This window comes from Pseudomonas sp. EB271-G4-1, assembly GCF_058791355.1.
This window is the reverse complement of record NZ_JBYTEO010000047.1, coordinates 1-55110: the sequence shown is the minus strand read 5'-3', so window position 1 is coordinate 55110 and position 55110 is coordinate 1. Positions and strand designations below refer to the sequence as shown.

The window sequence follows — 55110 nt, the reverse complement described above, 5'->3', positions numbered from 1 at the left end:
ATGAGCGGTCACGCGTTAGCGAAAGGGTCGGTCACGATGTACCGAAACGGGCGGTCACGATGGGCCGAAATACGCAGTTTTGTTCCACGGAGCTCCTGCCAGACCATATAGCAATTAAGCGTTGATCTATGTGTTTGCTTTGCGCCAAGGTATTGAGTAAATGTCGCATTGCGTGAGTTCCTAATGAAAGATCCTCTCTGTTACGACCGCGGAAGAAAAGTCTGCCAAACCATTGCTGAAGTTTCGTAGTCGTAAAAAAACATGGTACGTTTTCACATTGCCAGTATGTTTTTGTGTAGGGAGTGCGAGAAGCATATGGATATACAAATAAACAATCTTCGTACTTAACCTGAGAGACACCGTCTATAAAAGGAAATGTGGGTGAAAGATTATTTGTTGCCCATTTATAAAGATTAGAGGCGCTTATGAAGCTTTCATCATCCAGTCGTATTTTAGTATCTCGGTAGTAAACTCCGCTTTTTGATTGAAATAACCTATTTAGTCCCGGCGGCATCATTGCGGCAGGTGGAGATTTTGGTCTGTTAAAATACAACGGCTGTGAGTAGTTATTGTCACTCCTTTTATAGCCAATTATTGCTAACGCCTCCTGAATGCTATATTCCTCCTTGCCTTTCAAATGTTCGAGGTCTTCAGGTATGTAAATGCTTTCATTTTTTCTGTACCACGCTGAAGCATTTCTTGCAGATTCACCAAATTCGTTAAGTTTTCGACATGCCTCCGTTACCACTTTCTCAAATTCGATACATGGCGCTCTTTTAACCGTCGATTTTCCATTCTTTGCCGGCCTAGGAAAACACAGTCCAAAACCATTAAGTGTAGTTATGCAATCGACATCTAACGTCAGTATTTCTGATCCTCTGGACGGTGCATAGTTCAACAGCGCAAACGCCGATGAAACTAATATTTCGAAGCCGTTCAGTGGAGATTTAAAAGATTCGGCGAGAACTTTACATGCCTCGAGATTCGGTAAAAAAGTTTTGGCTGAACGTTGAGGCCTTATGTGAGGGTTTTGAAGATATCTTATTTTTTCCGGGGATAGATTATATTTTTTTAACGTCTTGCCTATACACGCCAAGCCGGCTCCTAATCGATAGGTAAGCCCTGGTGATAAATCGGTTCTGTTTGAGGCTCTGGCAAAGTCTGAATTAACTAATTCCCAAGGTTTTTTGAATGATGGAAGCGTGTCAATGAGAAAATAAAACCCATTAGCGACGTCACGGCATTTTTTTTTGTTCTCGAGCGACCGTATCAGGTGAAATAGCTTGAGGGCGATGATCCAATCTTCATCAGCACAGACTTGTTCGAAGATAGGAGTCTTTTTTTCGAAAGTAGAAGGGAGGGCATGCGTAAAGTCACATGGGTCAGCTTTTAATAGCATCTTGTGGGGTAGCTTGTATTTTAATGACATACTAATATTGTTGTTTTTAATGAGCTGCTCTCTGAATTGGGGTATAAAAGTTTCTTTGAACCACTCAAAATTTAGTTGGGGATTTTCTTTGTTCATGATAGATGCTCCTGTTTAATGCTAAGTTTTGTAATCCACATATCGCATGCATCGATATATTCCATAACACTTGTTTTTATTTTAATGTCAGGTTGATTTTGGTGCTCTTGGATTAGATATTGTTTATATTCCCCAAATGGCGCATCTCGGAAAGGTTCAAATTTTGAACAAAGCAAGCATGCAACTGGTGCATGATCCGTACAATTTTTCATACTGCCACAAACTCCTATTGGTTTAGCTTGAGCAATTCCGTAATGGCGCTGTATTGAGTCGGGCATTTCCATAATTGCCCGTTCATATCCCCCCTCATAAGGGCTGCCAAGAAATAAATTCGCGATAGATGCGAGTGCGGAGCCTAACTCCTCTTTGATTCTGGCCTGAGATTCTGGAATGGAGTCAATGTATGAACTGGCTGACGAAGGATCGCTGTGTAATCCTAAAAACATCAACTCATGTATACTTGCTCCATGGACAGCGGCACGCGTGAGTAGTGTATGTTTGAATCTAATGAAGTTTAAGTTTATTTTTCCGTCGGATACTCTGTCGCTCCTAATGCCAAGATCGTAAACAACATCTTTCAATCTTGTCAGTATTACAGAAGCATTGCATGGTATATCAGGTAGTTCTTTAATTTTTTCTTCGGGAATCACAAGTCCAGCAACACCCACGGATTTGTGAATTAAGTAAGTTCTATTTCTGCTGCGGCAGATGGGCATCATATAATTGATAAGTGTGTTTACTAAGGGTGGGAGTCTTATATTTCTATAAATAGATTTGCTTTTGAGTTTTTGTTTGATGATCTCGATTCTCAATATCCAGTTCTTTTGGGTTTGACTGTAGGTCAGGTCGTCTAACTTAATCTTGAGAATTTGACTTTGCCTATATCCCAGTACTAAGGCAAGAAAGAAAATCGCTAGATGCTCAAGTTGGAGCATGCCCTTTTCATAACCACTGCAGATCGCAAATGTGACATCTCTAACTTCAAGCTCAGTCAGTGCGCCATTAGTTGGATCTGCTGCTCTAACAGTTCTTGATCTTTTGTAATTTGCGCTGCTGATCATATCAATTGCTAAATTGTACTCTTCGCTCCATAACACTCCATTCTCACCGTTACATGAAGATAAAAAACCTTTTAAGTTTTGGTTCTTATTTAGCCATTCTATGAAGATTGACCATAGTTCGTTATTTTCACTTATTTTTCGTATAAATTTGTTTTGTAGTGAGCTGAAATCTTCAAGCTTTCTACAAAGTTCGTTTAATTTGGTGCAGTAAGATTCAATAGACGAAAGGGAATAACTTTCTGCTATCCTAGAGCATAGTTCGTTGCGAAATGACTCTATAATTTCGAAATCCAGGTAATTTCGCATTGGCTCGAATTCGACATGTCCTTTTCTACGAAGAGACTCGTGTATAACAGTGAATGTAGACCCAACATTAATAGTGAGCTGAGTTTTCTGGTGGTAAACGGTTATTTCTTCGAAAGCTTCGCTTTTGTAATCATGTTTATTAGAGGTTTTCATGAGGATTATCCATAATTAGTTTAGTGTTTAATATCTTGTCTTCTGCAAACAGACGGTCGTTCCCGATTTTTTGGAATGCGTATCTGGCGTAGTGATCTGGCATCTTTGAACGCAAGCTCCACCCCATCTGAACTCGTAGAATACTTAGGGCGTTCGTAATAATTCTCTCTCTATCGCGTCCCGTGTATCCATCGGCCTTTTCATATTCTCGAAGTATAAAATTGCATGCCCAAGAATGCCGAAGACTGTGCGGATTTATTTTTCTTTTAGTTATGTTACTCAATAGATTGAATATTTTACCAACTGCATCATTAGATAACGGTGCACCAGATATTCCAATTATCAAAAAATTATGTTTTACGCATGATTTTATTTTGTCTCTTTCGATAATATATCTTTCGATAAGGGTCCATAAGGCGTCAGAGATTTTTAATTCTCTGTTCAATGTTTTTACGGTGGCAGGCGAAGATCTAGGGTCCGTGCGCAAATCTGAGTTTGACTCTATTTTTACTGTTACATATCCGTGCTTTTTTCGATCGAAGCAATCAGTGGTTATTCCAAGTAGTTCACTATTTCTGACTCCCAGTTCTCGTAGTAGATGAAATAATACTAGGTCCCTATGCAATAAAAACTTAGATTTGCGATTAAGGTTGTGTTTAATGGCACGATCCATCATCGTGTAATCATCTTGTGTCCAAGGCTCTACACAATTATCATCACTAGAGTTACTGCTTCTAAGTTGTTTCTCAAGTCGATTTGAAAAATCAACAATTGCCGTTCCTTTCTCTGTCTTAGTGTCAACCAATAGTTCTTCGGCCAAAAACAGTAAGAAAGGTTTTGCGAGTCGACATCTTCTATCGTACGCTGAGTTACATACTTTTTTTTGATTGATGAAGCCTAATCCTGAAATTCTGCGTTCGTTATTGTTCTTGGATTCCATTAAGCAGTTACGTAATTTTGATAGCTCTCCGTTGGTAAGGAATTTTCCTTCTCTGAATCTTTTCACGTAGTTAATTTTTTTATATCTAAAAAACAGCATTACTATGCAGATGTCATAGCAATATGTGATTAATGATTTTGGCCTGACTTGTCTTTTTAGATTTATAAGCCAATAGTTAGCCCAAAACACTGGTTTGTTGTCGTCAAAGATTAGTGCTGTGGGTATTCCGTCAGTGGTTTTGAACTCACGGACTTTCATGCTGCTTTCCTCAATATGTATAATGAGGGACAGCATGATTTAGACAAATTTTTTTGTGGTTTAAGCTGGTTAAATTTGTCCAAAAAAAATAATGGGCTGACTGCAGTTTTTTTTTGCGGGATAAGTGAGCGAAAACTCACAAGGGGAGCGGGTGCATGAGGCATATCAACGATTTCCTTGATTATGAAACATCAAAGTCAACGCTGATCACCCGTACACGGCCGAATTATTGATGGCTGTAGTGTATCAAGCCGAACTAGCTGATGGACTAAGCAGGCCTTCGCTGGGTCTGCTACTGCGGCTAATTATGCACAAAACCTAGACTGATGCAACAGTATGTTCGTGAGTCGGATAATTAAAGCAGTAATCAACATGTTGTATATTCCTAATAATTGTTATGTTGACTATGCATTTTTTTATGTTTTGTTGACTCACTATCCCATTGGTGCTGTTGGAGGTGGTAAATACATCAATAGTCAACAAAACGCTCCTTCGTCGGATAATACCTGGCCACCGTTGCGCCCGGTGGCGCCCCAGCCGATCTTGTGGCTTTCGACGATGGCGACCTTCAGGCCTTTCTCCGCCAGTTCGACGGCCGTGGCGACGCCAGTGAATCCGCCGCCGATGATGACTACGTCGACGCGGTGCTGGCCTTGCAGGGTTGGGTAATCGGTTTCGTGATTGAGGGTGGCGGTGTAGTAGGAGTTGGTGCGTTGGGTCATGTTTTTGTCCAGGCGAAATGAGGTCGAGAGACAGCGCGATCCTTGTGGGAGCGAGCCTGCTCGCGAAGCGGCCGGCACATTCAGCACTTGTAGTGACTGACACACCGCTTTCGCGAGTAGGCTCGCTCCCACAGGGCGGGGCGGATGGCGGTTTACGCCTCAGTCAAGTACCAACGCCAATCCTGCTCACCCACTTCAGCCATGAACTGCCGATACTCCGCACGTTTGACCGCCAGGTACACTCCCAGAAATTCCTGCCCCAACGCATCCCGCGCCCACACCGAATTTTCCAGCGCCGTCAGTGATGTCAGCCAGTCGGTCGGCAGCAATTGCGTGGCCTGCGCGTAGCCGTTGCCTTGCACCGGTTCGCCGGGGTCGAGGTTCTCGCTGATGCCGCGATGGATGCCAGCCAGGATCGCCGCCGCTGCCAGGTACGGGTTGGCATCGGCACCGCAGATGCGATGTTCGATGTGACGGCTGTTGGCCGGGCCACCGGGCACCCGCAGGCTGACGGTGCGGTTGTCGACGCCCCAGGTCGGGGCCAGCGGCGCATAGCTGTTGGCCTGGAAGCGCCGGTAGGAGTTGGCATTGGGGCAGAACAGCAACAGCGAATCGAGCAGCGACGCCAGCATGCCGCCGATGGCGGTGCGAAGCAGCGGGGTGCCGGCCGGGTCCTCGGACGCGAACAGGTTGCGGCCTTCGGCATCGGCGATGCTGACGTGCATGTGCATGCCGGTGCCCGCCAGGTGATCGAAGGGTTTGGCCATGAACGTCGCCTGCATGCCGTGCTTGTGGGCCACGGCTTTGACCAGGCGTTTGTAACGCACCGCCTGATCCATCGCCTGCAAGGCATCGCCGTGTTCCAGGGTGATTTCCACCTGCCCCGGCGCGTATTCGGAAATCGCTGTGCGCGCCGGAATGCCATGGAGTTTGCACGCGGCATAGAGGTCGGCGAGAAATGGCTCGATCTGCTCCAGCTCACGCAGGCCGTAGACCTGGGTATGTCGCGGTCGACCGCCGTCAGCGTCCAGCGCCGGTTGCGGGCGACCATTGTGATCGCGCTTGGCGTCCAGCAAATAGAACTCCAGCTCGCACGCCATCACCGGGTGGTATCCCTCGGCTTGCAACCGATCGATGACCTTGATCAGCAGGTGACGTGGATCCGCGATGCTCGCCGGCATGCCTTCTTGCGGGTGCATGCTGACTTGCACCGCCGCGGTCGGAATCTGCCGCCACGGCAAACGCACCAGGCTGCCTTCGAGCGGGTAGGCACGGCAGTCGATGTCACCCACCTCCCAGACCAGTCCGGAGTTCTCGACGTCATCGCCTTGCAAGGTCAGGCCGAGGATGGTGCTGGGCAGCGGGCGACCGCTTTCATACACCGCCAGCAGTTCCTCGCGGTGCAACAGCTTGCCGCGCGGCACGCCGTTGGCATCGAGAATGAACAGCTCGATCATGTCGATATCGGGGTTGTTCGCCAAAAAGCGTTGGGCGTCTTCAAGGGCTGCGAATTTCATTGTTCATCACTCACGGTGGCGTCCCGCGGACGCACGGATTCAGGCCAGGGCGCGACGGCGGATAAAGATCCACGGCGCTCTGGCAGCGATAGCGAAAAAGTAAGGGGGCTCGACGCGTCGTGGACGCAATCAGGCGAGCAGGGTGCTATCCGGCGGGCGTGCGGAGTGACGCAGTTTGGAGCGGCGCAGGGCCATGGGCAGGTTGACGATGCGCTTCATGAGGCAATGCCGTCCACGACCCCTGCAGAGGGGGTCAGGAATGAGACATCCAGCAAGTGGTGCTCTGACGGTGCGGTGCTCATGACTCAGGTTTCCAGCAGGGGAAATCGTCGGTGGCGGATAACACGCTATCCGCAGTGACTGGATACTAGGGGTGAAAGCGCAACCTGTAAACGTCTGTTTTCAGCGCAGAAGGTGCACGGCCACCCCGATCAGCCCACAACCGGACAATACTTCGATGACCCCGCGCTTGAACTTCAGCAGGGCAATCGCGGCCGCAATGGCGATCAGCAGCGACGGCCAGTCCAGCCGATTGGCGAAGCCCTCAGGCCACAGCACATGATAAGCAAAGAAGCACGCCAGATTGACAATCACGCCAACCACCGCAGCGGTAATCGCGGTCAGCGGCGCGGTGAACTTGAGTTCGTTGTGCGTCGATTCCACCAGCGGGCCACCGGCGAGAATGAACAGGAACGAAGGCAGGAAGGTGAACCAGGTCACCAGCATGGCGGCGACGGCACCGGCGACGAAGGCCTGATCGGGACCGAACACCTGATGCACGTAGCCGCCGATGAAACCGACGAAGGCGACCACCATGATCAGTGGCCCGGGTGTGGTTTCGCCGAGCGCCAGGCCATCGATCATCTGCGTCGGCGTCAGCCATCCATAGTGGCCGACCGCGCCCTGGTAGACATACGGCAGCACCGCGTAGGCACCGCCGAAGGTCAGCAGCGCCGCCTTGGTGAAAAACCAGCCCATCTGGGTCAGCGTGCCTTCCCAGCCGAACAGGGTGGTGAGGGAGGCCATCGGCAGCGCCCACAACAGCGCGCCGATCAGGGCCAGGCGCAGCAGTTTCCAGCTGCTGAAACGGGCATGCTCGGGCGTGGGTGTGTCGTCGTCGATGACGGCGGCGCCGAAGGATTTTTGCGCGGCGCCGTGCCCGCCGGTACGGAATTTTTCGGGGGCCAGGCGCCCACCGAAATAACCGATGATTGCTGCCCCCAAAACGATCAAGGGAAACGGTACGTTGAGCGCGAAGATGGCCACGAATGACGCGGCGGCGATGCCCCACATCCAGGCGTTTTTCAAGGCCCGGGAGCCGATCCGATGCGCCGCCTGCAGCACAATGGCGGTCACCGCCGGCTTGATCCCGTAGAAAAGCCCGACCACCACCGGCACCTCACCGAAGGCGACATACACCCAGGACAAGGCTATCAGGAGGAACAGCGACGGCAGCACGAACAGCACGCCGGCAATCACGCCGCCCCAGGTCCGGTGCATCAGCCAGCCGATGTAGGTCGCCAATTGCTGGGCCTCGGGGCCGGGCAGCAACATGCAATAGTTGAGCGCATGCAGGAAGCGGCGCTCGGAGATCCAGCGCCGGCGTTCGACCAGTTCCTGGTGCATGATCGAGATCTGCCCGGCCGGCCCGCCGAAGCTTATGAAACCGAGCTTGAGCCAGAAACGGAACGCTTCTCGCAGACTGATTGCAGCGGGCTTCGCGGGTTGCTGTGCTTCGACGGGGGCAGGGCTCAAACGGCGATTCCTTTTGCAGGGACTCTCTGACACGCGACTTTAACCATGAGCACGCGGTTTGAATAGCCAGGCACTGCGTCAACTCAAAACGTAGTCCACCGGCATGAGCGGCGGCGGCAATGTCGTCTCACCCATGGCCGCCAGCACATCGCGCTCGATGGTGCGTACCAATGCGTCGATGGGCAGCTGGTTTTCATCGCGACCAAACGGGTCTTCCAATTCATCGGCAATCGCATCCAGGCCGAAGAACGTGTAGCTGACAATCGCGGTGAAGACCGGCGTCAGCCAGCCCAACGGTTCGGCCATGGCGAATGGCAGCAAGATGCAGAACAGGTAGATGGTGCGGTGCAGCAACAAGGTGTAGGGGAAGGGCAGCGGCGTGTTCTTGATCCGTTCACAGACCGCTTGGACCTGGGTCAGGCGGGTCAAGTGGTTGGCCATCAGCATGTGGCGCCACTCGTTGATCACGCCAGACTCGGCCAGCGTCGAGCATTGTTGGCCTGCCTGCATCAGGATTCGCCCACAGAGATCGCCTGCGTTGTCCACCGGCATCGGATCGAGCCAGGCCCCACTGGCCGCCTGTTCGTTCTCCTGGCGCAACCTGGCGTTGAGCGCGTGGGCGAAGCCACAGAGTTTGCGTAGCAGGCTGTTACGCTCGACTTCATCCTTGATGACCTGGGTTTCTCGCGCCATGGAGCGAATCTCCACCAGCATGTCGCCCCAGGCCTTGCGCGCTTCGTACCAGCGGTCATAACAGGCGTTGTTGCGAAAGCTCATGAAGATCGACAGCGACAGGCCCAGCAGGGTGAAGGGCGTCGCACTGACCTTGGAAAAATAGCTGGGGTGCGACATCTCGACGAGCACGATGACCGATGCGAGCAGCGTCACCATCAGGGCGCGCCAGGCGATGCGCTTGGCGATCGAGCCTTTGAGCGAAGTCAGGATGCCGATCAGGTTGGGTTTGGGTCTCACGATCATGGTTGTGCGCCTGGGCAAGGACAGTGATGGAGCTGGCATTTAATCGCCGGTCATGGGCATGACGCGGCGCAGGCTAGGAGCAACGAGTCCGTACGTCCAATCACTATGAGTGACTGGGTGATCGACGGAGTCTATGAAGGATTTTCAAGCGCGCAGCGATGGTGCGCCGCTGCGGCTGTCGTCATTCATTGCGCCCCGAACATCACCGTCCAGTAAATCCCCGCATCGCTCTTCGGATCAACCGCATACGCCGCGCCGAGGTCGCGGAACTGCGGGTTCATCAGGTTGGCGCAATGGCCGGGGCTGGCCAGCCAACCGTCGACCACCTTGCGTACGCTGTCCTGCCCGGCGGCGATATTCTCGCCGATCTGCTGGAAGTCGTAGCCCGCCAGCTCGGCGCGATCGCCTGGGGTACGGCCGTCGCGGTCCTTGTGATCGAAGTAATTGTTGTTGGCCATGCTGCGCGCCTGGGTTTCGGCGGCGCTCGCCAGGGTGGTGTTCCAGGCCAGCGGCGTGGTGGCGTTGAAGGTTTGTGCGCCACATTGGCGGGGGCGGCTGCGCGCGACGTTGAGTTCGGCGAGCAGTTTCTGCCCTTCGGCCTGCCAATCACCCAGGCGTGCGCTCAACAATGGCCGGGCCAGTACGATGCGCCACTCGCGGTCCTGGCGGCTGACGCCGACGTCGACGAACTGCGGGTCGAGCACGATCTGGCAAAAACTTTCCTGGATCGCCTTCATCGCCGAGGGCGCATCGCGCGGCCCGGTCAGGCTGATCGCCTGCACGTTTTTCATCGGATACCCTGCAGCGGCCATGGCCTGTTGCAGGTTGCCAACGCTGGCGGCGGACAGCACCAGCCGCGGGTCGGCCGACAGCGGCGGCAGTTCCGATGACACCTGGCCTGCGCAACGCTGCAACTGGGCGCGGTAGACGTTGATCGATTCGATCAGTTGCGACTCATCGCTCGCCTGCGCAGTGGCGGCAAACAGAAGTCCCAGTGAAAACCCGGCAAGGCGCAGGGTGGACGATAGGAAAGGCATGGAAATCCTCCTTGAGCTGACTGCGCCCATGATGCGCGAAGTGCCCCCCTTGAGCGCAATGCCTTTTTCCGGGTTGTTGCATCCTCCGCGCCATCATTTCACTACTACACTCAAGCGATACTGCCTACGGAGTAGTGTCCGATCATGCGCCACGCCTGGATTTCCACCTGCCTCGCCCTGACCCTGCTCGCTGTCCCGGCATTCGCCACTGACCAGGAACAAAAACAGAAAGTCGCCGAAGACAAGGCCCAGGTGCTCGAGCACAAGGCCGCAGAAAATAGCAGCCCCGCGGCAGTGCCCAAGGCTCAAGCCATTACCCAGCCTGAGGTCCAGGCCGTGGACCCGGCGGGCAAGGCGCCGCTGGATGACGCCATCACCTGTCTCGCCCGTTCGATCTACTGGGAGGCCAAGGGCAAGGACTCGGTCGACATGGAAGCGGTGGCCAACGTGGTCATGAATCGCCTCGGCCATGAAGGTTTTCCCGATACCGTGTGTGCTGTAGTCAAGCAGGGCTCGGAGACCAGGAGCTGCCAGTTTTCCTGGTGGTGCGATGGGCGCCCGGACTCCGTTCAGGAGGAGGTGCCTTACGCGATGGCCAAGGAAATCGCACGCAAGGCGCTGAACAAGCAATTGCCGGATCGCACCAAAGGCGCACTGTATTTCCATGATCGCACGGTGAAGCCGGACTGGGCCAAGGAGTACACCCATACGGCGGACATCGGATTGTTCAGGTTTTACAAACCCCAGGGCGGTGATGCGAAGTAATCATATTTACGTGAAAAACCCTTGAAATTTATCCAGGCCCGCGAAACTGCAATATTTCTGTTTTACAAGCTTCATGACGGAGCAACGCGTTAGAAATGTCATGAGTGGAAACAGAACATGAAGCAGGCGTGGTTTTTCAGCAGTCATTCGGCACCGCCAGGTGCGTCCTTTGCGGTTTGCGCCTCGTGACGGTACTTGTCACCGGCGCCGCCGGTTTCATCGGCTTTCATACAGCCAGGCGCTTGTGCCTGGACGGTCATGAAGCCGTCGGGATCGACAACCTCAACGACTATTATGACGTAGCGCTCAAGCAGGCACGGCTAAAGGCGCTTGAGTCGTTGCCGGGCTTTCGCTTCCGGAAAATGGACATCGTCGACAAGCCGGCATTGCTGGACTTGTTCGGCGAGTACCGATTCAGCGAAGTGGTGCACCTGGCCGCCCAGGCCGGCGTGCGTTATTCGCTGGACCAACCGGATGTGTACGCCCAATCGAACCTGGTGGGCTTCCTCAATGTGCTGGAAGCCTGTCGGCACCATCGCCCCGGGCACCTGATCTATGCCTCGAGCAGTTCGGTCTACGGCAGCAACTGCAAAATGCCTTTCAGCATCGAAGACGCGGTCGATCAACCGGTTTCGTTGTACGCGGCCACCAAGCGTGCCAATGAACTGCTCGCCCACAGTTACTGCCATCTGTACGGCCTCAAGGCCAGCGGTCTGCGCTTCTTCACGGTCTACGGACCCTGGGGCCGGCCCGACATGGCACCGTTCAAATTCGCCCAGGCGATCCTCAGCGGCCAGCCCATCGACGTCTACAACCAGGGCGAGATGGCGCGGGACTTCACCTACATCGATGACATCGTGGAAAGCATCGCTCGCCTGCGCACTCGACCGCCGGGCGAGGGGATCAATCGACTCTTCAACATCGGTCGCGGTGAACCGATGGCGCTGCTGGATTTTATCGAGTGCCTGGAGTCGGCATTGGGCACCGAAGCCCGGCGTCACTTCATGCCGATGCAGGACGGTGATGTGGTCAAGACCTGGGCCGATGTCTCGGCACTGCAAGCGTGGATCGACTTTCGCCCGCAGGTGTCGGTGGCAACCGGGGTCGGGGCCTTTGTGCAGTGGTATCGGCAGTTTTATCAGATCTGAATCGTTCGCCGCTGATAACGGTAAAACCATAGGGCGAGGGGACTCCATGAGCCAAGACATATTTGTGTCGGTACTGATTCCGGCAAAGAACGAAGCGAACAACCTCAAGCCACTGCTCGAGGAGGTGCGCGAGGCAATGGCAAACGAAGCGTATGAAATCATCGTGGTCGACGATGGCAGTACCGATGCCACCTTGCACGAGCTGCGGCAGATCAGGAACAGCGGTTTGAGCGCCTTGCGCATCCTCCATCATGAACGCTCGCTGGGGCAAAGCACCTCGCTCTACCACGCGGCACGGGAAGCGCGTGGGCAATGGCTGGCCACCCTCGACGGCGACGGCCAGAACGATCCAGCGGACATCCCCGGCATGTTGGCGCTGGTGCGCGGTGAGCAGGGCAGGGGCAATGTGCAGCTGGTGGCGGGTCACCGTACCAACCGCCGCGATACTGCGAGCAAGCGCTGGGCTTCGCGTTTCGCCAACGGTCTGCGCCGGCGCCTGCTCAAGGATGCCACGCCGGACACCGGCTGCGGCCTGAAGCTGATCGAGCGCGCGGCGTTCCTGCGCCTGCCGTATTTCGACCACATGCACCGATTCATTCCGGCATTGATCCAGCGCCACAACGGCCGAACGATCAATTACCCGGTCAACCATCGAGCGCGCACCGCAGGGGTGTCCAAGTACGGCAACCTCGACCGTGCCCTGGTGGGCATTCTTGACCTGGCCGGTGTCTGGTGGCTGATCAAGCGCACGCGGCTGAACACCCACGCCCAGGAGCTCGAAGGATGATCATGACCCGCGAAACCCTGTGGCTGGTGATTGGTTTTGCCGGACAGATCGCGTTTACCGGACGGTTCGTCCTGCAGTGGCTGTACAGCGAATACAAAAAGCGCAGCGTCATCCCGGTGAGCTTCTGGTACCTGAGTATTGTCGGCAGCACCTTGTTGTTTGCCTACGCCATCTACCGCCAGGACCCGGTGTTCATTGTCGGGCAGGCATTCGGCTCCATCGTGTACCTGCGCAACCTGCAATTGATTGCCAAAAACCGACAATCCAGGGAATAGACCATGCGCCGAAAACTCTCGCCCCGGGTCGAATGCCTGGTCCTGATGCTGCTCGCCTTGCTGTTGATCGGTGCCGGGCTGGGCTTGCGCCAGGCACAGAACGTCGATGAGGAGCGCTTCCTCGGTGTGGCCCTGGAGATGCTGCACAACGGCTCGTGGCTGATTCCGCATCGGGCCGGGGAGATCTACGGCGACAAGCCGCCGATCTTCATGTGGACGGTGGCATTCTTCATCTGGCTGACCGGCCTGCCCAACCTCGCCCTGTACATTCCCGGGCTGTTGTCGGCGACAACCGTCACGGCACTGGTCCATGACCTGGGTCGTCGGCTCTGGAGCCAGCGTATCGGTCGCATCGCTGCATTGTTGTACCTGGCGACCTACCAGACCCATAGCATCCTGCGCACCGGGCAAATCGACAGCTTCCTGATTCTGTTCACCACCCTGGGCCTTTACGGGCTGGCACGCCATCTACTGCTTGGACCCGCGTGGCGTTGGTTCTACGTCGGATGCGCGGCGATGGGCATCGGCGTGATCACCAAAGGCGTCGGTTTTCTGCCGGTGTTGCTGTTGATCCCCTATGCCTATGCGGTGCGTAAGGGCTGGCCGGGGGTGGTGGCGATGCCGGGCGAGTCGCGCAGATGGCTGCTTGGGTTTGTGTTCATGCTGGCTGCTATTGCGATCTGGCTGCTGCCCCTGGCCTTGTCCATCGCGCTCAATGGCAGCGCTGAGGAAATCGCCTATGCGCGGGAAATCCTCCTGCGCCAGACCGCCGGACGCTATGCCGCCGCCTGGCATCATCGGGAACCCTTCTGGTACTTCTTCACCAACGTCATTCCACAGTACTGGCTGCCACTGGTATTGGTGTTGCCGTGGCTGGTGCCGGCCTGGCGCCGCCAGCTGCAAAAGCGCGATGGCCGGGTGCTGGTGTTGCTCGGCTGGGTGGCGCTGGTGGTGCTGTTTTTCTGTATCAGCAGCGGCAAGCGCAAGTTGTATATCTACCCGGCATTGCCAGCGCTGGTCCTGGTGGCAGCGCCGCTGGTGCCCTGGTTGCTGCAGCGTTGGTTCAGGCAGCGCCCGCGCTTGCGACGAGTGTTCCCGGCATTGGTCGCGACCTGGTTCGTGCTGTGGTTCGCCCGGGGTTTCGTCGAACCGGTCAGGGATGGGGTCAATCCCAATCAAACGCTCATGGCCCAGGCCAACAGCATGACCCATGGCGCGAACCTGGTCCTTGTCAACTGGAGCGAAGGGCACTGGCTGTTCGCCCGGCAGCCGATCGTGCACTTCGGTATGCTCGACTCCACCGTCGAAAGAGCCGCGCAATGGCTGCGCGAACACTCGCATGACTACGCCCTGGTGCCGGACGACGTGCTGGAGCGCTGCTTCAAGCCTGCGGCTGCGCGGGAAGTGGGGGAGAACTCCCGGGCGCAATGGTCGATTGTCGGGGCGGATGCGGATAATGGGTTGTGTCATGCGCAAGCGTCATCGACGGTGTATCGGTTTTCGTGGGCTGATCCGCAGGTGCAAGTGTCCGTGCCCTAGCGAAGCTCATGCATATTTGGATTGATCGTTCCCACGCTCTGCGTGGGAATGCATCCTGTGACGCTCCGCGTCATTCTTGCGCACGGCTCACGTCATGTGTCGTCAACGGAACGCGGAGCGTCCCTGGCGGCATTCCCACGCAGAGCGTGGGAACGATCACAAGCAAAGCGAGGCGGCCTGACAGCCGACCTGATTTTGCGGGTGTACCCGACCCCCCGTAGGAGCCAGCGGTGTTGGGGGTAAATGCAAAAGTCAGGTCGGCTGTCAGGCCGCCTCGCTTTGGCTTTTGATCTGGGCGCCCCGTTAACCACGCTGGCAGAACGCAGGCATTGCGCAGTGGGTAAACCGGCAGGACGCCGGTTTAGCCGCGCTGGGCCATGGATGGCCCATCGCGGCGACCCACGGAGCAATGCCTTCGTTCTGGCATGCCGAGCCTAAGCGAGGCACCGAGTGGTGGGGCAAGAGCGCTTTGGTTACTTTCGCGCTTTTCGAAAGTGACTCGCCGTAAGGGCGAAACCCTAAGTGGCCGTTACCGCAGCAATGGATATACACCCCGTCCCCTACTTGTGAACAGCAACTGATCAAAACTTCGCATAGTTCAACGCATCGACAATCGCCGAACCGCCGATACCTGTCAGGGACAGCAGCAACGAACGGATCAATGGGTCTTCGGAGTAGCGCGAGAACGAACCGGTGTTGAGCGTTGCAACCCGTTCGCGAATCATCTTGAACTTGGCATAGCCCGGCGTCGATTCCGGTGTTTCCAGTAAATAGGCATCGATTCGTTGCAAGGCCACCGTGCGGGCCTTTTCCGCGGCTCGACGCAGGGTGAGCGCAGAGCCGAGCAGCAGCAACGCGGTCAGCAGGTAGGAAATCATCAGCCCTGGCGGTGTTGGCCAGTTGTCGAACAGGCTGCTGCGTGAGGCCAGCAGGATCAACAGCACCACGGTCGGTGCGTAGATCAGCCGATTGACCGCCGACGTACGCTTGGCGATCAGTTGCAGATCCACCCACTCGTCGATGCAGGGATGCTTGAGCATGCCGAAGATTTTCTTGTGTTCGGCCTGCAACGTCCCTGGCCAGATCGCATGGTGCTCGCTCAGATGACGGATGAAGCGCGTCAGCAACAGGTTGGCATCCATGACCCAGAACACCAGCACCTGGAACGTCAGCGTCGGAATCAGCCAGTTCAACATCCACCAGTCCGATGCACCGCGCACGGGCGTGCCTTCCATCGGCCAGATCACGAACAACACGCTGGTGACCACGACGTAGGCCCAGGTAGCGAGTAACGCCCGCAACAGACGGGCACCGAATGAACCACAGATGCAGTGCTCACCCCAGAAGCGCGCAATGACGATCATCTTGCGTCCGTCCGTGCAGCGGGCCTGGGCGGCCGCGCAGGACTTCGACCAGTCTTCGTTGGCACTCATCAGCGGGAAGAAAATCAGCAACAGCCAATGGCCAAGCTCATTGCACCAGCGGCGCAGGCTCCAGCCTTTGCCGCGGCGGATCAATCGCTGTACCTGGCCCCACAGGGTTGTCTGGTATTTGCGCATGTGCAGGCGCAGATGGAAGGCACTTTCGATCTCCGCGCGATTGATGCGCAGCTTGCGCCACCCCCAGGTCAACGCCGAGAGCGAGATCAGCACGGCCAGCAGGCGCAATGCTACGGTCGGCCAGGCGCTGATGCCTTCGAGCAAGAACATCGGCTCGCCCAGGCCGTTGTCGGTCAAGGTGCTGCGCATCTGGTACGCCAGCATCAACGCGAGAATGAACACCACCAGCGGGACCACGAAGTACCACGCCCAGGCATCGTATGAACCTGGGGTCACACTCGACGTCGCGTCCTGGGCCAGTGCCAATCGCCGCGTGGAGCGACGGAGCAGGTTCGACGACAGGATGCCCAGCAGCACCAGCACGAAGGTGAACCACAGGAATTCCGCATGCCAGTAGCGCGTGGCAATGAAGGCGCAGGCCGCCGCGACCATGAACAGCGTAATAGGTACGCCGCGCACCCACGCCAGGCGTGTGTCGTGTTCGTCCTGGGGGCCCTCGATGCGCCACCAGAGAATGAACGCAGCGATGCTCAGCAGGGTGAGTGTCAAAGGTCCGGCCCAAAAGAACGATTGGCTGTGTTTGAAACGCTCGCGCAGTGACTGGGAGGGCTCAGGGTAGGGCGGCGGCGAGGGATCTTGCAGGCAGCGCAACGCCATCAGATCGTGGGGCAGCACACCGCGCTCCGACTGGGCTTGGGTGGGCGCCTGGCAACTGGTCGGGCGTGAGGCGCCCAGTCGCGTGGCCAGGGGAATAAAGCCACTGATGCCCACTTCGTAGATGCCCGGCGAGAGCAGCTCCGATTTGGAATAGTCGAATTTCGCGCGCTTGGCATCAAAGGATTGCGGCGCCAAGGCCGCCAGTACTGAAATGAACACGGCACTTTGCAGGCTGTCGCGAAATGGCGGCACGTCCTGTTGCAGGGCGCGAGTCAGCGTCAGGCCATAGGGTGCGGCGAGGATCAGGTTGCGCGTGGTTTGCGCCTGGCCCCGCTGCAGCATGCGCGCGTCAAGGTCGGTGGAGAAGTACAGTTTGTAAGGCATTCGGCTCTTGAGGGCCTGCAGCACCAGCAGCTTGTCGTAGGCATCGACACCCAGGATACCGATGGCGCCGATGCCACTTTCGCCATCGCGTCGATAGGCCGCGTCTTCGCTGGCGATGTGGTCGGCGAGGCGTCGCAGATAATCGAGCTGGGAGTTGCCGTCGGATTTCTCCAGCGGGCTGAGGTCGATGGCGGATGCGCCACGGGCGTTTTTGCTGGCATCGTAGCTGGCGGTTTTATCGGTGCTCGCTGATTCTTCCGGCAGACGCCCGTCGAGCCCGCGCAAGTAACTGAAGCGCAAGATCCACTGGTCGACGGCACCCTTATGGTTTTCACCGTCGCCGAGTCGGGCGTCCCTGGCCACCTGCAGCTTGAAGCTTTCGATCAGGGCACGGCTGTAGAAACTGTCCCACTCGGAAATCAACGCGATGCGGTTGGCGCTGCGGCGAAGATTGCCGGTGCAGGGTGAGCCGATCCGGCTCAGTTTGCCTTCGCTGCAACGCACGCCGGCGGCCGGGTCGACGCGGCGCAGCTTCAGTTCTTCAAGTATCAGTTGGGTCATGGTGCCATCGTCACTGACGGTGCGCAGCAGCTTCATCGGCTCGCGGTTGGCCAGCGGCGGCGACAGCTTCTGGTAGCCACGATCCAGTGTCTCGTTGTCGGCCGTGGCCAGCGGCGAATAGATTTCGATGTTCGGCGAGGCCTTGCCGATGTCCTGGTCCTGGAACATGTCGCGCAGCACGGTCGAGGTCGAGGGGCCTATGACCTTCAAGACGGCATTGGCCGAGGGTTCGATGCAAGGTGCTGGCGTGCAGGCCATGGCGACTTTTTTTTTCAGGCTGTCACGAAGCGTTTCGAGCTGTTGCAGCGGCATCGAGCCGAGCGCGTCCTGTTTCAACCAGAACACGATCGTTCGGTCGGAGGGTGCGGGCTTGCCTTCAAGCGCCTGCGGTGGATCGAACGGATTGGACACGAACACTTCGTAGGGCGTATCGACGAAAGCGTTTTTCTGCGGTGCCTCGAGTGACAGGTTGGCGGCCAGCTTCAGGCAGTGGATGTACTGCTCCTGATCCGGCACCCGGTGGGAATTCTTGAACCCGGCCAGCAAGGCATAGCGAATGCGCCGGCGCCGTTCGACTTCATCGGCGTAGGGGCCACCCTCGACCAGCGCGACCATGATGTCGGGCGCCGATTGTCCTGCGCTCAGGGGCGAGAGGTCGGGGCTGCAAACGTTCTCGGCGTCCGGGTTCTTGCTGTCGGCAAGCTTCTTGCGATAACGCTCCACCGCGTCGAAAGGGTCCTGCCACAACCGGGCCTCGATGGGCAGTTGTGCCTGGAACTGGGCACCGATGGGGCGCGGCTCCAGGAAGGGTTCGCGGGTGAGGGCGAACATCGATACCACCAGACTCAGGATGACTGCACTGCCTGGCAACCAGAGGGCCAGATTTGTGCCCGAATCCTTGCTGTCCATGGCCTGTGCCTCTTGTTTGCGGCCAACTGTGTACTGTTATTTATAGACCCAATAAATGAAGGGGAATGGCCTGAATGAACGATTGCCTGACCGAATTGCCATCGATCGGCTATTCACCCGCACTACGGCGGCAGGTGTACAGTGCGGTGCTCTGGCTGAATAATCGGTCATGCCTCCTTTAAGGTCATTCTGGACGAACGCCATGCATCGCATCGGACTCATCGTTTACCCCGGTTTCCAGGTTCTGGGCCTGGCCATGTGTGCCACATTCGAACTGGCCAACAGTGCGGCCGATGAACCGGTGTACAGCATTGTCTTGGTATCCGAACACGGCGGCATGGTGCAAACCTCCGCAGGGTTCGCTGTGGAGACCAAGCCATTTGACCCGTGTTCGTTCGATACGCTGTTGGTCATGGGCGATAACTTGATTCGCCCGCCATCGAAAGGGCTGGTGGACTTTTTGCGCCATGCCAGCCAGGGCACCCGCCGCCTGGGTTCGATCTGCACCGGTGCCATTGCCCTGGCCGAAGCCGGTTTGCTCGATGGCCGGCGAGCAACCACCCACTGGTGTCATGCGGCGTCGTTGCAGCGGGCGTTTCCGAAGGTGAAGGTTGAGGAAGACCGGATTTTTATCAACGACGGAAATATCTGGACCGCCGCCGGCATGAGCGCGTGTGTCGATCTGGCGCTGGCCCTGGTGGAAATCGATCTGGGCGCGGAAGTCGCGCGCCGGGTCGCCCGGCAGTTGGTGGTGTATCACCGCCGGGCGGGCGGGCAGTCGCAGTTTTCGGTCATGCTGGAGTTGCAGCCCAGGACCGATCGCATCCAGGTAGCATTGACGTACGCCAAGCAGAACCTGAAGTCCGATTTGTCGGTTGAGGAACTGGCCAACGCCGCCAATCTCAGCCCGCGACAATTCAGCCGAGTGTTCAATGCCGAAACCGGGCAATCGCCGGCCAAGGCTATCGAAAGCCTGAGGGTGGAGGCCGCGCGGTTGATGATGGAAACCGGCCGGCACTCGATCGATGTGGTGGCAACCGAAACCGGCTTTGGTGACAGGGAGCGAATGCGCCGGGCTTTCCTGCGAGCTTTCGGGCAACCGCCCCAGGTGATTCAGCGGGCCAATCGAGGTTGATGACCTAAAAGGTGGTGTATACGACATTCAAGTCACAATATTATTTTCGTAATATTTGTCTCGTTGAAACCCATTCCCTCAATGAGATCGCCGCCATGACCTTTGTCAAAGCCGCCGCCGTACAAATCAGCCCCGTGCTCCACAGCCGTGAAGGCACCGTCAACAAAGTCGTCGAGAAAATTCTCGAGCTGGGTGAGCAGGGCGTGCAGTTCGCCGTGTTTCCCGAAACCGTCGTGCCGTACTACCCGTATTTCTCGTTCGTCCAGGCGCCCTTTGCCATGGGCGCCGAACATCTCAAGCTGCTGGACCAGGCCGTGACGGTGCCGTCGGCGGCGACCGATGCCATTGGCGCTGCCGCCCGAGAGGCCGGCATGGTCGTGTCCATCGGTGTCAACGAACGAGATGGCGGTACGTTGTACAACACCCAATTGTTGTTCGACGCCGACGGCTCACTGATCCAGAGCCGCCGCAAGATCTCCCCGACTTACCATGAACGCATGATCTGGGGCATGGGCGACGGGTCCGGCCTGCGCGCCACCGACAGCGCGGTGGGGCGCATCGGCCAACTGGCGTGCTGGGAACATTACAACCCGCTGGCCCGCTACGCCTTGATGGCCGATGGCGAACAGATCCACGCCTCGATGTACCCCGGCTCGTTTGCCGGCCCGCTGTTCACCTCACAGATGGAAGTCAGTATCCGCCAGCACGCATTGGAAGCGGCGTGCTTCGTGGTCAACTCCACCGCCTGGCTCAGCCCTGAGCAACAGGCGCAGATAATGGCCGACACCGGCTGCCCGATCGGGCCGATTTCCGGCGGTTGCTACACCGCGATCATCAGCCCGGATGGCGTGGTACTGGGTGCGTTGACCGAGGGTGAAGGCGAGGTGATCGTCGACCTCGACATGAGCCTGATCGACAAGCGCAAGCGCATGATGGATTCGCGCGGCCACTACAGCCGTCCGGAACTGCTCAGCCTGCTGATCGACCGCACCCCGCATGCCCATGTGCATGAACGCAGTGCGCATCCGGAGACAGTGGAAAAGGTAGATCCACTGTAGGAGCGAGCATGCTCGCTCCTACAGTAAGGCGGTAAGGCAGTACTCCGTTGTTTCAGTGCTGGTTGCGGCGCCAGAAAATCCGGGCCAGCAACGCATCGACGCTGAACTTGCCAGGACCCGAAAGCAGCAACGGCACAAGGGCGGCGAGATAAATCAGCGGCAGCTTGAAGTTACCAAAACCTTTGTTGCTGATGGAGTAACCCTGGGCCAGTTCGCTCAAGGTCGACCAGTCTGCCGGCCAGTGCACCGCGGCGGTCGCGACGATGGTCACCACGATCAGGCTGATCGCCGAGAAGCGTGTGGCCAGGCCCACCAGCAGGGCGAGCGCGCAGATCAGCTCGACCCACATCGACAGTTCCCAATTCAGCGTGGCCGGCAGGTGGTTGAACGGGAACAGGAAGCGGTCCTGGATGTCGGCGAACCAGTTTTCGCCATTGAATTTTTCCAGGCCCGACTCGAAGAACTCCCAGGCGAGGAACACCCGCAAGGACAGTGGCGCGATCCAGCTGCCGACACGGTCAAGGTTCAGGTGCAGGCCTTTCACGGCCGATGAAATAGTGGCGTTCATGGTTGATCTCCTTCAAGACAGGGATGTCGGACCGGGGGGGCCGTTGAGAGGTATTTCATCAACCGGGTGTATCTGCGGTATGTCGTTGGCACGGGAATTTGAAGGCCTGGTGTGTCAGGGGCGGGGCTGTACACACTTTGATACGTTCAGTTCGAATGCATTTAAATGTGGGAGCGGGCCCGCTCCCACAGGGACCTTTGTGGGCATCAAGTCAGAGCGGCAACGCCAGAACCCGGCTGCGCAGATGCGCCAGCGTCTCGTCATCGAGCACCGTGGTCAGTTCCAGGCCTTCTTTGGCCTGATACAGGTTCATCGCATCCCGGGTCTGTTTGCCGACAATGCCGTCAATCGTGCCGGGGTGCCAGCCCAGGTACGTCAGGTAGGTTTGCGCGGTGCGAATCCTCAGGTCGGGCGTTCCGCCGTAAGATAACTTCTGATACGCGGCACTGAGCCGCACGTCGTAGTTGTTGATGGCGTAGTTGGGGCCGTTGTAACGACGGGCGAAGTTCGCCCAATCCTTGGCCCGTAGCGCGGCGATGGAGCCGCCACCGATCAACGTGCCGACCATACACAACAGTTGTTCGTTCTCTGACAGGACCATGCGCCTGACCATCGATTCAACGTCTGCAGAACCGGTGGAAGCGAAGTTGAACCCCATGATCTGGCCCAGCCCCCACGACGTGCTTTGCAGCGCCGCATTGCGGTCAAGCTCGATCGCCTGGTTGAGCCGGTCGTACTGGTGGTCCCCCGACGCACCATAGTTGCCAGGGCTTTTGCTGCTGATATCGGGGTGTTGTGCGTCAAACGCCTGGTGGGTCAAGCGGCTGAAGACGTGACGCTCGAAAAGGATTTTCGGACGGCGATCGGAAAAGAATCCGTTGCCGGAGGTTTCTACTGCCAGAACAGCCCACAGTTGTGCAGCGCTGACTTTGGCCAGGTCCAGGGCGTTTTCCAGACCTTCGTCGTCAAGGGCTGCGCCATGGCTTCTGAATTCGTTGCTCATGACGGCCTCCTTCGAAACAGCAAACGCGGGGGTACGCTTTAAGCGTAGGTGGGCCAGGCTGGCACCGGCGGGTTTGCGATTATCGGCGCAGGGCTGTGGCGGATGACGCTCGGCGGCTTTTGCTATACATTTTCTGCCCGCCCATTGCATGGTGATACCGCTTCATGTCTCTTGCGCTCGAACGTCTAGTCGCTGGCACGCCGATCCCTTTCGCCGGTAATCGTGTCACTGTGGTCAGCCCCGAACTGGCGGCACGCTTTGCGCCCGGTGACCACCTGTTGGTGGAGCAGGCCAGCGGCGAACTGTTGCTGATTCCGGTGGCTGACCAGCAAGCGGCAGCGGTGGCGATCGAACGTGCCGAAGCGGCGTTCAAGGCGATGTCGACGGTGTCGGACCAGGCCATCAGCGCCTTCTTCGATGAGTTTGCCCAACGCCTGGAGACGCCTGAGTGCTGGGCCTTGATCGAGGCCGCAAACCTGGCCGACATCAAGCGGGCCAAGGCTCGTGGCCGCTCGACCACGCGTTTGCTGGCAGATGAGCGCATGCGTCGCGACATGATTGCCGGCCTGCGCGCCTGGCGCGATGCATCGGCCACCCGCGGCAAAGTGATCAGTTGCGTTGAGCACGACGGCTGGAAAGTCGAACAGGTGGTCTCGCCGCTGGGTATCGTCGCGTTCGTCTTCGAGGGCAGGCCGAATGTCTTCGCCGATGCCGCCGGTGTGTTGCGCACCGGTAACACCGCGGTGCTGCGTATTGGCAGCGACGCGTTGGGCACGGCCCAGGCCATCGTCACTCACGCATTGAACCCGGCATTGAACGCCACCGGATTACCAGCCGGTGCGGTGTCGTTGGTGGAAAGCGTCAATCACGCCGCCGGGTGGGCGATGTTCGCCGACCGCCGTCTGTCCCTGGCCGTCGCCCGTGGTTCGGGGCGCGCCGTCAGTCAATTGGGCAGCATCGCGCAACAGGCCGGCACCGCCGTCAGCCTCCATGGCACCGGTGGTGCCTGGTTGATCGCCGACATCGACGCAGATGCCACGCGCTTCGCCGCTGTGGTGCGCAACTCCCTGGACCGCAAGGTCTGCAACACCCTGAACGTCTGCCTTATCCAGCGCGACCGCGCCGCTGACCTGGTGCCGCTGTTTCTCGATGCGCTGCAACAGGCAGGCAAGGCACGGGGGCAGGGCTGCAAGTTGCACATCGTGGAAGGCAGCGAAGCGTTCCTGCCGGCGGATTGGCAAACCGCCAGCGTCGAGGTCTACCGCGCCGAAGGCTACCGCACCGAAGCACTGGCCGAAGCGTTGCCGGAAGATCAACTGGGTCGCGAGTGGGAGTGGGAAGAAACCCCCGAAGTCAGCCTGAAGATCGTCGACGACCTGGACAGCGCCATCGCCTTGTTCAATCGCTACAGCCCGCAGTTCACCGTGTCGCTGCTCAGCGAAGCTGCAGCGACTCAGGAACGCTTCTACAACGCGGTCAACGCGCCTTTTGTCGGCAACGGGATCACCCGTTGGGTCGATGGTCAGTACGCACTCAACAAGCCGGAGCTGGGCCTGTCGAATTGGGAGAGCGGGCGGCTATTTGCGCGCAGTGCAATTCTTTCAGGTGATGGTGTGTTCACCATTCGCAGTCGCATGACCCAAATAGATCTGGGCATCAAACGCTAAAAAAGGCCTGTCGCAGCATCTTTATATTGTTCGAACGTGAGAGGCACCTTTACGGTTTTCTCTGCAAAAGGTGGGGTTGTCTACTGTCAAGTTTGACAGTAGACGCGCCATGCTTTTCGCCGACTTAATAAAGCTCCGGGGCTGAACCCGTGTAGTCACCATGGAAATCAGTCATCCCACTGCCTGACGAATCCCCAGGTTCCGACGATTTTAAGGGTGAGCTATTAATCGACGGCGACCCGTCGACCCCCTTCTGATATCTGCCGATGAAAAGAACTTGATGGTGTATGGGGGGCTTCTCATACGTCTGCTGAAAAATGGTCAACCTGATCCGAGTTTCAACGGGGTAAATATTACGTAGATACCCGACATTCGGAATATCCATCAGTCATCCTTCGCATGGTGCAAGTTTGTGAGGATAAACTTGTGTTGTCGGGCAACGCCAACGTGAACGGTGAGCGTGTCGTCATGTTTACGTGTTTCTTCTCAATGGAAAACTGGACACGGGTTACGGGCAAAACGGACTGCTGCTTCGCTACCTTGCTTGATTTTACGTAGTAAACAAAAAAGTCCCCGCTCAAAAAACTTGAGAGGGGACTTCTTATGGCTATGGATTATCAGTAGAACCGGTCAATCACCCGAACTTCGTTCTGGCCCTGCAGCGAGTCCCAGGCCTGTTTCAGCGTTTGCAGGACATTACCGATGAAGTCCTTGTCGGCAGCGGCCTTCTTGCCAACATAGCCATGGCCGCGACGGTACATTTTCAGTCGGGCCAGCAGGTTCTGGTTGTTCTGGTCGAACTCCGCTTCATGGGCATGTGGCGACAGGCAGTCGATATGCACCTGGCCCGATTTGCTGATCCACAGGATATGGCTGTCGTGACTGTCTTTTTGCGCCGCGAACATGCGAGCCAGCTCTTCGATAGTCGGTTGATTGTTCAGATTCATGATAAAGCCCCCTTGACCATTTGGTGATCTTTCAAAGTTGATTCGCTAATACATGTAGCCCATCGGTTAGTTGATCCCTGGCACCGAAACCAGGACGTCAGCAGTCGTCCGCCGAAATCGACGGGGTCCCGCGTCTGTTGCATGTAGTCGTGTTGAATAACTGCTACGCAATAGCGTCACAACGAAGAGAAGCGGCGATAACCTTTGGCCCCTGCCGACGTTTTCAGGGTCGGCCACAAGCATCATGAGGATGGATCGCCAGCGCTTCTCGCCCTTGTACTGGACGTTCAGGCCAGGTCAGCTTCTTCAATCTGCCTTGTGGGCAGCGTGTATCCGGAAAAAACAGCTCGGCGGTCAGACGAGCTTGCTCAAGCGTGTTACCAGTACTCCCGATCGGGGAGATGTCTGCATCATGCAAGGGCAAATCGAAGGCGTCAACGGTTTTGTAGTGAATATTTTTAGTCACTACATATTGTCTGACAAAGCCGATTTGGAATTAGGCGGGAGGTCTTTCTCTCCCCCCGTGTAGGAGCGAGCATGCTCGCGATGGAGGACAACGATGACGCGGGGAGCCTGACACCCCGCGCTGCCCTGAGGTTTTTCGCGAGCATGCTCGCTCCTACAGGGACAGGGGGCTTACGCTTTCTCAAAACAGTAAACAGTGCACGGCAACCCCTGGATGTACAGTTGATGAGCGCTGAACCGGTTTTGCGTCGCCTCAGGAATCACCGCCGCCCAGAACAGCCGTGCCGGCTGGTTCGCCTCGACATGGAAAATTTGCCATCGACCGGGGAGTCGGTTCAACAGGGTGGACACGACAAACCTGGCGACGCCCTGGCCACGAAAGCCCCGACTGACGAACAGATAACCGATGTTGTAGCGGGCATCGGGCACGTGGATTTCGTCATCCACGGTGACGAACCCGGCCAACTCCCCATCGACCCGGATCAGAAATGCCTGGGTCGCGGGTTTTCGCCAGTAGTCCGAGAGGGGCAGGATATTGAAGAAGCCATGCTCACCCAGCTTCAGCGGCACCCACTCGCTGAAATCATAGGTGTAGAACTGCATCAGGTTTTCAATGGTCTGCAGTTCGTCGCGTTGGGCCGCGTGCAGTTCAATCGAGATCATCTGAAAGGTTCCCGCCGATGGCTGTGCATGACAGGTCATTATGGCCGAAGAAGCTGATTGACCACGTTGAACGTCTGCGAGCCGCCACACACCTGCATCACTGCAAGCGTCTTGCCCTGGGTGGGGCGAACGGCACCGAGTTCCAGGGGAACCCAGTCGATCTGCGCCTTGAACAAGGCCGACATCGCGCCATGGCGTTCCGGCGAACACCCGACCTGGCCTTTGGACCACTGCAACAGTTCGCGCAGCTCCTGGACTTTGGGGTGGGCGGCAGGAGCATCGTCGGGCAGCGGCAAACTGGACGGATTGAAGATGCGCGTCTCTGCGCCGAAATGCTCCAGCAGGCGCGCGGCTTCTTCGACCAGCAGGCGGCTGAACGAGCGTTCGCGGGTCGAGCCGTACAACAGCAGGATGTGTGGATACCAACCTTGAAGTAGTAGCCCCAGGTGATGCGCATGTCCTTGCGTTCGAGCACGTGCAGCCAGAGGAGGGTGGCGAGACTGCCGATGGGGGTGATCTTCGGGCCGAGGTCACAGCCGATGATGTTGGCGTAGATCATCGCCTTGCGAATCAGTCCGTCCGCGCCCAGGGGTTCAGCAACAGGCAGCATCGCGCACGGGACGCCCGTCCATGGCGGAACCATTGCACCCGGTTCATCCACCGCTGACTTTCCAATGCTTGACATCGTCAGCGAACATCATCTGCTTCATCTCATGGGCAATGCCATAGGCCAGGGATTCGTGTGCAGCGATGACTTTTTCTTCCGCCGAAAGGCAATGGAAAATGTCGAGCTTGGTCTCTGCCTCAGCCGTTTCGAGGGTGAAAATCTGCACGTAACGCGCAAGGTCGTTATCAAGGCTCGACAGGTATTCGCGCAGGCGCTGGTGGTCGACCGATTTCTGGCTGAAGTACCAGTTCATCGGGTGGATCAGGAAGCGTGAGTGAGGGGAGGTGATGCGCCGGCCTGCCGCCAGGAACATGATGATGCCCATGGATTCGATGTTACCCGCGTTGATTGCGCACAGCGGTACCGGCAGTGACTTCAGGAACGTATAGAGGGTGAATCCAAAGTTGGTGCTACCGCCGCTCGTAGACAGATTGAGGAGTAGGGAGGTGGCGCCTTCATCGATGGCTTCGAGGCAACAGTCCCGGAAGCGTTCAGTCGTTCCCTGATCGATCTGGCAATGAAAATGCACGATATGTTCAGTCATCGATAGACTACCTGGATGATGCCTGGAGGACTTCCACGCGTTATCAAGTCTAGTAAACATCGAGCGGTTGATCTTGAAACCCTCGCAGATTGCCGCTCTATCCGATGCTCGCCATCCATCGAATGAGCGCAATTCCAATTGAACCAAATGCCCGGATCCACTCGTCGCAAGTACGATAATTCGGTTCAAACTTTCTGTTTTGTGCGTCCTCCGACGTATACGGGCCCAAGCTCGTACCAACGATGCAGAGGTGAATGAAAATGGCCAATACAGGAAATAAAAATCCCGGCAGCGACTGGGACAAGACCAATGAAGCCGGTAAAAAAGGTGGTCAGGCTTCCGGCGGGCAACAATCGCGCGATAACGATCGCATGTCCGGAGGCGGGCAAGGCAATCGCGGAGGCGAATTTGCCGATGATAAGGAAAATATGACCAAGCCAGGCCAGAAAGGCGGCCAGGCTTCAGGCGGACAACAAGGCAACAGGGCTGACCAATCGTCCAGCACTGGGCAAGGAAGCGGACGCGGCGGTAATTTTGCCGATGATCGCGATAAGTCTGATATGGGACGCAAAGATGACGGGATGAGCGGAGGTGGAGGACGCAAACCCTGATGCTGTCTGAATCATCAAGCCCCGATTTTTTCGGGGCTTGATTTCGATAGGATTGAGATCAGTCGCAAGGACGCGCTAATTGATCTGCACAATCACCGGACCTTCCGTCACGATCGGCGGGTTCGCGTGGATATTCGATGCATTTTTCTGAATCCATTCGCGTGCAACTTTCAAGCTCGCATCGCTGCCGGCCTTGTCCGTGCAAACCGTCACTGAGGTCCCACCATCCCCGGTATTGAGCAGTGTGTAGCTGACGAGGCCAGGCACTGTCCGCAGGAGCGCTTCGACGTCGGTCTGGCGCTGTTCCAAAAGGTCGAAAAGCTGTTTGGCTCCTGCACCGAGGTAGGTTCTTATTACCGCATACATGATCGTCTCCTTTGGGAGTACCCAGGTTTCAATTCTCCCCGATTCATTAAGCTTAGCCACAGGCCGGTGGCAGGCGAGATGCTACGACCATCGGCGGCGTTCGCTCTCGCCATTCACTCTCACGCCTGATCCATCGCCTCAGCCACCCCCTGATCCTCTCCCAGGAAACCACCACTTTGATGCTGCCACAGCCGCGCGTAGGTGCCGTTTTTTGCCAGCAATTGCGCATGGGTACCCTGTTCGATGATACGTCCCTCGTCCATGACAATGAGTCGATCCATGGCCGCAATCGTCGACAGCCGATGGGCGATGGCGATGACGGTCTTGCCCTGCATCATTTCATCGAGGCTTTCCTGGATGGCGACTTCAACTTCAGAATCCAGGGCACTCGTGGCCTCGTCCAACAACAGAATTGGCGCGTTCTTGAGCATCACCCGGGCGATGGCAATGCGTTGGCGCTGGCCGCCCGAGAGCTTGATGCCGCGCTCACCCACCAGGGTGTCATAGCCGCTATGGCCTTGCCGATCACTCAGTTGGCTGATGAAACCGTCGGCTTGGGCATTAATCGCGGCGCTGCGCACCTGGGCGTCGGTCGCGTCCGGGCGGCCGTAGGCGATGTTGTCGCGAATCGAGCGGTGCAGCAGGGACGTATCCTGGGTGACCATGCCGATAGCGGCCCGCAGACTGTCTTGTGTCACCTGAGCGATGTTTTGCCCGTCGATGCGAATCTCACCGCTGTCGACGTCATAGAAGCGCAGCAGCAGATTGATCAGCGTCGATTTGCCTGCGCCGGAACGGCCCACCAGGCCGATTTTTTCGCCTGGGTGGATAGTCAGGCTCAATCCGTCGAGCACCTGGCGTTCACCGTTGTAGTTGAAGCTCACGTTGTCAAAGGTCACCGCGCCGCCAGAGGGCACCAGTACGCCAGCGTTCGGCGCGTCCTGCACCTTGGGACCTCGGGTCAGGGTTGCCATGCCATCCTGCACGGTGCCGATGCTTTCGAACAGCGAAGCCATCTGCCACATGATCCAGTGCGACATGCCATTGATACGCAACGCCATGGCCGTAATTGCCGCCACCGCTCCCGCGCCGACCTCGCCCTGGTGCCAGAGCCACAGGGCATAGCCGCCAGCGGCCATGATCAACATCACCACCAGCGCCTGGTTGACGATCTCGAACTGGCTGACCAGGCGCATCTGGCGGAAGCCGGTTTGCTTGAAGTCCTCCATTGCCGCGCGCGCAAAATGCGCTTCACGATTGGAGTGCGAGAACAGTTTCACGGTGGTGATGTTGCTATAGGCATCTGAAATACGCCCCGTCATCGACGATCGCGCATGGGCCTGTTCCTGCCCGACTCGCCCCAGCCGCGGCACAAAGTACAGCATGGCCAGCCCGAACAACGCGACCCAGGCAATAAAAGGCAGCATGAGTTTCAGGGCGAAGCCGCCGGCCAGTGCGATGATCGCAATGAAATAAACGCCAATTCCGGGTGCGATTTCGATAAGGGTGAACAGGACTTCGCGCACGCCCAGTGCAGTCTGCATCACCTTGGTGGTGACCCGACCGGAGAACTCATCGGAAAAGAACGAAAGGCTTTGCCGCAGCATCAGTCGATGGAAGTCCCAGCGCAGCCGCAACGGCAGGTTGATGGCCAATATCTGGTGCTGCACCATGGTACGTAGCGCCACCAGCCCAATGCTGGTGACCAACACTGTCGCGATACCCCACAGCACAGAACTTTCCTGCCCGTTCGCATCGCCACCGGCCTGCCAGGTCGAGAGCAGGTCCACGACCTGCCCAAGAAAGGAAAATAACCAGGCTTCGTAGATCGACACACTGGCACTGAGCAGCGCCAACGCAAGGATATAACCGCGGGCGCCGCGCGTGCAGGCCCACAGGAACCGCATCAGGCCGACAGGCGGCGGCGGTGCTTCGTCGGGAGGGAATGGATCGAGCCTTCGTTCAAACACGCGAAGCATTGTGATCTCCGAAATGATCTGGGTAAGCGGATTTTGCCATTGAGTGGCTGCTTTGAGGGTTTGCGGGCAGCCGTCGTATCCGCCACCGCCAGACTAACGGTGCCGGGGGATGCAGGGGGCCCGCGTCTAAAGCGCTCGGTTGAACTTTTACAGATGTAAGGCTGTGAAGGGTGTAAAGGAGTGTAAAAGGAGGGGGGCCACAAACGGAACAATTCGTCCCGTTTTCCATCAAGCGGAGAGTGGCCTGTTCATTCCTGTCGTTTACAAACACTCAGAGGTTGAAATTTTGCTGGCGTAGGCGCCTGTGGCGCTGTTGTCGACCTGAGCCGATGGACTCACAGACATACGTGCGCCGGCAGACAGGTTGCCGTTGATCCGGGGGATATGGCACAGGGACGATGCCGCCCCCATGCTCATGCGCACCTTGGCCACATCCGCAATGAAGGGCAACGGTTTTTTGTTGAAGGTGCTGCCCATCGCCAGGTCAAGGACCAGTTCACCCGTCTTGCCCTCGATCTGGATGTCAGTGCCCATGCTGCCTGCCACCGTCAGCCTGGACGGATCGACGGCACAGGCAGGTGCCACGATTTTTACCCCTGCTTTTCCCGTCAACCCCGTCAGTGGCGCGCTGGTATATAGCGTGATATCCAGGGTAGGGGAGACGACGCGAACATGTTTCGCTGCGTCATTCACCAGAAATAACGCCTTGTTGTCTGTCGTCACCTGGAGCTTGTTCAGCGTATCGGCAGAGCCTGAGACCACCATTGATGACGTTGCAGCGCATTTGATCGACAGGTTCACTCCCTGCCGGACCTCAACACTGCTGAATGCGGTCAGCGCAAAGGTTTTTTCGGCGGCCAGTGCAGCGCAGCTGGTCGTGCTGGCCAGCAGCATAAGCATCAGCTTCATCGTGTCCATGTTGTTCATGCAACCTCCTTGTTTTACAGAAGTACCGAAAGGGAAATCCAAATCCCAGAAACGACAAAGCCCTGAATAATCAGGGCTTTGTCATACATAAGATGGCGGAGGCGATGGGATTCGAACTCATGGACCTGTTACAGTCGACGGTTTTCAAGACCGTTGCCTTAAACCACTCGGCCACACCTCCGTTTGTGTTGCGGGCGCCATAATACCTGAATGAAACACACTGTCAAACTCTCTGCATAGCTTGTTACAGGGCGTCTGTTATGATCTTTGCGACTGAACGTTTCAAACCAACAGGAGTGTCGCCATGCGCGAACAGGATTACGCAGTGAACAACAGCGTGCAGGCTGAGCAGCTAGAGGTTAGCCGCGTCCTGCGCAACACATACGGCTTGCTGGCTCTGACGCTCGCCTTCAGTGGTGTGATGGCGTACGTTGCCCAGCAGATGCGTGTCGGCTACCCGAACATTTTCGTGGTGCTGATCGGCTTCTACGGCCTTTTCTTCCTCACCAACAAGCTTCGTGATTCCGCCTGGGGCCTGGTGTCGGCCTTTGCCCTGACCGGTTTCATGGGTTTCCTGCTCGGCCCGATCCTCAACCGTTACCTGGGCATGCAGGGCGGCGCCGAAGTGGTTAGCTCGGCCTTTGCCATGACCGCACTGGTATTCGGTGGCCTGTCGGCTTATGTGCTGATCTCGCGCAAGGACATGAGTTTCCTCAGTGGCTTCATCACGGCGGGTTTCTTCGTGTTGCTGGGTGCGGTGGTTGCGAGCTTCTTCTTCCAGATCAGCGGCCTGCAACTGGCGATCAGCGCGGGCTTCGTGCTGTTTTCCTCGGTCTGCATCCTGTTCCAGACCAGCGCCATCATCCACGGCGGCGAGCGTAACTACATCATGGCCACCATCAGCCTGTATGTATCGATCTACAACCTGTTCATCAGCTTGTTGCAGCTGTTTGGCATCATGAGCCGCGATGATTGATCGCCAGCCATGATTGAAAAAACCCGCTTCGGCGGGTTTTTTTTTGTTCTTGGCAAATGTACCGGCGGCTAGGCCATTGGCGGCAGGCGCCGCTTGACCGGGGTTTTCTTGACGATGGCGGTGTTGGTTTCGGCGTGAGTGTTGAGGCGGTCGAGTAGGGTGTCCAGTTGTTCCATCGAGCGTACATGAAGGCGGGCGATGAAGCAGTCGTCACCGGTGACCTTGTCGCATTCGGTGAACTCGGGAATCGCCATGATCTGCCGTTCCACTTCCTGCAACTGGCCGGGCAGCGGGCGAATGCGCACGATGGCCTGCAGCTGATAACCGAAGCATTTCGGGTCGATTTCCACGGTATAGCCCTTGAGCACACCGCGCTCTTCAAGACGCCGCAGGCGCTCGGCAACGCTGGGTGAGGACAGGCCGCTGATTTGCGCCAGGGCCTTGAGCGAACGTCGTGAGTCTTCCATCAAGGCGGTGATCAGCACCTGGTCGATGTCATCGGTCATGGCGAAAACCTCTATTAGGCAGTTTTGCGAAATCGCCTTCGCATAAAAGGCAGATTCGAAGTTTAGCCTGCTTTTTGCGCTGGAGCAGCCCCCGGTCGATTGGCATACTTTGCCCATCAACCACAGGAGTCTGATGATGGACAACTCAATACGTCGCGGCTCGTTCGAAATGACCGCCGCCATGCTGATCTCCGGGACCATCGGCTGGTTCGTGCTGGTGTCCGGGCAACCGGTGCTGGACGTGGTGTTCTGGCGCTGCCTGTTCGGGGCCGGTGCGCTGCTGCTGATTTGCGCGGCGTTCGGCTTTCTTCGCCCTGGCATCCTCACCCGTACCACCTTCCTGTTGGCGGTGCTCAGCGGTGTGGCGATCGTCGGCAACTGGGTGTTGTTGTTCGCCTCTTATTCCCGGGCTTCGATAGCCATCGGTACGGCGGTCTACAACGTCCAGCCGTTCATGCTGGTGGGGCTGGCGGCGGTGTTCCTCAACGAGAAAATCACCCTGCAGAAACTGGCATGGCTGGGCGTTTCGTTTCTCGGCATGCTGGCGATTGTCAGCGCACATGGCGGGGAGGGCGAGAGCGGTAACGAGTACCTGATAGGGATCGTCCTGGCCTTGGGCGCCGCGTTCCTCTATGCGATTGCCGCGTTGATCATCAAGCGCCTGACCGGTACGCCACCGCATCTGATTGCGTTGGTCCAGGTCAGCACCGGCGTATTGCTGCTTGCGCCATTCGCGCACTTTTCGGCCCTGCCGCAGGAACCGAGTGCCTGGGGCAGCCTCGTCACCTTGGGCATCGTGCACACTGGCGTGATGTACGTGCTGTTGTACGGCGCGATCCAGAAATTGCCGACGGCATTGACCGGCGCGCTGTCGTTCATCTACCCGATCGCGGCGATTTTCGTCGACTGGTTTGCCTTCGGCCATCGCCTGGAACCGCTGCAATGGATCGGGGTGGCCGCAATCCTGCTGGCCGCGGCCGGCATGCAGCAGGGCTGGAGCTTGAAATTGCGGCGCACCGTTACCTCGTAAGGCGTTTCAGATGTTCCAGCGCGGCGCCGTCCTGGCCAGTCGCTGGCGCATCTCGCCAATGTTGGCAAGCAGTTGCTCAGTCAACAAGCGGTAACCGTCCAGGGCGTTGTAGACCGGCACATCGAGCCTGACCATCGGTAGCGCCACGGGGCGCTCCAGCCGGTGGGGGACGCCGGACTTGAGCGCCCGGGCCATGGCAATCAGTTGCACGCGAATCAGTCGATGCTCTGCCTTCAAGGCCGACTGCAGGTCGCCGGCATCCGGTCGGGTATTGCCCAGTATCTCAAGGGTGCTGACACACAGGCGCAGTTGACGTTGAATGGCATCGAGTTCGGTCATGGAAATCTTCACTTCCTTGGACACCGATGGCATCAGGGAGCGCAGTTGCACCATCACGGTGTTCAGTCGCCCCATCAGCCTGAGGTGTTCGTCGCCAGTCACCGATTGGCCGGTGATGATACGACTGTAGACCGCCGCGCAATCACGCAGCGCATCTGCCAGGTTGTACCGCCAGGAATAGACCGCATAGAGCGGCAGGGCGAAGGAAAATGCCAGGGCCAGGGCAATGCCGATCAGGATATCCACCCCACGCCACAACCCGTCAGTGACCGGATTGTCACCATGCCCGGCGACGATGAATACGGTGATACCGGCCAGCAGCGCGGTGTATCCGCCTTTGCCGATGGCATGGTACGAGAAGAATCCGCACACCACCGCCATGGCGAAATAGGTCAGCCACGGCATGCCGAGCCAGGACTGTTGCACCACCAGGACCAGGCCGATAGCCGCCCCGACCAGGGTGCCGATGGCCCGTTCGGCGGCTTTCTTGCCGATGTTGCCATGGTGCTGCAAGCCGCCGATCACCACCAGCATCGTCACTGAGGCCCACTCGCCGTGGGGCAGGTGGATGCCGGTGGTCAGCAGGATCGTCGCCAGCAACCCGAGCGACACGCGCACGGCATGGATCATCCGCGCGTGGCGATAGCGCTGGTACGGGTCCAATAGCGGACGCAGTAACCGGCGCAGTAGCGGTGGCAGGCGAAGAGCCGTGGATGCGCTCAGGTCGGCTCTCCTCAGAAGATGTAGTCAGTGGTCAGGAAGCTTGAACTGCGGCCACTGATGATCTCGCTGATGAGATCCTTGTTGGTCTCCTGGAATTTGGTCGCCACCAGCGTGCGAATCGAAAACACCCGCAGGGCGTCGTGCACCGACAGCGTGCCCTCGGCGGAGTTTTTCCGGCCATTGAACGGGTAGGTGTCCGGGCCGCGCTGGCATTGGGCGTTGAGGTTGATGCGCCCGACCTGGTTGGCGAAGGTGTCGACCAGTCGACCGACCGCCACCGGGTTCGTGCCGAAGATACTCAGTTGCTGGCCGAAGTCCGATTCGAGGACGTAGTCGATCACCGTGTCCAGGTGACGATAGGGCACGATCGGCACCACCGGGCCGAACTGTTCTTCCTGGTAGACCCGCATCTGCGGCGTCACCGGATACAACACGGCGGGGTAGAAGAACGATGCGCGCGCCTCGCCGCCATTGGGGTTGACCACTTTCGCGCCCTTGCCCACGGCATCGGCCACCAGCGAGTGCAGGTAATCGACCTTGCCCGATTCCGGCAAAGGTGTCAGCGCCACGCCACCGTCCCACGGCATGCCGGGTTTGAGCGTGGCCAGTCTGGCGTTGAATTTCTCGATGAAGGCCTCGACCACGTCTTCGTGGACAAACAGGATCTTCAGGGCGGTGCAGCGCTGGCCGTTGAATGACAGGGAGCCGGTGAGCGCTTCAGTCACCGCATTGTCCAGGTCCACTTCCGGCAGGACGATCCCGGGGTTTTTCGCGTCGAGTCCCAATGCCGCGCGCAAGCGGTGAGGGCGCGGGTGCAATTTCTTCAGGTCGCTGGCGGCCTTGTTGGTGCCGATGAAGGCAAAGATATCGATGTTACCGCTGGCCATCAGCGCACTGACCGTCTCACGCCCGCTGCCGTAGATCACGTTGATCACCCCGGCCGGGAAGCTGTCCCGGAAGGCCTCCAGCAACGGGCGAATCAGCAGCACGCCAAGCTTGGCCGGCTTGAACACTACGGTATTGCCCATGATCAGCGCCGGGATCAGCGTGGTGAAGGTTTCGTTCAGCGGGTAGTTGTAGGGCCCCATGCACAGCGCCACGCCCAGCGGTACGCGACGGATCTGACCGAGAGTGTCCTGCTCGAGTTCGAAGCGGCTGGAGCGGCGGTCGAGTTCCTTGAGGGCGTTGATGGTGTCGACGATGTAGTCGCAGGTACGGTCGAACTCTTTTTCCGAATCCTTGAGGTTCTTGCCGATTTCCCACATCAGTAGCTTCACCACCGCGTCGCGCTGTTCACGCATGCGCCCCAGGAAGGTCTCGACATGCTGGATGCGCTCGGCCACGCGCATGGTCGGCCACAAACCCTGGCCGCGGTCATAGGCACGCACGGCGGCGTCGAGGGCGGTCAAGGCGGTGGCGGCATCCAGCAACGGCGTGCTGCCGAGGATGACCTGTTCATCGCCGCCAGGGCCGCTCAGGTAAACCGGGCTGCGCACCTGGGCGAGTGGACCTGGCCAGGTTTTCAACACGCCATCGACCAGGTACTCGCGTTGTTCGGTCTGGCCGTCGAGACGGTATTTTTCCGGGATGCTGCCGGCGTCGGGAAACAGGTTGCCAAGAATCTGTGCGGTCGTCATGTCGCTACCCCGTGTGTAATGTCAGCCGTGCGCTTATGGCTAGCCGTTGAAGAATCCAGTTCAAGGGTTATACGCCTTGTTGATGAGTTTTTTTAACTGCAATCGAGCGCTGATGGGCAGAATAGAGGGGTGAAGGTGTGATTATTGTGCTTCAAGCGTAGACCGCAATCGGCGTTGGGGTGAAACGCGATCTTTTGACTTGGGAGCACACAATGGCTGGTGCCGAGGTTAAACTCCGCGCTCTTTCATAAGGAGTTCACATGAGTCACTACCAGCCGGGCATTCTTGCCACCCCTGTTCCGCCTCTCGCCCGTCACATGTTCTTCGCCCTGGAATCGGCCGCGGCGCTGCCGGCTGCGTTGGACAAGCTGACGCAACTGGTGGATGGCAAATCGGCGGTGGTCGGCTTCGGTGAGTCCCTGGTCAAGGCCCTCGGCGGGCATGTCGAAGGCTTGCGGGCGTTTCCAGCGCTGAGCGGTGTCGGCGTCGACAATCCGTCGACGCAACAGGCACTCTGGTGCTGGTTGCACGGTACCGACCGTGGCGAACTGCTTAACCGCAGCCACGCCTTCGAAGCAGCGTTGGCCCCGGCCCTGCGCCTGGTGCAAGTGACCGAGGGTTTCCGTCACCGTGACGGCCATGACCTGACCGGTTACGAAGACGGCACTGAAAACCCCCGTGACGAAGCCGCCGCGGCCGCCGCGCTGGTGGGTGAGGGCGCCGAAGGCATGGTGGGCGGCAGCTTCGCCGCGCTCCAGCAGTGGCAGCATGACCTCAAGGGCTTTCGCGCGATGGCGTCCCATGAGACGGATGACATCATGGGACGTCGCCTGAGCGATAACGAAGAACTCGACGACGCACCGATCTCGGCCCACGTCAAACGCACCGCCCAGGAGAGCTTTGCCCCTGAGGCGTTCGTGGTTCGCCGCTCGATGCCATGGATCGAAGGCGAGCGAGCCGGGTTGATGTTCCTGGCCTTCGGTTTTTCCCTCGACGCCTTCGAAGTCCAGCTGCGCCGCATGAGCGGCCTGGAAGACGGAATCACTGACGGCTTGTACCGCATCAGCCGGCCGATCACCGGCGGCTACTACTGGTGCCCGCCGCTGAAGGATGGTCGTTTGGATCTGCGGGCCATGCGCATCGGCTGAGTAAAAGCAAAAGATCGCAGCCTTCGGCAGCTCCTACAGGTGGAACGCATAAACCTGTAGGAGCTGCCGAAGGCTGCGATCTTTTGATCTCCATCTAACCTTATGCCCAAACAGTATTTCTCAGCCATTCCTTAGAACTCTAAGATCACGTCATAACTCGTTATGACAAGTGATCTTCATGACCGATAACGTTCTATCGCTTAGTAGCGTTCCGCTGCACACCCAACTGCGCGATGTGTTGCGTGCGCGCATCCTCGACGGTGAATACCCGCAAGACAGCCAGATGCCCTCCGAAAGCGAGTTCGGTGCGCTGTTCAAGGTCAGTCGCATCACGGTGCGCCAGGCTCTCGGCGATCTGCAGAAGGAAGGGTTGATCTTCAAAATCCACGGCAAGGGTACCTTCGTCGCCAAGCCGAAAACCTTCCAGAACGTCAGCACCTTGCAAGGCCTGGCCGAGTCCATGACCGGTCGCGGATATGAGGTGATCAACCGCCTGCGCAGCTTCAAGTTCATCGCTGCCGACAAGCTGGTCGCCGATCGCTTGCAGGTCGCCGAAGGGGAGACCGTGGCGCAGATCAAGCGGGTTCGCCTGATCAACCGCGAACCGATTTCGCTGGAAATCACTTACCTGCCCAAAGCCCTTGGCGAGCGCCTGGAGAAGGCCGATCTGGTAACCCGCGACATTTTCCTGATCCTGGAAAACGACTGCGGACTGGCCCTCGGCCACGCCGACCTGGCCATCGACGCAGTACTGGCCGACAGCGACTTGACCCAGGCGCTGAACGTCGAGGCCGGCTCGCCGATCATGCGCATCGAGCGCCTGACCCACGACGCCGAAGGCCGCCCAGTGGACTTCGAACACCTTTACTACCGTGGCGATGCCTTCCAGTACCGCCTGCGGATCGACCGGCAAAAAGGGGCGCAGGCATGACCCGAACGACTCTCGAGCAGGAATACGACATCGTGGTGATCGGCGGCGGCACGGCCGGGCCGATGGCGGCGATCAAGGCCAAGGAACGCAACCGCGATTTGCGGGTATTGTTGATCGACAAGGCCAACGTCAAGCGCAGCGGCGCGATCAGCATGGGCATGGACGGCCTCAACAACGCGATCATTCCCGGCCACTCCACGCCGGAGCAGTACACCAAGGAAATCACCATCGCCAACGACGGCATCGTCAATCAGGCCGCGGTGTATGCCTACGCGACCCACAGCTTCGAGACTATCGAACAGCTAGACCGCTGGGGCGTGAAGTTCGAGAAAGACGAGACCGGCGACTACGCGGTGAAAAAGGTCCACCACATGGGCGCCTACGTGCTGCCGATGCCGGAAGGCCACGACATCAAGAAAGTCCTGTATCGCCAGTTGAAGCGGGCGCGGGTCAGCATTACCAATCGCTTGGTCTGCACCCGTTTGCTCAAGGACGAAGAGGGCGCGGTCAACGGCGTGATGGGCTTCGATTGCCGCACGGCCGACTTCCATGTGATCAAGGCCAAGGCCGTGATCCTCGCCTGCGGTGCCGCCGGACGCCTGGGCCTGCCGGCTTCGGGTTACCTGATGGGCATCTACGAAAACCCGACCAATGCCGGCGACGGTTACGCCATGGCCTACCACGCCGGAGCCGAACTGGCGAACCTGGAATGCTTCCAGATCAACCCGCTGATCAAGGACTACAACGGCCCGGCCTGCGCCTACGTCACCGGTCCCTTGGGTGGCTACACCGCCAACAACAAGGGCGAGCGCTTCATCGAGTGCGACTACTGGAGCGGCCAGATGATGTGGGAGTTCCATCAGGAGCTCGAAAGTGGCAACGGCCCGGTGTTCCTCAAGCTCGATCACCTGGCCGAAGAAACCATCCAGAACATCGAAGAGATCCTGCACAGCAACGAGCGCCCGAGTCGCGGTCAGTTCCACGCCAATCGCGGTACCGATTACCGCACGCAAATGGTCGAGATGCACATCTCCGAGATCGGTTTTTGCAGCGGACATTCGGCGTCGGGCGTGTGGGTCAACGAGAAGGCCGAGACCTCGGTCAAGGGCCTGTATTCGGCCGGTGACATGGCCGCGGTGCCGCACAACTACATGCTCGGTGCGTTCACCTATGGCTGGTTTGCCGGCACCAACGCGGCGGACTTTGTCGCCGGACGCGAGTTTTCCGCGCTCGATGCCGAGCAGGTCGCAATTGAAAAGCAGCGAGTCTACGCACCCCTTGATCGCGAACACGGCCTGCCACCGGCCCAGGTCGAGTACAAGCTGCGCCGCTTCGTCAACGACTACCTGCAGCCGCCGAAAGTGACAAGGAAGATGCAGATCGGCCTGCAACGCTTCAGCGACATCCAGCGTGACCTGGATCAGATCAAGGCCCACAACGCCCACGAACTGATGCGCGCCATGGAAGTCAGCATGATCCGCGACTGCGCCGAAATGGCTGCCCGTGCTTCATTGTTCCGCGCCGAAAGTCGCTGGGGGCTTTACCACTATCGGGTCGACCACCCGCAACGCAACGACAGCGACTGGTTCTGCCATTGCCACTTGAAGAAGGGCGAAAACGGCGTGATGACCAGTTTCAAGAAAGCCATCGAACCTTACATCATCCCACTGGACGCCGATGAAATGCAGGCCTACGACCGGTTGCGGGTCGGTGCCGACGCGGCTTGAGCATGACACTAGAGAGAAACCGTGAAATGGCCTACCAACCCCAGGAAATATTCTTTCGCTCCAATGCTCCGGTCACCGTCGACGAGGACCTTTGCATCGCCCACAAGGGCTGCACGGTGTGCGTCGACGTCTGCCCGATGGACTTGCTGGCGATCAACCCGGCCACGCAAAAGGCCTACATGGCCTTCGATGAATGCTGGTACTGCATGCCGTGCGAAAAGGACTGCCCGACTGGCGCCGTGAAAGTGGATATCCCTTATTTGTTGCGTTGAAGCACAGCCCAAATGTGGGAGCGAGCCTGCTCGCGAAGAGGTCGGCACAGCTGGCATCTTTGTGGACTGACAGGACGCTTTCGCGAGCAGGCTCGCTCCCACAATGGAGCGAGTGCAGACAATAAAATGCTACCCGGAAACCACCGGACGCTTGCTTCAAGACACCCCTCGTTTCCCACCACGCCCTGATCGTGGCGGAGACGAACATCCTATAAATGATTCGAGGGGAAACACCCATGATATTGCGTGCAGCTTTGGCCGGTCTGGTACTGGCATCATTCACCCTGTCGGCGCAGGCGGAGACCATCCGCATCGCCATCGGCACCCAGGACACCACCATCAATTGCGCCGCTGGCGGCCTGTTGATCCGCGAGCTGGGCCTGCTGGACAAATACCTGCCCCACGATGGCCAGTACAAGGACGCCAAGTACGAGGTGCAGTGGAAGAACTTCACCAGCGGCGCGCCGCTGACCAATGAGATGGTCGCCGGCAAGCTCGACTTCGGCGCCATGGCCGATTTCCCCGGGTCGTTCAACGGCGTGGCGTTTGAAACTGCCGGCAAGCGCAGCCTGTTCATCAGCGTGCTGTCGGGCAGCACCCAGGGCAGTGGCAACGGCATCGTGGTGCCGAGCGCGTCGGGCGTGCAGTCACTGGCCGAGCTCAAGGGCAAGACCATTTCCGTTCCGTTCGCGTCCACTGCCCATGGCATGTTGCTGCGCGCTGTAGCGGCCCAGGATTGGGACCCGCTCAAGGACGTGAACATCATTGCCCAGCCACCGGAAGTCGCCGGTTCCGCGTTGCAGGCCGGCAAGATCGACGCCCATGCCGACTTTGTGCCGTTCGCCGAACTGTTCCCGAGCCGGGGGTTCGCACGCAAGATCTACGACGGTTCCCAGGCTGGCGCGCCGACCTTCCACGGTGCGCTGGTGGACCAGGCCTATGCGAAAAAATACCCGGAAATCGTCGTCGCCTACCTGCGCGCGAGCATCGAAGCCAACCAACTGCTGGCCGCCGAGCCTGAGAAGTACAGCGAGTTGATCGCCAAGGTCACCGGGGTCGATGCCGAGGTCAACTACCTGTTCCACGGCCCGCTCGGCGTGCAGACCCGCGACCTGACCTGGAAACCGGAATACCGCCAGGCCGTCGGCACCGCCATCGACACCCTCAAGCTGTTGAAGAAGGCTGATCGCGGCCTCGACCTGAATTCCTTCATCGACGACCAATACATTCGCGCCGCGTTCAAGGCGTCCAATCTGGACTACAGCGCGCAGTTGGCGAATTACCAGCAGACGCCGCTCAAGGCCGTCGATGCAGGCAGTGGCCAGGCCATCACCGACTTCAGCCACGTGGCCGAGATCTGGGTGCGCGGCGAGCCGAAAGTCCGTCAGTACGCCTCGGCGCAAGCGGCATTCACCGCGCTGGCCGCGCTGAAGCAGGAAGGCAAGAACATCCGCGCGGTGTATGCCCAGGCCAGTGACAGCGGGATCAAGTTGCTGGCCGACCAGGCGTGGTTTGCCAGTGATGCGCAAGGTCGCCTCAGCGCGTTTCTGCTCAAGGGCCAGGCCCAGCAATTCGCCACGGCCCAGGGCGGCAAGGTGTTCGATTTCACCGATGCCACGACCCAGGCCGTGGCCAGTCGCTGAGTCAGTGATCGTTCCCACGCTCTGCGTGGGAATGCCGCCAGGGACGCTCCGCGTTCCGCTTTTGAATGTGACGCAGAGCGTCACTGGATGCATTCCCACGCGGAGCGTGGGAACGATCGGAGGTGTTATATGTTTGCACGATGGCTCCCCCGAGCCGCCTCGCTGCTGCTCTGCCTTTTATTCTGGCACCTCGCCGCCAGCCACCACTGGAACCTCGGCCTGGTGACTTTCGCCAACGTTCCGACACCCCTTGCCGTGATTGAAGCGGCACTGGGCCTCGGTGACTCCGGAAAACTCGCCCGACACCTTGGCAGCAGCCTCAGCCGGGTCTTCGCCGGTTACCTCGCGGCATTGGTGATCGGCGTCGCGCTGGGCCTGGCCATCGGCCGCTCGAAATGGGCCGAAGACTTGCTGCTGCCACCGCTGGAAGTGCTGCGCCCAATTCCCGCCGTGGCCTGGATTCCCCTGGCGATCCTGATGTTCCCCTCGTCCGAGCTGTCGATGGTCTTCATCACCTTTACCGGCGCCTTGTTCCCGATCCTGCTCAACACCGTGCACGGCGTCGAAGGCGTCGATCCACGGCTGATCGCTTCGGCGAAAAGCCTCGGTGCAGGGCGACGGGCGATGCTGCTGGAAGTGATTCTGCCGGGGGCCGCACCGAGCGTCATCACCGGCCTTTCCATCGGCATGGGCACGTCGTGGTTTTGCCTGGTGACCGCCGAGATGATCTCCGGCCAATACGGCATCGGCTATTACACCTGGGAGTCCTACACCATCCAGAACTACCCCGACATTGTGGTCGGCATGTTGCTGATCGGCGTACTCGGGATGGGCAGCAGCCTGCTGATCAAACGCCTGGGCGGTGTATTCACACCCTGGCATCGACCACGAGGAAAAGCCTGATGAGTGTTTTTCAACAGCCCGAAGGGCGGATCGATATTCGCGGTTTGTCGATCAGCCTGGGCGAGGGCAGCGCGGCCTTCGAAGCTGTGCAGGGCCTCGATTGCCTGATCGAACCAGGGCAGTTCGTGTGCATCCTCGGGCCGTCCGGTTGCGGCAAGTCGACCTTGCTCGGCGCCCTGGCCGGGCACCTGCAACCACGCGCTGGCAGCCTCAAGGTTGATGGCGCGGCGGTGTCCGGCCCGTCGCCGCAACGCGGCATGGTGTTTCAGCAGCACACACTGTTCCCTTGGCGCACGGTGCGCGACAACGTTGCGTTCGGCCTGAAAATGCGCGGCATCGGTAAAGCCGAACGCGACAAGGCCGCCGATGAAATCCTCGCCCTGGTCGGCCTTGAAGGCTTCGCCGAGCGCTGGCCGGATCAGTTGTCCGGTGGCATGCAGCAACGGGTGGAAATCGCCCGGGTGTTGGTCAATCGGCCACGGCTATTACTCATGGACGAGCCCTTTGGCGCTCTCGATGCCCTGACCCGCTTGAACATGCAGGAACTGCTGCTGGACATCTGGACGCGCATTCGCACCACCGTGGTGTTCGTCACCCATGACATCGACGAGGCGCTGTTCCTCGCCGATCGCCTGCTGGTGATGAGTACGCGTCCCGGTCGGATCATCGAAGACCTGCGCCTGGATTTCCCCCGGCCACGCACCACCGCACTGGTGACCAGCCACGAATTTTCCCGCTTGAAACGTCACTGCCTCGAACTCCTGCGTCACGAAGACGGTCGGCAGCTGCCCCGCCTGAACCCTCTCGGACTTCCCCCAGAAAACAAACTGCCGCGATTTGCCCTATGACCTCACTATTCGATGTAACCGATAACGATGACATTCTCGCCCTTCAACCACGCCTGACTGACGACGATGCCGGCGTGCGCCGTATCGCCCTGATCGAACTGGCCGACCTGGAAGAAGCGGACGGGCTGCTGTGGCTGGTCAACCGACTGGTCGCAGACCCGGCCGAAGACGTCCGTGCCGAAGCCGCGCGGTTGCTCGAAGCCTGGGAGGACGAGCCTGTGGTCGAAGCGCTGTGCCAGGCCCTGACCGATCCATCCGCAGCGGTGCAAGCCGCCGCGGCGCAAAGCCTCAGCCTGCTCAAGAGCGAAGCGGCGGGTGAGGTGATCCTGCCGTGGACCGGGCATGCCGACATCGGCGTGCGCATCGCTGCGTTCAGGGCCTTGCGTGAATTGCGCTACCCGCAAGCGGCCCCGGCGGCACTGGTTGCGTTGAGCGATCAGGAGGCCAATGTCCGCCGTGAAGCTGTCGGCGTGCTGGGTTGGCTCAAACAGCTCGACGCCTTGCCGGCCCTGGCTCGACTGGCCAGTGCAGACCCGGACACCGAAGTGCGCCGCGCCGCCACCGGTGCACTCGGCCTGGCGTCTGACGAGCAGGTGCTGCCGGCCCTGCGCCAAGCCTTGCAGGACCAGGCCTGGCAAGTGCGCGAGGAAGCCGCCACCACCCTGGGCAAGGTCGGCCACATCGACGCCGGCCCGGCATTGGTCCAAGCCCTGAGCGACGATTACTGGCAAGTCCGCCTGCGCGCCACCCGCAGTCTCGGCCGCTTGCGTTACGCCCAGGCACTGGACGCGCTGATCGAAACCCTCGGCCACCGCATCAGCAACCTGCGCAAGGAAGCCGCCCTGGCCCTCGGCGAGTTGAATGAAAAAGGCGCGATCGCAGCGCTGCTGGCCGCGCAGGACGATGGTGATCCAGAAGTGCGCAAGGCGGTGCGCATCGCCCTGAGTCAGCTGCAATGAACCCGCTGGCCATCGGCAATTCCCGGAGCAGGCAGCAGCTGCGACTGAACTGGCCGGATGGCCGCGAGCAGTGGCTGGACCATGCCGAGCTGCGCCGCCAGTGCCCGTGTTCGCAATGCCGGGCGTTTCGCTTGCGCGGTACGCCGCCAATGATCGACGCCCGTGTTCGGCTTATCGAGGTGAATTCCCAAAGGTATGGGTTGCAACTGGTGTTCAGTGATGGGCATGAACGCGGAATATATCCATGGGCCTATCTCGAAGGATTAACTCCAAACCTGTAGGAGCGAGCATGCTCGCGATGGTCGTTAACGTTAACGCGTGGTTTCTGGTTAAACGCGGCGTTCTTGAGTCCATCGCGAGCATGCTCGCTCCTACAGGGGGGCCAGGGCAATCAGAAGGACTTGCTGACGCTCGCCACTACCGTCGCGCTGCACACATCGTCGAAGCCCCAATTGCTCAGGCATTGGCTCTTCGACAGGTCGGTGTCGATGTAGCTCAGGCCCAGCATCACGCCCGCCAGTTCATGGGTCAGCTTGAGCTCCCACTCGCGGTAGGAGTCCTCAGCTTCACCCGAGCGTGAGTACAGGTGCGGGTCCTTGAAGTCCATGTCGCCGTAGCGCAGTTTGAGGCCAACGCCGTAGGGCAGCTCGGTTTCGTAACCGATATAGCTGTAGAGCGAGTTCTGCTCGCTATCGATACCCGGCGCATCGGCGGAGTAGTAGGCGCCGAGTTTTACCCCGTAGACGCTGAGAATGCCGTAGGCCTCGCTCTGGTTGAACTGGCTCTCTTTCGGGTAAGAATATTTGAGGTAGCCCAGGTCGAGGCTGACGTCATCGGTGGCCTGCCACAACCAACCGGCATAGTAGTCGACCTCCTGCCGGGTTTTCAGGCCGCCGCCAAAGTCGACGTTGGAGGTCCATGCGCCCAGGTACAGGCCGCTGCTGTGGGCCAGGGTTGCGCCGGCTTGCAGTGTCGGGTCGTTCTGAGTCTGCGAGATGCCGCGGGTTCGATAATCGCTGGCCAGTGTCACGTCCAGCAACAAGGCGAAATCATCGTTCAAGGGGATGGCTTGGCTGCTCAAAGGCAGCAGGCTCAAGGAGCCGAGGGCGAACAGTGTGAAAGCTTTCATGGTACGTCCCGCTATTGTGATTGTTATGGGCAGAAATCGGACAAGGCTGCGCCGTGCCCCGTGTTGAAAAACACGAGGTCGGGCAGGGGTGTGGTTGTGGTTTTTATTAGAGGGGTTGCGCGTAGACCTGCCGACCGGCGAACCAGGTCTGCAGCACTTGGGTTTCATGCAGGGCTTTTTCGTCGACGCTGAACACATCACGATCGACCACGATGAAGTCGGCTTGTTTACCGGCGCTCAGCGAGCCGATCTGTTTATCCAGGCCAAGGGTGCGTGCGGCATTGAGCGTGTAGGCATAGAACATGGTTTCGCGGTCGATGCGTTCATCGGCGTTGAGCACCCCCAGCGGACCCGCCCGCGTCATGGCCTGGGCCATGGCGTTCCACGGGTTGGGCGAAGACACTGGCCAGTCGCTGGCCCCGGCGATGGTCGCGCCCTGTTTGAGCAATGAATGCGCCGGGTATTGGTAACGGAACGCCAGGGCGCTGACGTAAGGCTTGATCATGTCCGTGGTGTAATCGTCGGCGCTGGCCCAGAGCAGTTGCATCGAGGCGATGACGTCGAGCGGTTTGAAGCGGGCGAATTCTTTCGGATTGACGATCTGCAGGTGCGTGATGGAGTGGGTCACACCGCTCTGTCGGTCTTTGCGCGCCTGGGCGATGCCGTTCAGCGATTCGCGGACCGCGCGGTCGCCGATGGCATGGATGTGTACCCGCCAGCCGCGCTGATCGATGGCGCTGACCAGCTCGCCGAAATGCTTCGGGTCGATCAACAGTTCGCCCGGTTTGTGCGAGTTGGTGTACGGATCGATCATCGCGGCGCTCTGGGCCGGGTACTCGATCACGCCGTCGGCGAAGATCTTGATACCGGGCAGCGTCAGGTTGGGGATGCCCTGGAATTGTTGGCGGACCTTGTCCAGGGTGTCGAGATCGGACGGCACGCTTTTGCCGTTGGCCACCAGCAGCGCCGCGACGTGGGCGGTCATGCCGCCGCTTTCGGACAGGGCCTTGTACACCGGCAGGACACCGACGGTTTTCTCCGTGGGTTTGAGTGCAAACACCGGCTCGCCGGGCGCGGCGTTGGCGGCCGGGTCCATCCACGCGGTGATGCCCAGGCTGTTGTTGTAGCTCACGGCGGTTTGCGCCGCCTTGAGCATGTCAGTGGCGCTCGGCGAGGGCATTTTCGCGGCCACGCGGTCCCAGCCGGCGTCCACCAGGAAGCCGTTGGGGCGGCCGTCGGCGAGTTTGCCGATGGTGTCTTTCTCGGCGCCTGGCAGTGTTTTCAGCAGCGCCGCATCAATGCCTGCGCGCTTGAGCATCACGTTGTTGGCCCAGGCCGTGTGATGGTCACTGCCGGTGAACACCACGGGCACGTCGGCCCATTCGCCGCTGTTGAATTTCTTGCCCAAGGCTTCAGATTGCGCCCAGTAGGCCGAACTCATACCGGCCACGCTCAGGATGTCGCCGTGTTTAGCCTTGCCGTCTTCACGCCAGGCCCGCAGGCGTTTTTCCAGTTCGTCCAGATCGACCACTTCATCTTCCATGTTGGCCGAAACCATCTCCAATCCGCCGAAGATCGCGTGGGAGTGGGTGTCGATCAGGCCTGGCATCAGGGTCTTGCCACCCAGGTCGACGACCTTGGTTCCCGAATCGATCAGGGCCTTGATCTGCGCATCGCTGCCTGCTTGCAACACTTTACCGTCCTGTACCGCCAGCGCCTGGACCTTGGGCTGGTTGCGGTCGGCAGTGAAGATCTTGCCGTTGAACAGCACCAGGTCAGTCGCGGCCATGGCTTCCCACGAGGCAAAACTGACTGCCACCAGCAACAGATTCGGGATGAATTTTTTCATTGAATGTTTCCTTGTTATTGCGTCTGATGGCCAGACTAGTGGCTTACCGCGCTCGGCAGAACGCCTCGCTCACGAAAAACGTTTTTGCCTGAATGGAAAAAGAATGGACAAGCTGGGTGCACTGAAAATGTTCGTGGTCACCGCACAACTGGGCAGCTTCAGTCGCGCCGCCGAGCAGTTGGGCAAGACCCCGTCGGCCCTGACCAAAGCGGTCAATCACCTGGAAGCGGAACTCGGCGCGCGATTGTTCGAGCGCAGTACCCGGCGGATCTTGCTCACGGAATCCGGGCGGCTGTACCTGGAAACCGCGCGCCAGGTATTGCAGCGACTGGACGAGGCCAGCGAGGAAATCGAGCAGTTGCAGCACGGTTTGCGCGGCAGTCTGAAAATCACCGCGCCGCTGGCCTATGGGCAGGCCTTTCTCGATCAGGTGTGTGGCGGTTTTCTCGAGCAATACCCGCAGATCAACCTGCAAGTGGACCTGTGTGACGAGTTCGTCAATCTGCTGGAAAGCGGCTACGACCTGGCCTTGCGTGAAGGGCATGACGACTTGCCGGGGTTGATTGCCCGCGTCGTTGGCAGCAATCGCCTGGCGCTGTGCGCCAGCCCGGAGTATCTGGCGCGCAAGGGGCTGGCGGTCACCCCGCAGACCCTCGATGAGCACGAATGGTTGCTGTACCGCCATCCTTTGCTCAGCCGCGAATTCTGGTGGGCCGAGCGCGACGGCCAACGTTTGAGCTTGCCGCAACCCCAGGCACCCCGCTTGCGCAGCGACAACTACGACTTACTGCTGGCCAATGCCCTGGCCGGGCGCGGGTTGCTGCATACGCCGTTGTGGAGCGCGGCGCCGTACATTGCCGAAGGGCGCCTGGTGCGGGTGATGGCCGACTACGACATCGACCCGGACAGCTTCGGTCCGCACATCCTGGCGGTGTACCCCAGCCATCGGCGGGCCACGGCCAAGGTGCTGGCGTTCATCGATTACATCACCGCGTTTCTGGCGGAGCCTCTGTAGGAGCGAGCATGCTCCGGGCGGCGTTCCGACGATGGTCGTCAACGATAACGCGGGGGGCCTGATACCCCGCAACGGCCTCGGGTTTTTCGCGAGCATGCTCGCTCCTACAGGGGGTAGGGGCTTGCCAGGAAATTGCGGAAAGAGTACAAATGTACTCCATGACGACATTAACTCCCCGCCGTACCGCCATCCTGACTTTTATCCGTGATCGAATCGCGGAGCATGGTCAGTCCCCGAGCCTCGCTGAAATCAGCGAGGCGTTCGGCTTCGCCTCCCGCAGCGTCGCGCGCAAGCATGTGCTGGCGCTGACCGAAGCCGGTTTTATCGAGGTCAATCCACATCAGGCCCGGGGCATTCGCTTGCTCGGCCAGCCGCCGCGTCCCGAGCTGCTGGACATCCCGGTGCTCGGCCGGGTGGCGGCCGGTGCGCCGATCGGTGCCGATGCCGAGGTCCATAGCCGCTTGTTGCTCGACCCATCGATTTTCTCGCGGGTGCCGGACTACATGCTGCGGGTGCGCGGCGACTCGATGATCGAGGACGGCATTCTCGACGGCGACCTGGTGGGCGTGCACCGCAGCCCCGAGGCCATCAATGGCCAGATCGTCGTGGCGCGGCTCGACGGTGAAGTCACCATCAAGCGCTTCGAGCGGGTTGGCGACCAGGTTCGCCTGTTGCCGCGCAACCCGGCCTATCAACCGATCATCGTCGAGGCCGACCGGGACCTGGCCATCGAAGGGGTGTTCTGCGGCCTGGTGAGGCAAGGCTGATGGGTGCCGTCGTTGCGCTGGATACGCTGTTCAATGGCGGCCAGGTCTGGAGGGGCCGGCCTGCGCCGCCGGCCGCCAGCCCGCAACCCACCGGCCATGCCGCACTGGATGCGGCACTGCCCACGGGCGGTTGGCCGGAGGCGGCGCTGACGGAAATCCTCCTGGCCGGGCAGGGCGTGGGCGAGTTGCAACTAGTGTGGCCGGCGCTGGCGCGGCTATCGGCGGCGGGCGAGCGCATTGTGCTGGTGGCGCCGCCCTGCGTGCCATACCCCCAGGCCTGGCAGAACGCCGGGGTCGATCTGCGCCAGTTGTCGATCATCCAGGCCAGCGAGCGCGATGCGTTGTGGGCGGCGGAACAATGCCTGCGTTCGGGCAGTTGTGGTGCGGTGCTGTGCTGGCCGCACAAGGCCGATGACCGCGCCTTGCGCCGCTTGCAGGTGGCGGCGGAAACCGGCTCGACCCTGGCGTTCGCCTATCGCTCGCTCAGCGAAGCGATCAACCCTTCGCCAGCGGCCCTGCGCATCGCCATCGATGCCAAGCCCGCGCAATTACGGGTGCTCAAGTGCCGCGGCGGATTGGCCCGCTCGGCGCCGATTGCCTTCGCCGTGGGGCATTGAGGTTGCCATGCGCTGGGTCTGTATTCTGTTTCCGCAATTGGCGCTGGACGCGGTACTGCGTCAGCGCGCCGACCCCCAGGAGCCGCTGGCACTGCTGACCGGCCCGGCCCAGCGGCGGGTGCTGCAGGCGGTCAATGGCCCGGCGCGGGCGCTGGGTCTGCGCCCCGGCCAGTCCATGAGCGCCGCCCAGGCCTTGAGCAAGGGCTTTGCCACCGCCGAGTACGACGTCGCGGATATCGAACACTGGCAGCAATTCCTGGCCGCCTGGGCTTATCGCTTCAGCTCCCAGGTCAGCGTGCATTATCCGCGGGCGCTGGTGTTCGAAATCGAGTCCAGCCTGGGACTGTTCGGCCCCTGGCCGCAATTCGAGGCGCGCCTGCGCAGCGAACTCGGCGAACTGGGGTTTCGTCACCGCATCGTCGCGGCGCCCAATCCGGTGGCGGCGCGGATGCTGGCCAACGCCTACGACGGCCTGGTGGTGGCCGACGAGCAAGCCTTGCAGCATCACCTGGGGCACATGCCCATCGACCGCATCGGTCTGGCGGCCAGCGTGGCCACGGCGTTGTCGCGCATGGGCCTGCGCACCTTGAGCCAGGTGCAGGCGTTGCCCCGGCACAGCCTGGCCCGGCGTTTCGAGGCCCAGGTGCTCAAGCACCTGGATGAATTGCTGGGCATACGACGCCTGGCGCTGGCGTTTTACCTGCCGCCGGACCGTTTCGATGTGCGCATCGAGCTCAATTTCGATGTGCAGTCCCATCAGGCCTTGCTGTTTCCGTTGCGCCGCCTGACGGGGGATCTGTCGACGTTCCTGTGCGGTCGGGACAGCGGTGTGCAGCGTTTCGACCTGCACCTGGAGCACGCCGGATTGCCGGACACGCTGATCAAGGTCGGCCTGCTCAGTGCCGAACGTGATCCGGCGATGCTGTTCGAACTGGCTCGGGGACGCCTGGAGCAAGTCCAGGTCGAAGCCCCTGTGCGCGGTTTTCGCCTGCGCGCCGAAGATTTGCCGAGCTTCGTTCCGCAGTTTCAGGAGCTGTTCGACGATCGCCCGCAGCAGACCTTGCCCTGGGAGCAACTGCGCGAACGCCTGCGCGCACGGCTGGGGGATGATGCCGTGCAGGGCCTGCGCTTCCAGGCCGATCACCGGCCCGAGTGCGCGTGGCAGGCCAGTGCCGACAGCCAGCCCGGTGCGCGATTGCCGACCGTGCAGCGACCGGGCTGGCTGCTGACCGAACCGCTGGCGGTGCACGAAGGCTCGACGCGCATCCTCATGGGGCCGGAACGCATCGAGTCCGGTTGGTGGGACGGCGATGACGTGCGCCGTGATTACTACTTGATCGAAACCCGTGCCGGCCAGCAGGGTTGGGCCTACCGTGCGGTGGGCGAGGGTGGTCAGTTGTGGCTGCAGGGCTGGTTCGCGTGAACGCCGGATATGCCGAGCTGCACTGCCTGTCGAACTTCAGTTTCCAGCGCGGTGCTTCCAGTGCCCTGGAATTGTTCCAGCGGGCGAAAAAACAGGGCTACCAGGCCCTGGCGATCACCGACGAGTGTACCCTGGCGGGTATCGTCCGCGCCTGGCAAGCGGCGAAGTCCGTGGAGCTGCCACTGATCATCGGCAGTGAAGTGCGCGTTGAGAACGGCCCGAAGCTGGTGTTGCTGGTGGAAAACCTCGAGGGTTACCAGACCCTGTGCCGACTGATCACACGAGCTCGACGTCGTACGCAAAAAGGTCAGTATCAAGTGCTGCGCGAAGACTTCGACGAAGCATTGCCAGGACTGTTGGCGCTGTGGGTACCGGACGCGGTCAATGACCTTGAGCAGGGCCATTGGTTGAAGCAGGTCTTCGCCGAACGCCTGTGGCTGGCGGTCCAGCTGCATCGCGGCCAGGACGATACCCGACGACTGAATGATCTCCTGGCGCTGGCCGGGGAACTGCGGATACCCGCGGTGGCCAGCGGCGATGTGCACATGCATGCGCGCGGGCGCCGGGCCCTGCAGGACACCATGACCGCGATCCGTCATCACCTGCCGGTAGCCGATGCCGGACTGCGCCTGCACCCCAATGGCGAACGGCACCTGCGCGGCCTCGATGTGTTGCGCGAGCTCTATCCGCCAGCCTTGCTCGACGAAACCCTGGACATTGCCCGGCGCTGCACCTTTGATCTGGGTCAGTTGCGTTATCAGTATCCGCGCGAACTAGTGCCCGATGGGCACAGTGCAGCGTCCTGGCTACGGGAATTGACTGAGCGGGGCATGCGCCAGCGCTGGCCCCAGGGTGCGAGCGAGAAGGTCCGCGGGCTGATCGACAAGGAGCTGGGGCTGATTGCCGAGCTGGGCTACGAGAGTTATTTCCTCACTGTCCAGGACATCGTCGCCTTCGCCCGGCGCGAGAAAATCCTCTGTCAGGGCCGAGGCTCGGCGGCCAACTCGGCGGTGTGTTTCGCCTTGGGCATTACCGAGATCGACCCCGACCGGATGAACATGCTGTTCGAGCGCTTTCTTTCCAAAGAGCGCGACGAACCGCCGGACATTGATGTGGACTTCGAGCACGAGCGCCGTGAAGAAGTCTTGCAGTACGTGTTCCAGCGCTATGGGCGGACCCGCGCGGCACTGACTGCCGTGGTCAGCACCTACCACGCGGCCGGCGCTGTGCGTGATGTGGCCAAGGCGTTGGGGTTGCCGCCGGACCAGATCAATGCCCTGGCCGATTGCTGTGGTCACTGGAGTGATGAAACACCGCCCGTGGAGCGCCTGCGCGAAGGCGGTTTCGATCCCGAGAGCCCGGTGTTGCGCCGGGTATTGAGCCTGACCGGGCAACTGATCGGTTTCCCCCGGCACCTGTCCCAGCACCCCGGTGGTTTCGTGATTTCCGAGCATCCCCTGGACACCCTGGTGCCGGTGGAAAACGCTGCCATGGCGGAGCGCACCATCATTCAGTGGGACAAGGACGATCTGGACGCGGTCGGCCTGCTCAAGGTGGATATCCTTGCATTAGGCATGCTCAGCGCGATTCGTCGTTGTCTCGATTTGCTGCGTCGTCATCGCAACCTGGACTTGAGCCTGGCAACGATCCCCTCCGAAGACCCGTTGACCTACGACATGATTGGCCGCGCCGACACCATCGGCGTGTTCCAGATCGAGTCCCGGGCACAGATGTCGATGCTGCCCAGGCTCAAGCCCCGCGAGTTCTATGACCTGGTGATCGAGGTGGCCATCGTTCGCCCCGGTCCTATCCAGGGCGGCATGGTGCACCCCTACCTGCGGCGGCGGAACAAGGAAGAACTCGAAAGCTATCCCTCCGAAGAGTTGCGCGAGGTGTTGAAGCGCACCCTCGGGGTGCCGCTGTTCCAGGAGCAGGTCATGCAGATCGCCATCGTCGCCGCCGACTACAGCCCCGGCGAAGCCGATCAGTTGCGCCGGTCCATGGCGGCCTGGAAACGCCATGGTGGACTGGAGCCCCACAAGGATCGCCTGGCCGCCGGGATGAAAAAAAAAGGCTACACCGCCGATTTCGCCGCGCAGATCTTCGAGCAGATCAAAGGCTTTGGCAGCTACGGTTTTCCCGAATCCCATGCCGCCAGTTTTGCCTTGTTGACCTACGCCAGTTGCTGGTTGAAATGCCACGAACCGGCGGCCTTCGCCTGTGCCCTGATCAACAGCTGGCCCATGGGTTTCTACAGCCCGGACCAGATCCTGCAGGACGCGCGCCGTCACCATTTGCAGATTCGTCCGGTAGACGTGCGGGCCAGCGACTGGGATTGCAGCCTCGAACCGATTGCCGGTGCGCAACCGGCGATTCGCATGGGCTTGCGCATGATCAAGGGCTTTCGGCAGGACGATGCCCGGCGCATTGAGGCGGCGCGTTCGAAAGGCGCCTTCGTCGACATCGCGGACCTTGGCGAACGGGCATGCCTGGATGCCCGCGCCCAGGAACAACTGGCCGATGCCGGTGCCTTGCGCGGGCTGGCCGGTGACCGGCATAGGGCGCGCTGGGAAGTGGCGGGGGTGCAAAAGCAGCTCGGCCTGTTTGCCGGCCTGCCCCGTCAGGAGGAAGGCGCGGTGGCGCTGCCCAAACCCACGGTCGGCGAAGACCTGTTGGCCGATTACAACAGCCTCGGCACCACTCTCGGGCCGCATCCGCTGGCCTTGTTGCGTGGTGAGTTGAAAGCCCGTCGCTGCCGCAGTTCGAAGGAGTTGCTGGAGGTGGAGCACGGGCGACCGGTCAGCGTCGCCGGGCTGGTAACCGGCCGACAACGCCCGAGCACCGCCAGTGGCGTGACCTTCGTCACCCTGGAGGACGAGTTCGGCAACGTCAACGTGGTGGTCTGGCGCGACCTGGCCGAGCGCCAGCGCCAGGTGCTGGTGGGCTCGCAGTTGCTCAAGGTCGATGGGCGCTGGGAGAAGGAGGGAGAGGTGCGGCATTTGATTGCCGGGCGCTTGAGCGACTTGAGTCCACTGCTCGACGGCATCAGCGTGCGCAGCCGGGATTTCCGCTGACCCCCGCACACAGATCGTTCCCACGCTCCGCGTGGGAACGCCGCCGGGGACGCTCCGCGTTCCGCTTCTGTAGGTGACGCGGAGCGTCACGGGATGCATTCCCACGCGGAGCGTCACTAGTGTCCGGTAAACATGTTTCATAGCTGAAGGCTGCCTTG

At 59.4% G+C, this 55110-nt stretch carries 46 protein-coding genes, 1 tRNA gene and 3 pseudogenes; 25 read left to right on the top strand and 25 right to left on the bottom strand.

Features of this window, described 5'->3' with window-relative positions; translation table 11 throughout:
• Positions 1 to 31 precede the first annotated feature (31 nt).
• The 8 genes and pseudogenes from AC3WWR_RS21750 to AC3WWR_RS21715 all read right to left on the bottom strand — a co-directional run bounded on the left by AC3WWR_RS21750 (position 32) and on the right by AC3WWR_RS21715 (position 10252).
• Entirely contained in the window at positions 32 to 1525 is a 1494-nt protein-coding gene (locus tag AC3WWR_RS21750; RefSeq protein ID WP_492599053.1) for a hypothetical protein, read from the bottom strand.
• The gene (locus tag AC3WWR_RS21745) at positions 1522 to 3045 is read right to left on the bottom strand and encodes a site-specific integrase (RefSeq protein ID WP_151142547.1); all 1524 of its coding nucleotides are present in this window, start codon (positions 3043 to 3045) and stop codon (positions 1522 to 1524) included. The genes AC3WWR_RS21750 and AC3WWR_RS21745 overlap by 4 nt, the downstream gene beginning before the upstream one ends.
• Positions 3032 to 4243, bottom strand: coding sequence for a tyrosine-type recombinase/integrase (locus AC3WWR_RS21740; RefSeq protein WP_191994406.1), 1212 nt, complete (start codon positions 4241 to 4243; stop codon positions 3032 to 3034). Before AC3WWR_RS21740 ends, AC3WWR_RS21745 begins: the two co-directional genes overlap by 14 nt.
• A gap of 503 nt (positions 4244 to 4746) precedes the next feature.
• Positions 4747 to 4977, bottom strand: a pseudogene (locus AC3WWR_RS21735) (NAD(P)/FAD-dependent oxidoreductase); the annotation flags it as partial.
• 140 nt (positions 4978 to 5117) lie between these two features.
• Positions 5118 to 6482, bottom strand: a complete 1365-nt coding sequence (locus AC3WWR_RS21730; RefSeq protein WP_020799560.1) for a glutamine synthetase family protein — start codon at positions 6480 to 6482, stop codon at positions 5118 to 5120.
• A 402-nt stretch (positions 6483 to 6884) separates the two neighbouring features.
• Entirely contained in the window at positions 6885 to 8237 is a 1353-nt protein-coding gene (gene chrA / locus AC3WWR_RS21725; RefSeq protein WP_168758292.1) for a chromate efflux transporter, read from the bottom strand.
• Positions 8238 to 8315: 78 nt separating this feature from the next.
• The gene (locus tag AC3WWR_RS21720) at positions 8316 to 9215 is read right to left on the bottom strand and encodes a bestrophin family protein (RefSeq protein WP_083349253.1); all 900 of its coding nucleotides are present in this window, start codon (positions 9213 to 9215) and stop codon (positions 8316 to 8318) included.
• 185 nt (positions 9216 to 9400) lie between these two features.
• On the bottom strand, positions 9401 to 10252 hold the full coding sequence (locus AC3WWR_RS21715) for a CAP domain-containing protein (RefSeq protein WP_432668257.1): 852 nt from the start codon (positions 10250 to 10252) through the stop codon (positions 9401 to 9403).
• A 144-nt stretch (positions 10253 to 10396) separates the two neighbouring features.
• Here AC3WWR_RS21715 and AC3WWR_RS21710 point away from each other — a divergent pair, with 144 nt between their 5' ends.
• From AC3WWR_RS21710 to AC3WWR_RS21690, 5 genes are all read left to right on the top strand, one after another.
• A complete protein-coding gene (locus AC3WWR_RS21710; RefSeq protein WP_492599052.1) occupies positions 10397 to 11017 on the top strand; it encodes a cell wall hydrolase in 621 nt (206 codons plus the stop codon).
• Positions 11018 to 11202: 185 nt separating this feature from the next.
• Entirely contained in the window at positions 11203 to 12165 is a 963-nt protein-coding gene (locus AC3WWR_RS21705) for an NAD-dependent epimerase/dehydratase family protein (RefSeq protein WP_492599051.1), read from the top strand.
• Between the two features lie 46 nt (positions 12166 to 12211).
• Positions 12212 to 12952: a glycosyltransferase family 2 protein gene (locus AC3WWR_RS21700; RefSeq protein ID WP_020799552.1), complete on the top strand. Its 741-nt coding sequence runs from the start codon at positions 12212 to 12214 to the stop codon at positions 12950 to 12952.
• Positions 12949 to 13227, top strand: a complete 279-nt coding sequence (locus AC3WWR_RS21695) for a lipid-A-disaccharide synthase N-terminal domain-containing protein (RefSeq protein WP_020799551.1) — start codon at positions 12949 to 12951, stop codon at positions 13225 to 13227. The genes AC3WWR_RS21700 and AC3WWR_RS21695 overlap by 4 nt, the downstream gene beginning before the upstream one ends.
• 3 nt (positions 13228 to 13230) lie before the next feature.
• On the top strand, positions 13231 to 14766 hold the full coding sequence (locus AC3WWR_RS21690) for an ArnT family glycosyltransferase (protein ID WP_492599050.1): 1536 nt from the start codon (positions 13231 to 13233) through the stop codon (positions 14764 to 14766).
• A 581-nt stretch (positions 14767 to 15347) separates the two neighbouring features.
• On the opposite strand, the gene AC3WWR_RS21685 is transcribed toward AC3WWR_RS21690, so the two are convergent.
• The gene (locus tag AC3WWR_RS21685; RefSeq protein WP_083349248.1) at positions 15348 to 18836 is read right to left on the bottom strand and encodes a hypothetical protein; all 3489 of its coding nucleotides are present in this window, start codon (positions 18834 to 18836) and stop codon (positions 15348 to 15350) included.
• A 202-nt stretch (positions 18837 to 19038) separates the two neighbouring features.
• Here AC3WWR_RS21685 and AC3WWR_RS21680 point away from each other — a divergent pair, with 202 nt between their 5' ends.
• Both AC3WWR_RS21680 and AC3WWR_RS21675 read left to right on the top strand, forming a co-directional pair.
• A complete protein-coding gene (locus AC3WWR_RS21680; RefSeq protein ID WP_432668255.1) occupies positions 19039 to 19971 on the top strand; it encodes a GlxA family transcriptional regulator in 933 nt (310 codons plus the stop codon).
• A 95-nt stretch (positions 19972 to 20066) separates the two neighbouring features.
• Positions 20067 to 21029, top strand: a complete 963-nt coding sequence (locus tag AC3WWR_RS21675; protein ID WP_020800070.1) for a Nit6803 family nitrilase — start codon at positions 20067 to 20069, stop codon at positions 21027 to 21029.
• 52 nt (positions 21030 to 21081) lie between these two features.
• On the opposite strand, the gene AC3WWR_RS21670 is transcribed toward AC3WWR_RS21675, so the two are convergent.
• Both AC3WWR_RS21670 and AC3WWR_RS21665 read right to left on the bottom strand, forming a co-directional pair.
• A complete protein-coding gene (locus tag AC3WWR_RS21670) occupies positions 21082 to 21597 on the bottom strand; it encodes an HvfX family Cu-binding RiPP maturation protein (protein ID WP_454866061.1) in 516 nt (171 codons plus the stop codon).
• A 211-nt stretch (positions 21598 to 21808) separates the two neighbouring features.
• The gene (locus AC3WWR_RS21665) at positions 21809 to 22600 is read right to left on the bottom strand and encodes an N-acetylmuramidase domain-containing protein (RefSeq protein WP_492599049.1); all 792 of its coding nucleotides are present in this window, start codon (positions 22598 to 22600) and stop codon (positions 21809 to 21811) included.
• Positions 22601 to 22764: 164 nt separating this feature from the next.
• Between AC3WWR_RS21665 and AC3WWR_RS21660 the strand changes: the two genes are divergently transcribed.
• Positions 22765 to 24267 (top strand): aldehyde dehydrogenase family protein, encoded by a 1503-nt coding sequence (locus tag AC3WWR_RS21660; RefSeq protein WP_492599048.1) that lies wholly within the window; start codon positions 22765 to 22767, stop codon positions 24265 to 24267.
• Positions 24268 to 24884: 617 nt separating this feature from the next.
• Here AC3WWR_RS21660 and AC3WWR_RS21655 read toward each other — a convergent pair.
• From AC3WWR_RS21655 to AC3WWR_RS21635, 5 genes and pseudogenes are all read right to left on the bottom strand, one after another.
• Positions 24885 to 25214, bottom strand: a complete 330-nt coding sequence (locus tag AC3WWR_RS21655; RefSeq protein ID WP_020800065.1) for a hypothetical protein — start codon at positions 25212 to 25214, stop codon at positions 24885 to 24887.
• Between the two features lie 636 nt (positions 25215 to 25850).
• Positions 25851 to 26342 (bottom strand): GNAT family N-acetyltransferase, encoded by a 492-nt coding sequence (locus AC3WWR_RS21650; RefSeq protein ID WP_020800064.1) that lies wholly within the window; start codon positions 26340 to 26342, stop codon positions 25851 to 25853.
• Positions 26343 to 26392: 50 nt separating this feature from the next.
• A pseudogene (locus AC3WWR_RS21645) lies at positions 26393 to 26788 on the bottom strand (NAD(P)H-dependent oxidoreductase); the annotation flags it as partial.
• Positions 26764 to 26919, bottom strand: a pseudogene (locus tag AC3WWR_RS21640) (ArsB/NhaD family transporter); the annotation flags it as partial. The pseudogenes AC3WWR_RS21645 and AC3WWR_RS21640, both read right to left, overlap by 25 nt.
• Before the next feature lie 76 nt (positions 26920 to 26995).
• Positions 26996 to 27553, bottom strand: coding sequence for an ATP-dependent Clp protease proteolytic subunit (locus AC3WWR_RS21635; protein WP_020800062.1), 558 nt, complete (start codon positions 27551 to 27553; stop codon positions 26996 to 26998).
• Positions 27554 to 27813: 260 nt separating this feature from the next.
• Here AC3WWR_RS21635 and AC3WWR_RS21630 point away from each other — a divergent pair, with 260 nt between their 5' ends.
• Positions 27814 to 28164 (top strand): hypothetical protein, encoded by a 351-nt coding sequence (locus tag AC3WWR_RS21630; protein ID WP_020800061.1) that lies wholly within the window; start codon positions 27814 to 27816, stop codon positions 28162 to 28164.
• A gap of 75 nt (positions 28165 to 28239) precedes the next feature.
• Here AC3WWR_RS21630 and AC3WWR_RS21625 read toward each other — a convergent pair whose 3' ends face one another.
• From AC3WWR_RS21625 to AC3WWR_RS21610, 4 genes are all read right to left on the bottom strand, one after another.
• Complete coding sequence (locus AC3WWR_RS21625; RefSeq protein WP_020800060.1) at positions 28240 to 28530, bottom strand: hypothetical protein; 291 nt, start codon at positions 28528 to 28530, stop codon at positions 28240 to 28242.
• A gap of 119 nt (positions 28531 to 28649) precedes the next feature.
• Positions 28650 to 30509 carry an ABC transporter ATP-binding protein gene (locus AC3WWR_RS21620; RefSeq protein WP_020800059.1) on the bottom strand — a complete coding sequence of 620 codons (1860 nt, stop codon included), beginning with the start codon at positions 30507 to 30509 and terminating at the stop codon, positions 28650 to 28652.
• 261 nt (positions 30510 to 30770) lie between these two features.
• Positions 30771 to 31436, bottom strand: a complete 666-nt coding sequence (locus AC3WWR_RS21615) for a GIN domain-containing protein (protein ID WP_492599047.1) — start codon at positions 31434 to 31436, stop codon at positions 30771 to 30773.
• Between the two features lie 93 nt (positions 31437 to 31529).
• Positions 31530 to 31617: transfer RNA gene (locus AC3WWR_RS21610), tRNA-Ser, on the bottom strand.
• Positions 31618 to 31740: 123 nt separating this feature from the next.
• Here AC3WWR_RS21610 and AC3WWR_RS21605 point away from each other — a divergent pair.
• Positions 31741 to 32412, top strand: coding sequence for a Bax inhibitor-1/YccA family protein (locus AC3WWR_RS21605; protein ID WP_008060078.1), 672 nt, complete (start codon positions 31741 to 31743; stop codon positions 32410 to 32412).
• A 68-nt stretch (positions 32413 to 32480) separates the two neighbouring features.
• Here AC3WWR_RS21605 and AC3WWR_RS21600 read toward each other — a convergent pair whose 3' ends face one another.
• On the bottom strand, positions 32481 to 32918 hold the full coding sequence (locus AC3WWR_RS21600) for an Lrp/AsnC family transcriptional regulator (RefSeq protein ID WP_007987480.1): 438 nt from the start codon (positions 32916 to 32918) through the stop codon (positions 32481 to 32483).
• Between the two features lie 136 nt (positions 32919 to 33054).
• On the opposite strand from AC3WWR_RS21600, the gene AC3WWR_RS21595 reads away from it, so the two are divergent.
• Complete coding sequence (locus AC3WWR_RS21595; RefSeq protein WP_033045090.1) at positions 33055 to 33948, top strand: DMT family transporter; 894 nt, start codon at positions 33055 to 33057, stop codon at positions 33946 to 33948.
• 6 nt (positions 33949 to 33954) lie between these two features.
• Here AC3WWR_RS21595 and AC3WWR_RS21590 read toward each other — a convergent pair whose 3' ends face one another.
• Positions 33955 to 34917, bottom strand: a complete 963-nt coding sequence (locus tag AC3WWR_RS21590) for an FUSC family protein (protein ID WP_052024714.1) — start codon at positions 34915 to 34917, stop codon at positions 33955 to 33957.
• Between the two features lie 104 nt (positions 34918 to 35021).
• Positions 35022 to 36647, bottom strand: coding sequence for an NADP-dependent glyceraldehyde-3-phosphate dehydrogenase (locus AC3WWR_RS21585; RefSeq protein ID WP_492599046.1), 1626 nt, complete (start codon positions 36645 to 36647; stop codon positions 35022 to 35024).
• A gap of 260 nt (positions 36648 to 36907) precedes the next feature.
• Between AC3WWR_RS21585 and AC3WWR_RS21580 the strand changes: the two genes are divergently transcribed.
• The 9 genes from AC3WWR_RS21580 to AC3WWR_RS21540 all read left to right on the top strand — a co-directional run bounded on the left by AC3WWR_RS21580 (position 36908) and on the right by AC3WWR_RS21540 (position 45359).
• Positions 36908 to 37795 carry a Dyp-type peroxidase gene (locus AC3WWR_RS21580; protein WP_033042825.1) on the top strand — a complete coding sequence of 296 codons (888 nt, stop codon included), beginning with the start codon at positions 36908 to 36910 and terminating at the stop codon, positions 37793 to 37795.
• A gap of 178 nt (positions 37796 to 37973) precedes the next feature.
• Positions 37974 to 38726, top strand: a complete 753-nt coding sequence (locus AC3WWR_RS21575; protein ID WP_492599045.1) for a GntR family transcriptional regulator — start codon at positions 37974 to 37976, stop codon at positions 38724 to 38726.
• Complete coding sequence (locus AC3WWR_RS21570; protein WP_492599044.1) at positions 38723 to 40453, top strand: fumarate reductase/succinate dehydrogenase flavoprotein subunit; 1731 nt, start codon at positions 38723 to 38725, stop codon at positions 40451 to 40453. Before AC3WWR_RS21575 ends, AC3WWR_RS21570 begins: the two co-directional genes overlap by 4 nt.
• 26 nt (positions 40454 to 40479) lie before the next feature.
• A complete protein-coding gene (locus tag AC3WWR_RS21565) occupies positions 40480 to 40725 on the top strand; it encodes a 4Fe-4S dicluster domain-containing protein (protein WP_008060065.1) in 246 nt (81 codons plus the stop codon).
• Positions 40726 to 40961: 236 nt separating this feature from the next.
• The gene (locus tag AC3WWR_RS21560) at positions 40962 to 42368 is read left to right on the top strand and encodes an ABC transporter substrate-binding protein (protein WP_492599043.1); all 1407 of its coding nucleotides are present in this window, start codon (positions 40962 to 40964) and stop codon (positions 42366 to 42368) included.
• Positions 42369 to 42497: 129 nt separating this feature from the next.
• Positions 42498 to 43271, top strand: coding sequence for an ABC transporter permease (locus AC3WWR_RS21555; RefSeq protein ID WP_020800864.1), 774 nt, complete (start codon positions 42498 to 42500; stop codon positions 43269 to 43271).
• Positions 43271 to 44119: an ABC transporter ATP-binding protein gene (locus tag AC3WWR_RS21550; RefSeq protein WP_020800863.1), complete on the top strand. Its 849-nt coding sequence runs from the start codon at positions 43271 to 43273 to the stop codon at positions 44117 to 44119. Before AC3WWR_RS21555 ends, AC3WWR_RS21550 begins: the two co-directional genes overlap by 1 nt.
• Positions 44116 to 45078 carry a HEAT repeat domain-containing protein gene (locus AC3WWR_RS21545; protein ID WP_454866050.1) on the top strand — a complete coding sequence of 321 codons (963 nt, stop codon included), beginning with the start codon at positions 44116 to 44118 and terminating at the stop codon, positions 45076 to 45078. Before AC3WWR_RS21550 ends, AC3WWR_RS21545 begins: the two co-directional genes overlap by 4 nt.
• Entirely contained in the window at positions 45075 to 45359 is a 285-nt protein-coding gene (locus AC3WWR_RS21540) for a DUF971 domain-containing protein (RefSeq protein ID WP_179054212.1), read from the top strand. The genes AC3WWR_RS21545 and AC3WWR_RS21540 overlap by 4 nt, the downstream gene beginning before the upstream one ends.
• Before the next feature lie 110 nt (positions 45360 to 45469).
• Here AC3WWR_RS21540 and AC3WWR_RS21535 read toward each other — a convergent pair whose 3' ends face one another.
• The gene (locus tag AC3WWR_RS21535; protein WP_020800860.1) at positions 45470 to 46207 is read right to left on the bottom strand and encodes a TorF family putative porin; all 738 of its coding nucleotides are present in this window, start codon (positions 46205 to 46207) and stop codon (positions 45470 to 45472) included.
• Between the two features lie 106 nt (positions 46208 to 46313).
• Complete coding sequence (locus tag AC3WWR_RS21530; RefSeq protein ID WP_033041998.1) at positions 46314 to 48056, bottom strand: amidohydrolase; 1743 nt, start codon at positions 48054 to 48056, stop codon at positions 46314 to 46316.
• 103 nt (positions 48057 to 48159) lie between these two features.
• On the opposite strand from AC3WWR_RS21530, the gene AC3WWR_RS21525 reads away from it, so the two are divergent.
• The 5 genes from AC3WWR_RS21525 (at position 48160) to AC3WWR_RS21505 (ending at position 54952) form a co-directional block, all read left to right on the top strand.
• The gene (locus AC3WWR_RS21525; protein ID WP_454866049.1) at positions 48160 to 49071 is read left to right on the top strand and encodes a LysR family transcriptional regulator; all 912 of its coding nucleotides are present in this window, start codon (positions 48160 to 48162) and stop codon (positions 49069 to 49071) included.
• Between the two features lie 149 nt (positions 49072 to 49220).
• On the top strand, positions 49221 to 49838 hold the full coding sequence (gene lexA, locus AC3WWR_RS21520) for a transcriptional repressor LexA (protein WP_020795462.1): 618 nt from the start codon (positions 49221 to 49223) through the stop codon (positions 49836 to 49838).
• Complete coding sequence (gene imuA / locus AC3WWR_RS21515) at positions 49838 to 50455, top strand: translesion DNA synthesis-associated protein ImuA (protein ID WP_020795461.1); 618 nt, start codon at positions 49838 to 49840, stop codon at positions 50453 to 50455. The genes lexA and imuA overlap by 1 nt, the downstream gene beginning before the upstream one ends.
• A gap of 7 nt (positions 50456 to 50462) precedes the next feature.
• Positions 50463 to 51878, top strand: a complete 1416-nt coding sequence (locus AC3WWR_RS21510; protein WP_083349241.1) for a Y-family DNA polymerase — start codon at positions 50463 to 50465, stop codon at positions 51876 to 51878.
• Positions 51854 to 54952: an error-prone DNA polymerase gene (locus tag AC3WWR_RS21505; RefSeq protein ID WP_492599042.1), complete on the top strand. Its 3099-nt coding sequence runs from the start codon at positions 51854 to 51856 to the stop codon at positions 54950 to 54952. The genes AC3WWR_RS21510 and AC3WWR_RS21505 overlap by 25 nt, the downstream gene beginning before the upstream one ends.
• The last annotated feature ends 158 nt before the right edge of the window (positions 54953 to 55110 follow it).

Bases quoted from the DNA above. Each gene is read 5' to 3' on its own strand.
- imuA (WP_020795461.1), top strand. From the start codon at position 49,838: ATGGGTGCCGTCGTTGCGCTGGATACGCTGTTCAATGGCGGCCAGGTC.
- AC3WWR_RS21650 (WP_020800064.1), bottom strand. From the start codon at position 26,342: ATGATCTCGATTGAACTGCACGCGGCCCAACGCGACGAACTGCAGACC.
- AC3WWR_RS21595 (WP_033045090.1), top strand. From the start codon at position 33,055: ATGGACAACTCAATACGTCGCGGCTCGTTCGAAATGACCGCCGCCATG.
- AC3WWR_RS21600 (WP_007987480.1), bottom strand. From the start codon at position 32,918: ATGACCGATGACATCGACCAGGTGCTGATCACCGCCTTGATGGAAGAC.
- AC3WWR_RS21700 (WP_020799552.1), top strand. From the start codon at position 12,212: ATGAGCCAAGACATATTTGTGTCGGTACTGATTCCGGCAAAGAACGAA.
- AC3WWR_RS21535 (WP_020800860.1), bottom strand. From the start codon at position 46,207: ATGAAAGCTTTCACACTGTTCGCCCTCGGCTCCTTGAGCCTGCTGCCT.
- AC3WWR_RS21635 (WP_020800062.1), bottom strand. From the start codon at position 27,553: ATGACTGAACATATCGTGCATTTTCATTGCCAGATCGATCAGGGAACG.
- AC3WWR_RS21585 (WP_492599046.1), bottom strand. From the start codon at position 36,647: ATGACGACCGCACAGATTCTTGGCAACCTGTTTCCCGACGCCGGCAGC.
- AC3WWR_RS21660 (WP_492599048.1), top strand. From the start codon at position 22,765: ATGTCTCTTGCGCTCGAACGTCTAGTCGCTGGCACGCCGATCCCTTTC.
- AC3WWR_RS21540 (WP_179054212.1), top strand. From the start codon at position 45,075: ATGAACCCGCTGGCCATCGGCAATTCCCGGAGCAGGCAGCAGCTGCGA.
- AC3WWR_RS21550 (WP_020800863.1), top strand. From the start codon at position 43,271: ATGAGTGTTTTTCAACAGCCCGAAGGGCGGATCGATATTCGCGGTTTG.
- AC3WWR_RS21605 (WP_008060078.1), top strand. From the start codon at position 31,741: ATGCGCGAACAGGATTACGCAGTGAACAACAGCGTGCAGGCTGAGCAG.
- AC3WWR_RS21690 (WP_492599050.1), top strand. From the start codon at position 13,231: ATGCGCCGAAAACTCTCGCCCCGGGTCGAATGCCTGGTCCTGATGCTG.
- AC3WWR_RS21750 (WP_492599053.1), bottom strand. From the start codon at position 1,525: ATGAACAAAGAAAATCCCCAACTAAATTTTGAGTGGTTCAAAGAAACT.
- AC3WWR_RS21670 (WP_454866061.1), bottom strand. From the start codon at position 21,597: ATGAACGCCACTATTTCATCGGCCGTGAAAGGCCTGCACCTGAACCTT.
- AC3WWR_RS21510 (WP_083349241.1), top strand. From the start codon at position 50,463: ATGCGCTGGGTCTGTATTCTGTTTCCGCAATTGGCGCTGGACGCGGTA.
- AC3WWR_RS21560 (WP_492599043.1), top strand. From the start codon at position 40,962: ATGATATTGCGTGCAGCTTTGGCCGGTCTGGTACTGGCATCATTCACC.
- AC3WWR_RS21720 (WP_083349253.1), bottom strand. From the start codon at position 9,215: ATGATCGTGAGACCCAAACCCAACCTGATCGGCATCCTGACTTCGCTC.
- AC3WWR_RS21565 (WP_008060065.1), top strand. From the start codon at position 40,480: ATGGCCTACCAACCCCAGGAAATATTCTTTCGCTCCAATGCTCCGGTC.
- AC3WWR_RS21715 (WP_432668257.1), bottom strand. From the start codon at position 10,252: ATGCCTTTCCTATCGTCCACCCTGCGCCTTGCCGGGTTTTCACTGGGA.
- AC3WWR_RS21655 (WP_020800065.1), bottom strand. From the start codon at position 25,214: ATGAATCTGAACAATCAACCGACTATCGAAGAGCTGGCTCGCATGTTC.
- AC3WWR_RS21665 (WP_492599049.1), bottom strand. From the start codon at position 22,600: ATGAGCAACGAATTCAGAAGCCATGGCGCAGCCCTTGACGACGAAGGT.
- AC3WWR_RS21680 (WP_432668255.1), top strand. From the start codon at position 19,039: ATGCATCGCATCGGACTCATCGTTTACCCCGGTTTCCAGGTTCTGGGC.
- AC3WWR_RS21575 (WP_492599045.1), top strand. From the start codon at position 37,974: ATGACCGATAACGTTCTATCGCTTAGTAGCGTTCCGCTGCACACCCAA.
- AC3WWR_RS21570 (WP_492599044.1), top strand. From the start codon at position 38,723: ATGACCCGAACGACTCTCGAGCAGGAATACGACATCGTGGTGATCGGC.
- AC3WWR_RS21615 (WP_492599047.1), bottom strand. From the start codon at position 31,436: ATGAACAACATGGACACGATGAAGCTGATGCTTATGCTGCTGGCCAGC.
- AC3WWR_RS21730 (WP_020799560.1), bottom strand. From the start codon at position 6,482: ATGAAATTCGCAGCCCTTGAAGACGCCCAACGCTTTTTGGCGAACAAC.
- AC3WWR_RS21695 (WP_020799551.1), top strand. From the start codon at position 12,949: ATGATCATGACCCGCGAAACCCTGTGGCTGGTGATTGGTTTTGCCGGA.
- AC3WWR_RS21625 (WP_020800060.1), bottom strand. From the start codon at position 28,530: ATGTATGCGGTAATAAGAACCTACCTCGGTGCAGGAGCCAAACAGCTT.
- AC3WWR_RS21710 (WP_492599052.1), top strand. From the start codon at position 10,397: ATGCGCCACGCCTGGATTTCCACCTGCCTCGCCCTGACCCTGCTCGCT.
- AC3WWR_RS21685 (WP_083349248.1), bottom strand. From the start codon at position 18,836: ATGGACAGCAAGGATTCGGGCACAAATCTGGCCCTCTGGTTGCCAGGC.
- AC3WWR_RS21530 (WP_033041998.1), bottom strand. From the start codon at position 48,056: ATGAAAAAATTCATCCCGAATCTGTTGCTGGTGGCAGTCAGTTTTGCC.
- AC3WWR_RS21525 (WP_454866049.1), top strand. From the start codon at position 48,160: ATGGACAAGCTGGGTGCACTGAAAATGTTCGTGGTCACCGCACAACTG.
- AC3WWR_RS21630 (WP_020800061.1), top strand. From the start codon at position 27,814: ATGGCCAATACAGGAAATAAAAATCCCGGCAGCGACTGGGACAAGACC.
- AC3WWR_RS21620 (WP_020800059.1), bottom strand. From the start codon at position 30,509: ATGCTTCGCGTGTTTGAACGAAGGCTCGATCCATTCCCTCCCGACGAA.
- AC3WWR_RS21580 (WP_033042825.1), top strand. From the start codon at position 36,908: ATGAGTCACTACCAGCCGGGCATTCTTGCCACCCCTGTTCCGCCTCTC.
- AC3WWR_RS21675 (WP_020800070.1), top strand. From the start codon at position 20,067: ATGACCTTTGTCAAAGCCGCCGCCGTACAAATCAGCCCCGTGCTCCAC.
- lexA (WP_020795462.1), top strand. From the start codon at position 49,221: ATGTACTCCATGACGACATTAACTCCCCGCCGTACCGCCATCCTGACT.
- AC3WWR_RS21590 (WP_052024714.1), bottom strand. From the start codon at position 34,917: ATGATCCATGCCGTGCGCGTGTCGCTCGGGTTGCTGGCGACGATCCTG.
- AC3WWR_RS21555 (WP_020800864.1), top strand. From the start codon at position 42,498: ATGTTTGCACGATGGCTCCCCCGAGCCGCCTCGCTGCTGCTCTGCCTT.
- AC3WWR_RS21545 (WP_454866050.1), top strand. From the start codon at position 44,116: ATGACCTCACTATTCGATGTAACCGATAACGATGACATTCTCGCCCTT.
- AC3WWR_RS21745 (WP_151142547.1), bottom strand. From the start codon at position 3,045: ATGAAAACCTCTAATAAACATGATTACAAAAGCGAAGCTTTCGAAGAA.
- AC3WWR_RS21740 (WP_191994406.1), bottom strand. From the start codon at position 4,243: ATGAAAGTCCGTGAGTTCAAAACCACTGACGGAATACCCACAGCACTA.